This is a genomic window from Streptomyces sp. NPDC127098, from assembly GCF_042722465.1.
Classification (GTDB): domain Bacteria; phylum Actinomycetota; class Actinomycetes; order Streptomycetales; family Streptomycetaceae; genus Streptomyces; species Streptomyces millisiae.
Map to the genome: position 1 here is coordinate 1 of NZ_JBHXFJ010000058.1, position 47714 is coordinate 47714.

General features: G+C 74.3%; 14 protein-coding genes and 1 pseudogene. 1 reads left to right on the top strand and 14 read right to left on the bottom strand.

Features of this window, described 5'->3' with window-relative positions:
* The 8 genes from ACFWI8_RS28225 to ACFWI8_RS28260 form a co-directional block, all read right to left on the bottom strand.
* Positions 1 to 2739, bottom strand: a 2739-nt coding sequence (locus tag ACFWI8_RS28225) for a type I polyketide synthase (protein ID WP_387097153.1), incomplete at its 3' end; no start/stop codon positions are given.
* Positions 2733 to 19034, bottom strand: a complete 16302-nt coding sequence (locus tag ACFWI8_RS28230; protein ID WP_387097120.1) for a type I polyketide synthase — start codon at positions 19032 to 19034, stop codon at positions 2733 to 2735. The genes ACFWI8_RS28230 and ACFWI8_RS28225, both read right to left, overlap by 7 nt.
* An 82-nt stretch (positions 19035 to 19116) precedes the next feature.
* Positions 19117 to 20313, bottom strand: a complete 1197-nt coding sequence (locus ACFWI8_RS28235) for a cytochrome P450 (RefSeq protein ID WP_387097122.1) — start codon at positions 20311 to 20313, stop codon at positions 19117 to 19119.
* A complete protein-coding gene (locus tag ACFWI8_RS28240; protein ID WP_387097125.1) occupies positions 20310 to 21620 on the bottom strand; it encodes a methylaspartate mutase in 1311 nt (436 codons plus the stop codon). The genes ACFWI8_RS28235 and ACFWI8_RS28240 overlap by 4 nt, the downstream gene beginning before the upstream one ends.
* Positions 21607 to 22110 carry a cobalamin B12-binding domain-containing protein gene (locus tag ACFWI8_RS28245; RefSeq protein ID WP_387097128.1) on the bottom strand — a complete coding sequence of 168 codons (504 nt, stop codon included), beginning with the start codon at positions 22108 to 22110 and terminating at the stop codon, positions 21607 to 21609. Before ACFWI8_RS28245 ends, ACFWI8_RS28240 begins: the two co-directional genes overlap by 14 nt.
* Positions 22107 to 23345: a type III PLP-dependent enzyme gene (locus ACFWI8_RS28250; RefSeq protein WP_387097130.1), complete on the bottom strand. Its 1239-nt coding sequence runs from the start codon at positions 23343 to 23345 to the stop codon at positions 22107 to 22109. Before ACFWI8_RS28250 ends, ACFWI8_RS28245 begins: the two co-directional genes overlap by 4 nt.
* The gene (locus ACFWI8_RS28255; RefSeq protein ID WP_387097133.1) at positions 23342 to 24859 is read right to left on the bottom strand and encodes an AMP-binding protein; all 1518 of its coding nucleotides are present in this window, start codon (positions 24857 to 24859) and stop codon (positions 23342 to 23344) included. The genes ACFWI8_RS28250 and ACFWI8_RS28255 overlap by 4 nt, the downstream gene beginning before the upstream one ends.
* Before the next feature lie 162 nt (positions 24860 to 25021).
* Positions 25022 to 26581, bottom strand: coding sequence for an AMP-binding protein (locus tag ACFWI8_RS28260; protein ID WP_387097136.1), 1560 nt, complete (start codon positions 26579 to 26581; stop codon positions 25022 to 25024).
* A gap of 138 nt (positions 26582 to 26719) precedes the next feature.
* On the opposite strand from ACFWI8_RS28260, the gene ACFWI8_RS28265 reads away from it, so the two are divergent.
* On the top strand, positions 26720 to 26968 hold the full coding sequence (locus tag ACFWI8_RS28265) for an acyl carrier protein (RefSeq protein WP_387097139.1): 249 nt from the start codon (positions 26720 to 26722) through the stop codon (positions 26966 to 26968).
* Positions 26969 to 26981: 13 nt separating this feature from the next.
* Here ACFWI8_RS28265 and ACFWI8_RS28270 read toward each other — a convergent pair whose 3' ends face one another.
* The 6 genes and pseudogenes from ACFWI8_RS28270 to ACFWI8_RS28295 all read right to left on the bottom strand — a co-directional run.
* Positions 26982 to 27932, bottom strand: a complete 951-nt coding sequence (locus tag ACFWI8_RS28270; protein WP_387097142.1) for an ACP S-malonyltransferase — start codon at positions 27930 to 27932, stop codon at positions 26982 to 26984.
* Between the two features lie 3 nt (positions 27933 to 27935).
* Positions 27936 to 28856, bottom strand: a complete 921-nt coding sequence (locus tag ACFWI8_RS28275) for a proline iminopeptidase-family hydrolase (protein WP_387097145.1) — start codon at positions 28854 to 28856, stop codon at positions 27936 to 27938.
* A 113-nt stretch (positions 28857 to 28969) separates the two neighbouring features.
* Positions 28970 to 39535 (bottom strand): SDR family NAD(P)-dependent oxidoreductase, encoded by a 10566-nt coding sequence (locus tag ACFWI8_RS28280; protein ID WP_387097148.1) that lies wholly within the window; start codon positions 39533 to 39535, stop codon positions 28970 to 28972.
* A gap of 52 nt (positions 39536 to 39587) precedes the next feature.
* Positions 39588 to 44483, bottom strand: a complete 4896-nt coding sequence (locus tag ACFWI8_RS28285; RefSeq protein WP_387097150.1) for a type I polyketide synthase — start codon at positions 44481 to 44483, stop codon at positions 39588 to 39590.
* Positions 44480 to 46921, bottom strand: a complete 2442-nt coding sequence (locus ACFWI8_RS28290; protein WP_387097156.1) for an SDR family NAD(P)-dependent oxidoreductase — start codon at positions 46919 to 46921, stop codon at positions 44480 to 44482. Before ACFWI8_RS28290 ends, ACFWI8_RS28285 begins: the two co-directional genes overlap by 4 nt.
* Positions 46922 to 46936: 15 nt before the next feature.
* Positions 46937 to 47710: pseudogene (locus ACFWI8_RS28295) on the bottom strand (hypothetical protein); the annotation flags it as partial.
* Between the last annotated feature and the right edge of the window lie 4 nt (positions 47711 to 47714).

Here is a 47714-nt window from a genome sequence, read left to right on the forward strand (position 1 = left end):
CAACTCCACCACCACACCCACCAACGGATGCGCAGCCGACACCACACCCCAACCACCCACACCGGGCCCCGACCGCGAATCCAACCAGAACCGCCGACGCTGAAACGCATACGTCGGCACATCAACCCAACAAGCACCAGAACCAGCGAGCAGGGCCTCCCAGTCCGGTTCTGTGCCGTGGACGTGGAGTTGCGCCACTGCCTCAGCCAAGGCGCGGGGCTCCTCCCGATCCCGGCGCAGGGTCGGCGTCAACACGACGCCATCGGTGCCGCTCAGGCACTCCTGGGCCATCGCGGTGCAGGTGGCGCCCGGACCGATCTCCACCCACCGGCCCACACACTGAGCCTCCGCCGCCCGGATGGCGTCGGCGAACCGCACCGGCCGCCGCACCTGCGACACCCAATACCCGGGATCACACCACCCCGCAGTTCCACCCGTGACCGTCGACACGAACCCGACACGCGGCTCCCGGTACGACAGCCCCTCGGCCACCGCCCGGAACTCCCCCAACATCGGCTCCATCAACGCCGAGTGGAAGGCATGGGAGACGCGAAGCCGAGTGACCCTGCGGCCCTCGTCCCGAAGCTTCTGCTCCAGGACCGCCACTGCCTCCGCGTCACCGGAGACGACCACCGACGAAGGACCGTTCACCGCCGCCAGGTCCAACCCGTCGCCGAGCAGCGGCAGGATCTCCTCCTCGGAAGCAGACACCGCGAGCATCGCCCCACCCGCCGGCAGCGCCTGCATCAACCGACCACGAGCCGCCACCAGAGCGCACGCATCCGGAAGCGACCACACCCCCGCCACATGCGCCGCCGCCAACTCCCCGATCGAATGCCCCACCACCACATCAGGCCGCACACCCCACGACTCAAGGAGCCGGAAGAGCGCCACCTGCACCGCGAACAACCCCGGCTGCGCGAACTCCGTACGATCCAGCGCCTCCTGGTCAGAACCGAACACGACATCACGCAAGGGCCCGTCGAAGCCCGCGCACACCTCGTCGAACGCCTCAGCGAACACCGGGAACGCCTCATACAGCCCGCGCCCCATCCCCACCCGCTGCGACCCCTGACCCGAGAACACGAAGGCGAGCCGACCGCTGCCCTCAGTTCCCGTGAAAGTTCCGGAGGTCGTCTCGCCAGCCGTCAGTGCCTTCAGGCCTCGTAGCAGTTCCGCGTGGTCGTCGGCGATCAGTGCGGCCCGGTACCGCAGATGCGATCGGCCCGTCGCCAGCGACCACCCAACGTCGGCAGGGCGGAACTCCGCGTGCTCTCCAACCAGTGACAGCAGCCGAGCCGCCTGCGCGCCCAACGCCTCCGGTGTGTCTCCCGACAACACCCACGGGGCCACCGGCGCTTCCTCCGTGGCCGACGGCTCGGCGGCTGGTGTCCCCTCGATGATCACGTGGGCGTTGGTTCCGCTGATGCCGAAGGAGGAGACGCCGGCCCGCCGGGGGCGGTCGGTCTCCGGCCAGGCCCGTGGCTCGGTCAGCAGCTCCACGGCACCCGCCGACCAGTCCACCTCTGGCGACGGCTCGTCGACATGCAGCGTGCGCGGCAACACCCCGTGCCGCATCGCCATCACCATCTTGATGACACCCGCCACACCGGCCGCCGCCTGCGTGTGCCCGATGTTCGACTTCACCGACCCCAGCCACAACGGGCGGTCCGCCTCGCGGTCCTGTCCGTACGTGGCCAACAGCGCCTGCGCCTCGATCGGATCACCAAGGCGCGTCCCCGTCCCATGCCCCTCCACCACATCCACCTCGGACGCCGCCAACCCCGCATCCGCCAACGCCGCCCGAATCACCCGCTGCTGCGCCGGACCATTCGGCACGGTCAGGCCGCTGGAGGCGCCGTCCTGGTTCACCGCCGAACCACGCACCACCCCCAGCACCCGACGCCCGTTCCGCCGGGCATCCGACAACCGCTCCAACACCAACACACCCACGCCCTCCGAGCAGCCGACGCCGTCGGCCGAGGCCGAGAACGCCTTGCACCGCCCGTCGGGGGCCAATCCGCGTTGCTCGCTGAAGTACACGAACATGTCCGGTTCGGCCATGACGGTCACGCCGCTCGCGAGCGCGAGGGTGCATTCGCCGCGGCGCAGCGCCTGGGCGGCCAGGTGGAGGGCGACCAGGGAGGACGAGCAGGCGGTGTCCACGGTGATCGCCGGGCCTTCGAGGCCCAGCGTGTAGGCCACCCGGCCGGAGACGATGCTGCCGTCGCTCGTTCCCGCCCCGTAGTCGTGGTACATGACGCCGGCGAAGACCCCGGTAGCGCTGCCCCGCAACGACAGCGGCGGCACCCCCGCCCGCTCCAACGCCTCCCAGGACGCCTCCAACAACAACCGCTGCTGCGGATCCATCCCCAACGCCTCACGCGGCGAGATACCGAACAAGCCGGCGTCGAACTCCGCCGCGTCATAGAGGAACCCGCCCTCGCGACCGTAACTGGAACCCGGCCGCTCCCCCGTCGGGTCGTACAACCCGTCCAGATCCCAGCCCCGATCGACCGGAAACCCCGAAACGGCGTCCCGCCCCTCGACAACCAGCTCCCACAACTCCTCCGGGAAGCCCACCCCACCCGGATACCGGCACGCCATCCCCACGATGGCGATGGGCTCCGTCGCGGCTGCCGCGAAGCGTTCGTTCTCGCGGCGCAGTCTCTCGTTGTCGAGCATGGACTGCCGAAGGGCTTCGACGAGCTGCTCGGTGGAGGGGCCCGTGCTCATGATGTCTCCTCTTCACCAGCGTGTCCCAGGGCGCCGCCGGATGCCGGGAACGCGTCCCCGAGGACGGCACGGACCAGATCCCCGGCGTTCATCTCCTTGATCGTCCTGGCCCGTTCGTCGGTGTTCTCTGGTTCCTCGGTGTTCTCGGTGCTCGACTCGTGCGTCTCGTTCTCCGACAGTTCGGCCAGGAGGTACTTGGCCAGTGGGGTCGGGCTCGGGTAGTCGAACATCAGCGTGGCCGGGAGTCTGAGGCCGGTGGCCTCACCCAGCCGGTTGCGGAGTTCGATCGCGGCCAGGGAGTCCAGGCCCAGGTCGGTGAACCCCTTGTGGGGATCGACCGCCCTGCCGTCGGTGTGTCCCAGCACGGCCGCGGCCTCGGTGCACACCAGTTCCAGCAGGACCCGCTGCCGGTCGCCACTTCGTTGGCCGGCCAGCCGCTCCGCGAGGGTGCTCACGCTCCCGGTGTTCGCGGCGTTCGCGGCGGCGGGTGGCTCGGTCTCGTGAGCGGGGTCGGGGAGCAGCAGGGCGGGTACGTCGCGCCGGCCGCGCAGGGCGGCCCGGTCGACTCGGACCGGCACGAGCACGGCGTCCGGCGCCGCGAGGGCGGCGTCGAACAGGGCGAGGCCGTCGCGCGCGGTCAGGGGCGGCGTGCCGTTACGGCTGAGCCGTTCCATGTCGATGTCGTCCTCGCTGCCCTCCCATGGGCCCCAGGCCAGGGAGAGGCCGGGCAGGCCGAGGGCGGCCCGGTGTTCGGCGAGCGAGTCGAGGAACACGTTGGCCGCCGCGTAGTTGGCCTGCCCTTCGGCGAGGATCAGTCCGCCCGCCGAGGAGTAGAGCACGAAGGCCGCGAGGTCCAGGTGCCGGGTCAACTCGTGGAGGTTCCAGGCCCCGTCCACCTTGGGGCGCAGCACGTCGTCGACCTGGCGGGGTGTCAGGGTGGCGAGCGTTCCGCCGTCCAGGCGGCCCGCCGCGTGGATCACCGCGGTGAGCGGGTGCTCGGCCGGGACCCGGGCGAGTACCGCGGCGAGGGCGTCGCGGTCGGCGACGTCGCAGGCCGCGAGGGTGACGGAGGCGCCGAGCCGGGTGAGATCGGCGCTCAGTTCCGCTGCGCCCGGCGCGTCCGCGCCGCGTCGGCCGACGAGGAGCAGCTGCCGTATCCCGTGCTCGGTGACCAGGTGCCGGGCCAGGGCGCCGCCGAGGAGGCCGGTTCCGCCGGTGATCAGTGCCGTGCCCTCGGGGTTCAGCGTCGATACGGTGCCCGTCGTGGAGACCCGGTCGAGCCGGGGCTCCAGGTACTTTCCTGCCCGCACGGCGAGTTCCGGACGGTTGAGTGCCACGGCGGTCGGCAGGGCACGCAGTGAGGCGTCCGTGGCATCGGTGTCGATCAGGTTCACCCGCCCCGGGTTCTCCGCCTGTGCCGCGCGGACCAGTCCCCAGAGGGGGGCGGTGGCCAGGTCCGGTCCCTCCGGCGCGTGCACCGCGTGCCGGGTCACGACGGCGAGGCCGACCCTGGACAGGCGCGGCTCGGTCAACAGGTCGCGTACCAGGGCCAGGGTCCGGTGCACCGCGTCCCGCGCGGCGACGGGCGGGCGGTGCCCGGACGCGGCGCCGGCCGACGGAGGGCAGGGCAGCAGGACGGTGTCGAGCGCCGCAGCCGACTCGGCGAGCGATGCCACGTCGTGGTGGGTGGGGAGGTTCAGGCCGAGGTCGTCGGTGCCGAGCACGGCCAAGCGCCGGTGGAGGGGCGCCGCGGATGCCCGCGGTGGGGGCACCGGCCGCCAGGCGACGCGGAACAGGGACTCCGGGGTGCCGGTGCTGTCGGCGAGCCGGGTCGCACCGATCGGCCGGGTCACCAGGGATGCCACCGTCGCCACGAGGAGACCTGAGGCGTCCATGAGGTCCAGTGCCGCGGCGCCGTCACCGGACGCGGGACGGACCCGGACCCGGAGGGCCGTGGCTCCGGTGGCGCGCAGCGACACGTGGTTCCACACGAAGGGGATCGTGGTCTCGGTGAGTGCCTTCGGGCCGCCGTCGGCGAGGAAGTCGACGGCACCGAGGGCCGAGTCGAACAGCGAGGGGTGGAGGCCGTAGGGGCCGGCGTCGATGCCGGCGGGCAGGGCAACCTCCGCGTACACCTCGTCGCCCCTTCTCCAGACGGCCCGCAGGTTGCGGAACACCGGGCCGTAGCCGTACCCGGCCTCCGCCAGGTCCTCGTACACGTCGTCGATGTCGATCCGTCGCGCGCCGTCGGGAGGCCAGGTCGCGGCGCCAGGGGTCCTCCCCCGGTCGGTCGTGTCCGGGGGGTTCGCGGTGAGCGTCCCGGCGGCGTGCAGTGTCCAGGCGGTGTCGGGGGGTGCGCCTTCGGGCCGGGAGTAGACCGACACCGGTCGCCGGTCGTCCTTCTCGGGCCCGACGACGATCCTGGTCAGCGCTCCGCCCTCCTCGGGCAGCACGAGCGGCGCCCGCTGCGTCAGTTCCTCGATGACGTCGCAGGCGGCGTGCTTCCCTGCGTGCAGGGCCAGTTCCACGAAGGCCGTGCCGGGCAGCAGTACCTGGCCCATGATGCGGTGATCGGCGAGCCAGGGCTGCTGGCCGGTGGAGAGGCGGCCGGTGAGGACGACGCCGCCCGAGTCGGGCAGCTCGACGACCGCGCCGACGAGCGGGTGGTCGTCCCCGCCGACGCCGGCCGAGGCGATGTCCCCGGAGACGGGTGTGGCATTCAGCCAGTACTCCTGGCGTTGGAACGGGTAGGTGGGGAGGTCGACGCGGGAGGCTCCGGAGCCGGCGAACAGGGCCTCCCAGTCCACGGTGCCACCGCTCGCGTAGGACGCGCCGACCGCGGTGAGGAGCGCCGTTGCCTCCGGACGGTCACGGCGCAGGGTCGGCGTCAACGTGACCTCGTCGGTGTCGGTGAGGCACGCCTCGGCCATGGCCGTGCAGGTGGCGTCCGGGCCGATCTCGACGAACCGGCCCACGCCCTGAGCCGCTACGGTCCGGATCGCGTCGGCGAACCGCACCGGCCGCCGCACCTGCGACACCCAGTACTCCGGATCACACCACTCCCCCGCGCCCGCTGCCTGGCCGGTCACCGTCGACATCGCCCGCAGGCCCGGCTCCTGGTACGACAGTCCCTCGGCCACCGCCCGGAGCTCCTCCAACATCGGCTCCATCAACGCCGAATGGAAAGCGTGCGACACCCGAAGCCGCCGCGACCTACGGCCCGCCAGCCTGGCCTCCAGGCCCGCCACCGCCTCCGCGTCACCGGAGACGACCACCGACGAGGGACCGTTGACGGCCGCCAGGTCCAACCCATCGCCAAGCAGCGGCAGGACCTCCTCCTCGGAAGCAGCCACCGCGAGCATCGCCCCACCCGCCGGCAACGCCTGCATCAACCGACCACGAGCCGCCACCAACGCACACGCATCCGGAAGCGACCACACCCCCGCCACATGCGCCGCCGCCAACTCCCCGATCGAATGCCCCACCACCACATCAGGCCGCACACCCCACGACTCCAGCAACCGGAACAGCGCCACCTGCACCGCGAACAACCCCGGCTGCGCAAACTCCGTACGATCCAGCGCCGCCGCGTCCTCAAAGACCACCTCACGCAACGACCCACCGAACCCCGCACACACCTCGTCAAACGCCTCAGCGAACACCGGGAAGGCGGAGTGGAGTTCACGCCCCATCCCCACCCGCTGCGACCCCTGACCCGAAAACACGAACACCGTCCCACCCGTGCGGGTGTGTCCCCGTACGACGTCGGCCGGGAACGTTCCGGAGGCGATCTCGGTGAGCGCGCGGAGCGCGCCCTCGGAGTTTGCGGCCAGGACGACCGCGCGGTGGTCGAGGCCGGCGCGGGTCGTCGCCAGCGAGTAGCCGAGGTCTCGCAGTGACGGTGCCTCGGCCGCGCGTGTGGTGAGGTGCTCGACGAGGCGCGCGGCCTGGGACCGGAGTGCGTCCTCGGTGTTTGCCGTGATCGGCAACGGCACGGGGTCGGGTGCCGGCGCCGGGAGGGCCGGGAGGCCGACGGCGGGCGCCGGCACCGGGGCCTCCTCGATGATGACGTGCGCGTTGGTGCCGCTGATGCCGAAGGAGGAGATCCCCGCCCGACGCGGGCGGCCCGGGTCGTCCCACGCCCGCGGCTCGGTCAGCAGCTCCACCGCGCCGACCGTCCAGTCGACGTGGGGGGAGGGTGCGTCCACGTGGAGGGTTCTGGGCAGCGTGCGGTGCCGCAGGGACTGCACGATCTTGATGACCGCCGCGACGCCACCGGCCGCCTGGGCGTGGCCGATGTTGGACTTGATCGACCCGAGCCACAGCGGTCGGTCCTCGGGCCGGTTCTGTCCGTAGGTGGCCAACAGCGCCTGTGCTTCGATCGGATCGCCGAGGCGGGTCCCGGAACCGTGTGCCTCGACCGCGTCCACGTCGCCGGGGGTGATTCCCGCGTCGGCCAGCGCCGCCTGGATCACCCGCTGTTGGGCGGGGCCGTTGGGCGCGGTCAGCCCGTTGGAGGCGCCGTCCTGGTTCACCGCGCTGCCCCGCACCACCGCCAGCACCCGGTGCCCGTTCCGGCGGGCGTCCGACAGCCGCTCCAGAAGCACCAGGCCCGCTCCCTCCGCCCAGCCGGTGCCGTTGGCCGCGGCGGAGAAGGACTTGGAGCGTCCGTCGGGGGCGATGACCCCCTGCCGGCTGGAGTCCACGAACAGATCGGGGCTGGACAGGACGGTGACGCCGCCGGCCAGGGCGAGCGAGCACTCGCCGTTGCGCAGCGCCTTGGTGGCGAGGTGGAGGGCGACCAGCGACGAGGAGCAGGCGGTGTCGATCGTCATGGAGGGGCCTTCCAGGCCCATGAGGTAGGAGACGCGGCCGGAGACGACGGCTCCCGAGCTGCCGTTGGCGAGGTACCCGGCGACGGCGGCGGGCGCGTCGTGCACCCGACTGCCGTAGTCGTCGTACATCGCTCCGGCGAAGACTGCGGTGGGGCTGCCGCGCAGCGAGCTCGGGTCGATCCCGGCCTGCTCGACGGTCTCCCAGGCGGTCTCCAGCAGCAGTCGCTGCTGCGGGTCCATGGCCAGGGCCTCGCGGGGGCCGATGCCGAAGAACTCGGCGTCGAACTCGGCCGCTCGGTGGAGGAAGCCGCCCTCGCGGGTGTAGCTCTTGCCGCGCCGGCCCGGCTCGGGGTGGTAGACACCTTCGATGTCCCAGCCCCGGTTGGTGGGGAATTCGCTGATCGCGTCGGTGCCTTCGGCGAGCAGCCGCCACAGGTCGTCGGGGGTCATGACGTCGCCGGGGTAGCGGCAGCCCATGCCGATGACGGCGATGGGGTCGTCGTCGTGGGAGGTCGTCGCGGTCCTCGCCGCCGGGGTGGGTGCGGCTGCCGGGGCGGGTCCCGCGATTCTGCTCCTGAGGTAGTCGGCCACGTGATGGACCGTGGGGTGGTCGAAGACCAGGGTGGCGGGCAGGGTCAGGCCGGTCGCCGAGCCGAGGAGGTTGCGCAGTTCCACCGCGGCGAGCGAGTCGAAGCCCAGTTCCTTGAAGGCCCGACCGGCGTTCACGTCCGCCACGCTCGCGTGGCCCAGGACGGTCGCGACGTGCTGGGTGACCAACTCGGTCAGGGCCTGGTCGCGCTCGGCGTCGGGGAGTTGGGAGAGGCGTCGGGCCAGGTGCGATTCCTGTCCCGCGGGCGTGCCGGTGGTGGCCGCGCGGCGACGGGCGGCGGTGACCGGCACGCGGGCCGGGGCGAGGGAGCGCAGCAGCGCGGGCAACTCGTCGGTGCGGGCCTTCAGGGCGTCCTGGTCGATCCGCAGCGGCGCGATGACGGGTTCCGTGGCACGAAGGGCCTCGTCGAACAGGGCCAGTGACTCCTGTGCGTCCATGGCCGGCAGTCCGAGGCGCGCCATGCGGTGGAGGTCGTCCGCGCCGAGTTCGCCGCCGAGTCCGGTGTTCTCGGCCCACAGGCCCCAGGCCAGGGAGCTCGCGGCGAGGCCCGCCGCGTGGCGGTGCTCGGCGAGGGCGTCGAGGAAGGCGTTGGCGGCGGCGTAGTTCGCCTGGCCGGCGGCCAGCACGCTGCCGCCCGCTGAGGAGAAGAGCACGAAGGCGGTCAGGCCGAGGTCCCGGGTCAGTTCGTGAAGGTGCCACGCGCCGTCGACCTTCGGGCTCAGGACGTTCTGGAGCTGTTCGTCGGTCAGGCCGGCGACGAGGCCGCCGTCGGCCGTGCCGGCCGCGTGGACGACGGCGGTCAGCGGATGGTCGGCCGGGATGGCGTCCAGTACCGCGGCCAGTGCCGGCCGGTCCGCGGTGTCGCAGGTGGCGATCGTCACCGAGGCGCCGAGAGCGGTGAGTTCGTCCCGCAGTTCCTCGGCGTGGGGGGCGTTGGGCCCGCGGCGGCTGGTGAGCACCAGGTGCCGGACGCCGTGTTGGGTCACCAGGTGGCGTGCCACCAGGCGGCCGAGGCCGCCGGTGCCGCCGGTGACGAGCACGGTCCCGCCGGGCGCCGGTGGGGTGGGCGGGGGGCCGGCCTCGGTCGCGAGGCGGGCGAACCTGGGCACCTGGGAGGCAGAGCCACGGATGGCGATCTCCGGTTCGCCCGAGGCGATGGCGGCCAGGAGCAGCCCGGGAGGGGCATCGTCCGCGTCCACGAGGACGAAGCGCCCGGGATGCTCCGCCTGGGCAGCGCGCAGCAGTCCCCATACCGGGCTCGCGGCCGGGTCGGGGGGGCCCTGCGGGGACACGGCCCCCCGGGTGAGTGCCACCAGGCGGGCGCCGTCGAAGCGTGCGTCGGCCAGCCAGTCCCGCAGGGTGCGGAGGGCTCCGGCGGTACGGGCCCTGGCCTGCGCGGGCACATCGGTGGGGTCGCCCCCGACGGGAGGGCGGCAGTCGAGGATCACGACCTCAGGGACGGGCGCGCCCGCCTCGATCGCGGCGGTCAGCGCGCCGAGGTCGTCGTGCACGGCGTGGGCCGGGACGACGTGGTGCAGGACGTCGGTCGCCGGCGACGCCGCTCCCTCCGTCTCCTCGACCGCGCCGCTGCCGACGACGGCCCAGCCTTCGGCGGGCCGGGACTCGTCGGCGGTGAGCGGGAGCGGGCGCCACTCCACCCGGTAGAGGGCGCCGACTGACGTGTGGTCGGCTGGCGGGGCGAGCGGCTGTCCCGAGACCGGCCGCGAGACCAGGGATTCCACGGCGGCGACGGCCCTGCCCTCGCGGTCGGCGATCTCGATCGCGGAGACCTCGTCACCGCTGATGCGGGTGATCCTGACGCGCAGCCCGGTGGCTCCGGCAGCGTGCAGCGTGACGCCGTTCCACACGAACGGCAGCAGCGTCGCGCCGTCCGGGTCGGTGAGCAGGTCGGCGTGCATCGCCGCGTCGAGCAGGGCGGGGTGCAGGCCGTACGAGGCGGCGGTGCGGGCGGTGGCGTCGTCGGCCTCGATCTCGGCGAACACCTCGTCGCCGCGCCGCCACGCGGCTCGCAGCGCCTGGAACGCCGGTCCGTACTCGTAGCCCCTGGTGCGCAGGGTCTGGTAGGCGCCGTCCAGGTCGATCGGCTCGGCGTCGGCGGGCGGCCAGTGGCTGAGGTCGAACGACTCCGGGCGGCTCTCCTCGGCGAGTACGCCGGTGGCGTGGCGCGTCCACTCCTGGTCGGCCGGGGCGTCCTCGGCACGCGCGTACACCGCGAGCGGGCGTCTCCCCCGCTGAGGTGCGCCGACGACCACCTGGACGGCGACGCCGCCCGCGTCCGGCAGTGCCAGCGGTGCCTCCAGCGTCAGTTCCTCCACGGTGCCGCAGCCGACCTGGTCGCCCGCCCGGACGGCGAGTTCGACGAAGCCGGTGCCCGGCAGCAGGGTCGTTCCGTGCACCACGTGGTCGGCGAGCCACGGCTGGCTCTGGACGGACAGCCGGCCGGTCAGCACCACGGTGTCGGCGCCGGGGAGGGCGACGACCGCCCCCAGTACCGGGTGGTCCCCGGGGAGTTGGCCGAGTCCCGCGACGTCGGTCGCGGGCGTGGCGTCCAGCCAGAACCGGCGGTGCTGGAAGGCGTAGGTGGGCAGGTCGAGCAGGTTGCCGCCCCTGCCGAGCAGGGCCGGCCAGGTGATGGGCGCGCCCCGCACGTGCAGCCGGGCCAGGACGGTGAGCGCTTCGGACGGTTCGGCCCGATCGCGCCTGAGCAGGGAGAGGAAGTGGAGGCTCGGACGGTTCTGGAGCGCCTCGGCGCCCATGGCGGTCAGTACTGCGTCGGGGCCGAGTTCCAGGAAGGTGGTGGCTCCCTCGTCCGACGCCGTCCGGACGGCGTCGGCGAACCGGACCGGCCGCCGCACCTGGGACACCCAGTACTCGGGATCACGCCAGTCCCCGGGCCCACCTGTCACGGTCGAAACGATGCCGACGCGCGGCTCCCGGTAGGTCAGCCCCTCGGCCACCGCCCGGAACTCGTCGAGCATCGGCTCCATCAGCGCCGAGTGGAACGCGTGCGAGACACGAAGCCGCCGCGTCCTATGGCCCGCGAGCCTGGCCTCCAGGCGCGCCACCGCGTCCTCCCTGCCGGAGACGACGACCGACGAGGGACCGTTGACGGCCGCGAGGTCCAATCCGTCGCCGAGCAGCGGCAGGATCTCGTCCTCGAGGGCCGCCACCGCGAGCATCGCCCCGCCCGCCGGCAACGCCTGCATCAACCGACCACGAGCCGCCACCAACGCACACGCATCCGGAAGCGACCACACCCCAGCCACATACGCCGCCGCCAACTCCCCGATGGAGTGACCCACCAGCACATCAGGCTTCACGCCCCAGGACCCCAACAGCCGGAAGAGCGCCACCTGCACCGCGAACAACCCCGGCTGCGCGAACTCCGTCCGATCCAGCGCCTCCTGGTCGGAAGCGAACACCACCTCGCGCAAGGGCCCGTCGAACCCCGCACAGACCTCGTCGAACGCCTCAGCGAACACCGGGAACGCCTCATACAGCCCGCGCCCCATCCCCACCCGCTGCGACCCCTGACCCGAGAACAGGAGGGCGAGACCGCCGCCGTCCTCGGTTCCCGTGAACGTCCCGGGGGTCGTTTCGCCGGCCGCCAGGGTCTCCAGGCCGCGCATGAGGTCCGCGTGGTCGCCGGCGAGCACCACCGCCCGGTGTTCGAGCGGTGTGCGGGTGGTGGCGAGGGAGAGTGCGAGGTCGCCGAGGTCCGTGCCGGGCCGCTCGCCCAGGAAGGAACGCAGCCGGGCGGCTTGGCCGCCGAGCGCGGCGGGGCCGCGCGCGGAGAGCACGAACGGCAGGACGGGCAGGCTCGGTTCCCCGGCCTCCCCGCTGGGCAGCGCGGGGGCGGACGGCGCCTGCTCGACGATGACGTGGGCGTTGGTCCCACTGATCCCGAAGGAGGAGACGCCGGCCCGCCGGGGGCGGTCGGTCTCCGGCCACTCCCGGGGTTCGGCCAACAGCCGCACCTCGCCGGCCGACCAGTCCACCTGATGCGAGGGCTCGTCCGCGTGCAGGGTCCTGGGCAGGACCCCGTGCCGCATCGCCATCACCATCTTGATGACGCCCGCCACACCGGCCGCGGCCTGCGTGTGCCCGATGTTCGACTTCAGGGAGCCGAGCCACAGCGGGCGGTCCTCCGGCCGGTCCTGGCCGTAGGTGGCCAACAACGCCTGCGCCTCGATCGGGTCGCCGAGCCGCGTCCCCGTGCCGTGCCCCTCGACCGCGTCCACCTCGGCGGGCGCGGCTCCGGCGTCGGCCAGGGCCTGCCGGATGACGCGCTGCTGGGCGAGGCCGTTGGGCGCGGTCAGACCGTTGGAGGCGCCGTCGTGGTTGACAGCGGAGCCGGAGACGACGGCGAGGACGCGGTGCCCGTTGCGGTGGGCGTCGGAGAGCCGTTCGACGAGCAGCATGCCCACGCCTTCGCCCCAGCCGGTGCCGTCGGCCGCGGCGGAGAAGGACTTGCAGCGGCCGTCGGCGGCGAGCCCACGTTGCCGGCTGAAGTCGATGAAGGTGTCGGGGGTGGACATGACCGTCACACCGCCGGCCAGGGCCAGGTCGCACTCGCCGCGGCGCAGCGCCTGGACCGCCCAGTGCAGGGCGACCAGCGAGGACGAGCAGGCCGTGTCGACAGTGACGGCGGGTCCCTGGAGGCCCAGCGTGTAGGCGATGCGGCCGGAGACGACGCTGGAGAGGCTTCCGTTGCCGAGGTAGCCGGCCAGGTCCTCGGGTACGGTGCCGAGTCTGGTGCCCCAGTCGTGGTACATGACGCCGGCGAACACCCCGGTGTCGCTGCCGCGCAGCGAGCGTGCGTCGATGCCCGCCCGTTCCAGCGCCTCCCAGGAGACCTCGAGAAGCAGTCGCTGCTGTGGGTCCATGGCCTGGGCCTCGCGCGGGCCGATCTCGAAGAACTCCGGGTCGAACTCGGCCGCCTCGTACAGGAAACCGCCCTCGCGGCTGTAGCTCCTGCCCGGTGTGCCGGGTTCGGGGTCGTAGAGGGCGTCGACGTCCCAGCCGCGGTCCGTGGGGAATCCCCCGATGGCGTCGGTGCCCTGGGCGAGCAGCCGCCACAGGTCCTCGGGGGAGGTGACGCCGCCGGGGTAGCGGCAGGCCATGCCGACGATGGCGATGGGCTCGTCCGCCACGGCGGGGGCGGCCGGGCTCGGGGCCGGGGTCGGTTCGTTGTCCGGCTGGTCGGCGAGCAGCCGCAGGACGTGGTCGGCCAGGGCCTGCGGTGTCGGGTGGTCGAAGACGAGTGTGGCGGGCAGCCCGAGACCCGTGATGGCGTTGAGCGCGTTGCGCAGGTCGACGGCGGCCAGCGAGTCGAAGCCGAGGTCGGTGAAGGGGCGGCGGGGGCTGACGGCGTCCCGGTCGGTGTGGCCGAGGACCTTGGCGACCTGGGTGCGCACCAGTTCGAGGACGGCGCGCTCCCGGTTGGGCCCGGCCAGCTCCGCCGGGGGCCACCAGGGTCGGGTCCGGTGGGGGGCGTTCCGTGCGGCGGCCGGGTGGCGGGCGGGTGCCGGGACGAGGTCGCGGAGCAGGCCGGGCAGGGTGTCGGAGCGGGCCCGGAGGGCGGCGGGGTCGACGGTGACCGGCGCCAGGGTCGGTTCCGTGGTGCGGAGGGCGGCGTCGAGTGCGGCGAGGCTCTGTTCGGCGGTCAGCGGAACGAGCCCCAGGCGGTCGACGCGGCGCCGTCCGGCCTCGGCCAGGCGGCCGCCCATGCCGGTGTCGCCGGCCCACAGTCCCCAGGCCAAGGAGTGCGCGGGCAGGCCGAGGGCGGCGCGGTGGGTGGCGAGCGCGTCGAGGAACACGTTGGCGGCGGCGTAGTTGCCCTGTCCCGCGCCGTCGACGAGGCCGGCGGAGGAGGAGAACAGGACGAAGGCGGCCAGGTCCTGGTCCCGGGTCAGCTCGTGGAGGTGCCAGGCGCCGTCGACCTTGGGGCGCAGGACGGTCGCCAACTGGTCGGCGGTGAGCGTGCCGATCAGGGCGTCGTCGAGCACGCCTGCGGTGTGCACCACGGCGGTCAGCGGGTGCTCGTCGGGTATTCCGGCCAGGGCGGCGGCCAGGGCGGTGCGGTCGGCGACGTCGCAGGCCCTGACGTCGACCGTGGCGCCCAGCTGTCGCAGTTCCGCGGTGAACGGCTCGGCGCCCGGGGTGTCAGGGCCGCGCCGGCCGAGCAGGAGCAGGTGGCGGACGCCGTGGGCGGCCACCAGGTGGCGGGCCACGAGCCGGCCGAGGCCGCCGAGGCCGCCGGTGACCAGCACGGTGCCGTCCGGGTTCCAGACGGCCGTTCCCTCGGCGGCGTCCTCTGCCGGGTCCTCCGCCGGGTCGTGGGAGTGCCGGGTGAGCCGTGGTGCGAGCAGCGCGCCGTCCCGGCGGCGGAGTTCGGGCTCTCCGGTGCCGAGTGCGGCGCGCAGGGTGGGCGCGGTGAGGGGTGCGTCGTCGAGGTCGAGCAGGACGATCCGGCCGGGGTGCTCCGCCTGGGCGGAGCGCACCAGGCCGCGTATGGGTGCCACGGCCAGGCCGGCGGGGTCGGCCGTGTCGGCGCCGCGGGTGACGACCGCCAGCCGGGAGGCGGCGAACCGTTCGTCGGCGAGCCACCGCTGGAGCGTGGCGAGGACGCGCAGGGTGGTCTCGAACGCGGCCCGCGGCATGTCGGAGGGTTCCGTGCCCGGGGTGGCGGCGATGGGCAGGAGGACGGTCGCGGGCACCCGGGACGCCGCGAGGGAGTCCAGGTCCTGGTACGGGTCGGCGTCGAGCCCGAAGGGGGCGGTCGCGGTCCCGAGCAGCGCGGGACGCTCGCCCCCGTCGTCGGCGGGGGCGGCGGCCACCGGGACCCAGCGGACGGTGTGCAGCGGCTGGTTCGTCGGGGCGGTGAGCGCGCCGGGCGGCACGGGCCGGCTGCGGAAGGACTCGGCGGAGGCCATCGGCGCGCCGGACGGGTCGGTCAGGAGCAGCGAGACCCCGCCGGACGGGAGCGAGGTGATGCGGGCCCGCACCTCGCCGGTGCCGGGGGCGTGGCGGCGGATCCCGGTCCAGGCGAAGGGGAGGTGGATCCGCTCCGGATCGCGGGCCTCGCCCGCGGCGAAGTCCGTGGCGTGCAGGACCGCGTCGAGCAGCGCGGGGTGGAGGCCGAAGGCGGTGGCGTCGGGGCCCGCCACCTCGGGGAGGACGACGTGCGCGTAGACGTCGGTGCCGTGCCGCCAGACGGCCCGGAGCCCGTGGAAGGCCGGGCCATAGCCGTAGCCCTGGTCGGCCAGCGTCTCGTAGAGCCCGTCGACGGCGACGGGCTCGGCGCCCTCCGGCAGCCAGCCGGGTCCTGGCAGTCCGCCGGTCCCGGTGTGTGACGCGGGCAGCGGCGGCGGTTCGTGTCCTGGCGCGTCGGCGGTCAGGACGCCGGTGGCGTGCCGGGTCCAGACGGCGGCCTCGGCGGTCCCTTCGGGGCGTGCGTAGAAGTCCAGGGAGCGGCGGCCGGCCTCGTCCGGTGCGCCGACGATGGCCTGGAGGATGACGCCGCCCGTCCTGGGCAGCGTCAGCGGGGTGTGCAGGGTGAGGTCCTGGACGGCCGTGCCGCCGGCGTGTTCGGCGGCGTGCAGGGCCATGTCCACGAAGGCGGTGGCGGGCAGCAGCACCGTTCCGGCGACGGTGTGGTCGGCCAGCCAGGGGTGGGCGTCGAGCGTGACGCGGCCGGTGAGCACGATGCCGTCGTCGTCCGCGCGGCGGACGGCGCCGGCGAGCAGCGGGTGTCCCGACGCGGTCTGGCCGAGCGCCGCGGCGTCGCCCCTGCCGCGGGGCGCGTCGAGCCAGAAGCGTCGCCGTTGGAACGGGTAGGTGGGCAGGTCGACGAGGCGGCCGCCGTGTTCGGCGTAGTAGGCGGGCCAGTCGACGGCGGCGCCCCCGGTGAAGGCGGTCGCCAGGGCGGAGAGCAGGGTACGCGCCTCGTCGGAGTCCCGGCGCAGGGCGGGGGCGCACACCAGGTCCTGGCCGGGCAGGGCCTCGGCGGCCAGGGCGGAGAGCACCGGGTCGGGCCCCAGTTCCAGGCAGGTGGCGACGCCGGCCCGGACCAGGGCGCGCAGCCCGTCGTGGAAGCGGACGGCCTCGCGCGCCTGGCGGACCCAGTAGTCGGGCTCGTGCGTCTCCCGTGGCCCGGCGGTGTGGCCGGTCAGTCCTGAGACGAGGGGGATGCGGGGCTCGTGGAACTCGACGACCTGGAGGACGCGGCGGAACTCGTCCAGCATCGGGTCCATGAGGGCCGAGTGGAAGGCGTGCGAGACCCGGAGCCGGGTGGCCCTGCGGTCCCGGTCCCGGAGGCTCCGCTCCAGGGCGACCACCGCCTCCGCGTCGCCGGAGACGACCACCGCCGAGGGGCCGTTGACCGCCGCGACGTCCAGACCCTCGCCGAGCAGCGGCCGGATCTCCTCCTCGCCGGCCGCCACCGCGAGCATCGCCCCGCCGTCCGGCAGCGCCTGCATCAGCCGGCCACGGGCCGCCACCAACGCGCAGGCGTCCTCCAGCGACCACACGCCAGCCACGTGCGCCGCCGCCAACTCCCCCACCGAGTAACCGAGCAGCAGATCGGGCCGCACCCCCCACGACTCGAACAGCCGGAACAGCGCCACCTGCACGGCGAACAACGCCGGCTGCGCGAACTCCGTACGGTCCAGCGCCTCCTGGTCGGAACCGAACACCACCTCGTGCAGCGGACGGTCGAGGTGGACGTCGAGATGCGCGCCCACCTCGTCGAACGCCTCGGCGAACACCGGGTGCCGGGAGTGGAGTTCGCGGCCCATGGCGATGCGCTGCGAACCCTGGCCGGTGAAGAGGAAGGCCAGCCGGCCGCCGGTCGCGGCGCGGGCGACCACGCCGGGGCCGGTGTTGCCCTCGGCGAGGAGCGCCAGACCGCGACCGGCCTCCTCGGCGTCCGCGGCGATGACGACGGCGCGCCGCGCCAGGGCGGCCCGGGTGGTGGCGAGGGACCGCCCGAGGTCGGCGGCGGTCACGCCGTCCCGTGCCAGGGCGCCGAGGCGGCGGGCCTGGGCGCGCAGGGCCGCCGCGTTCCTCGCGGTGACCGGGATGGCCACGGCCGGCGGGGGGTCGGCGGGGGCGTGGTCCGGCTCCTCGGTCGCCGCCGTGGCCGGGGCCTGTTCGATGATGAGGTGGGCGTTGGTGCCGCTGACGCCGAAGGAGGAGACGCCGGCCCGCCGGGGGCGGTCGGTCTCGGGCCAGTCCCGGGGTTCGGTCAGCAGCTCCACGGCGCCGGCCGACCAGTCCACCTGGGGCGTCGGCTCGTCGACGTGCAGGGTCCTGGGCAGGACGCCGTGCCGCATCGCCATCACCATCTTGATGACGCCCGCCACACCCGCCGCGGCCTGGGTGTGCCCGATGTTGGACTTCAGGGAGCCGAGCCACAGCGGGCGCTCTTCCTCCCGATCCTGCCCGTAGGTGGCCAACAGCGCCTGCGCCTCGATCGGGTCGCCGAGCCGCGTCCCGGTGCCGTGTGCCTCCACCGCGTCCACCTCGGAAGGGGCAAGACCGGCGTCGGCCAACGCGGCCCGGATCACCCGCTGTTGCGCGGGGCCGTTGGGCGCGGTCAGGCCGTTGGACGCGCCGTCCTGGTTGATCGCTGAGCCACGTATCACGGCGAGCACGCGGTGCCCGTTGCGCCGGGCGTCGGAGAGCCGTTCCAGGACGAGGATGCCCACCCCCTCCGCGAAGCCGGTGCCGTCGGCGGCCGCGGCGAAGGCCTTGCAGCGCCCGTCGGGGGCCAGCCCGCGCTGCCGGCTGAACGCGGTGAAAGTGCCGGGGCCGCCCATGACGGCGACGCCGCCGGCCAACGCCAGCGGGCACTCGCCGCCACGCAGCGACCGCACGGCCAGGTGCAGGGCCACCAGCGAGCCGGAGCAGGCGGTGTCGACGGTGAGGGTGGGGCCTTCGAGGCCGAGGGTGTAGGCGACCCGGCCGGAGACGACGCTGGGCGCGTTGCCGGTGAGCAGGTATCCGTCCAGGCCCTCGGGCGCCTCGTGCAGCCGCGGCCCGTACTCCTGCGCCTCGGCGCCGACGAACACGCCGGTGGGCGTGGCGCGCAGTGTGGCCGGGTCGATGCCGGCCCGCTCCAGTGCCTCCCAGGAGGTTTCGAGCACCAGCCGCTGCTGCGGGTCCATGGCGGACGCCTCGCGTGGGCCGATGCCGAAGAAGTCGGCGTCGAACTCGGCGGCCTCGGGCAGGAAGCCGCCGACGCGCACATAGCTGGTGCCGGGGGTCTCGGGGTCCGGGGAGTACAGGGCGTCGAGGTCCCAGCCGCGGTCGGTGGGGAAAGGGGAGAGGGCGTGGCCGCCGTCGTCGACGAGTCGCCACAGGTCCTCGGGCGAGGCGACGCCGCCGGGGAAGCGGCAGCCGACGCCGATGACGGCCACCGGTTCGTCGTCGGCCGATGCGGTGCCGGTGTGGGCGGACCGTCCCTCGTCTGCTCCGAGGAGCTCGGCCCGCAGCCTGCGGGCGACCGCGTCGGGTGTGGGGTGGTCGAAGGCGAGGGTCACGGGCAGCGGCAGCCCGGTGTCGGCGGCCAGCCGGGCGTGCAGGGCGACGGCCCCCAGCGAGTCGAGTCCCAGGTCGCGGAAGGCGGTGCCGGGGTCCACGGTCTCCGGCGCGTCGGGCAGGACGTCGCGGAGCACGGCGATGGCGCGGTCCCGCACGAAGTCGAGCAGGAACCGGTGCTGCTCGTCGGGCCCGAGGTCCGCCAACAGGTGTGCCAGCGCCGGTCGCTGGTCCGTCGCTTCGGGTGCCGTCGGGGCGTCCTGGCCCGAGGGGGTGTGCATCTCGCTCATTTCCGCTCTCCACTGGTCTGGCAGGCAGATGGTCGGGCGGGCACGCCCGGTCGTCGTGGTCGCCGTCGGGTGCTCGGGGTGTTCACCAGGAGATGTGCAGGCGGGAGGGGCCGCGCACGATCACCCCGTACTTCCACTCCACGTCCTCCGGTCCTTCGGCGAACCGGAGCTCGGGGAAGCGCTCCAGGAGTGCCTTCAGCGCCTCCTGGAGTTCGAGGCGGGCGAGTTGGGCGCCGATGCAGTGGTGCGGGCCGTGTCCGAACGTGACATGGGGGTTGTGTTCGCGGCCGAGGTCGAGGCGCTCGGGGTCCTCGAAGACCTCGGGGTCGCGGTTGGCCGCGTGCAGCGCGGCCAGTACCGGGTCGCCGGCCCGTACCACGGTGTCGCCGAAGGACACGGCCTCCAGGGCGTAACGGGCGAACATGGCCGCGGTGTTGATGGGCACGTAGCGCAGCAGTTCCTCGACGGCGCGGGGCAGCAGCTCGGGTTCCCGGCGCAGCCGGGTGAGCTGTTCCGGGTGGGTGAGCAGGGTGAAGACGAAGCTGGGCAGGGCGGAGGAGACGGTCTCCACGCCGCCGGTGAGGAGTCCGGCGCCGGCGATGGAGATCAGCTCGTCCTCGGTGAGCCGGTCGCCGTTGTCCCGGGCGTAGACGAGCGCGCCGAGCAGGTCGTCGGTGGGCTCCTCCCGGCGCTGGGCGACGAGTCCTGCCATGTACTCCTCGAGCTTGCCGCCGACCTCGTACAGCACGTCGCCCCTGGCGGTGGAGTCGTCGGTGAGGCCCGCGGTCCACTCCCGGAAGACGTGGTGGTCCTCGACGGGCACCCCGAGCAGGTCGCAGATGACGGTGACGGGCAGCGGGGTGGCGAAGTCCTCGACGAGGTCGGCCGTCCGTCCGGCGGCCTCCATGCGGTCGATCAGCCGGTGGCTCAACTCCCTGATGGAGGACCGCATCCGCTCGACGCGGCGCGCGGTGAACGCCTTGCCGGCGAGCCGGCGCAGCCTGGTGTGGTCCGGCGGGTCCATGCCCATGATGCCGTCGCCGGTCAACTCCCTGCGGAGCCGCGGCTGGTCGAGGCCCTGGGCGACGGCGCGGCTGAACCGCGGGTCGGTCAGCACGAGTTTGACGTCGGCGTGCCGGGTGGCGAGCCAGGCGGGTTCTCCGTAGGGCAGCGCGACGCGGCTCAGCGGCTCCTCGGCCCGGAGCCGCGCGTACAGGGGGGAGATGCCGATGTCGTGCATCTCGAAGGGGTAGCTGCGGACTTCGCTGCTGGTCGTCATAGCGGCTCCTCCTCGGGGACCGTGCGCCGGCGGGCGTCCACCGGACGGCTCGCGCGGTGCTCGAGCGCCTCCGCGTCGTACGTGTGCTGGACGTGGGAGAGCGCCCGCATCAGTTCGGCGGAGCCGACCGGGCGGGCGCGGCGCGTCTCGGTGACGCCGGCGAGCGGCAGGGAGCCGATGTCGGCCCAGCCGAGGCGTCCTTCGGCGTCGATGTAGCCGCGGCTGCGGCCGGCGTTGTCCGGGTGGACGCAGTAGGGGATGTCGAGGATGCCGCGGCGGAACGCCTCGACCAGGGCTCGCCCGATGTCGGGGTGGCAGTCGAGCACGGCGTCGATCAGCGCGCGGGCCTCGCGGTGGGTCTGGCTGTCGGTGCCGGCGGGCGGGACGGCCGGGCGCGGAACGGCCTCGGCGGTCGCGGCGGCGTGTTCGAGCGCGGCCACGTTCTCGACGATGGTGGGGATGCGGTGGGCCTCGGCGGCGGTCTTGACGATGAGCCGCTCCGAGCCGGTGTCCACGGCGAGCCGGGCGGCCCGGGCGAGGAGCGCGAACGCCCCCTGGGCGGTCCTCGGGTAGAGGCCCATGTAGGTGTAGACGACGACGTGCCAGTCCACCGCCGGGGACAGCAGCTCGGCGCTGAGCGCGCGCAGGGCGGCGACGGCCTCCCGGTCCTGTTCCTGGCTGGTCCCCTGGGCGTAGCTGAGGGAGATGCTGCGCAGCCCGTGTTGCTCGAAGAACAACGCCTCCAGGACGCTGAGCGCGACGAGCTGACTCGGCGGGCACAGCTGGCCCATCATGCAGCCGCCGAAGGTCTCCAGATGGGCTTCCACGCCGAAGTCGCAGCCCTTCAGCAGCAGTTCGCAGGCGTGGGCCCAGTTCCGCACGGACTCGGCCAGCGGGGTGCGGCCGTAGGGCAGGCAGTAGGAGACCGGGCCGCCCTCCGTGGCGTGCAGGAGCGCGGCGGTGAGGGCCCGCACGATGGCCTGGGGGCGGCCGGAGCCGTGCCGGACCTGGACGGGGAACTCCTCGGGCGGCAGGCCAGCCAGGACCCGGCGGGTGGTCGAGGGCTCGTGGGTGACCAGGGGGTAGCCGTTGAGTCCGGTGCCCTCGCGCAGCGCGCGGCCGGCGGACTCCAGGTCCCCGGTCCTCGTGTAGCTGTCGACGGTGATGGTGCCGACCGTGGTGGCGTCGGCGCCCCTGGTGGCGAGCAGCCCCGCGCGCATCCGGGCCGGGTCGGCGTACCCCATCCTGGGCTGCACGACCAGCGTGCCTCGCCGGTGGCACTCGCGGACGAACTCACCCAGGTTCACGGGCCGTACCCCCGGACAGCGCGGCGGCGAAGGAGCGGAACACGGCGACGCTCTCCGCGTCGTCGTCGAAGACCGCGTCGAAGCCCGCCGCGAGCAGGTCGTCGACGTGGGAGCGGCCCTCCGCTCCGAGGACGCCGAGCTTGCCGCCGATCACGACGGGCGTGTCGGTGAGCGCCGGGTGGGCGCGCAGCCTGCCGATGACCCGCATCCCGTCCTGGTAGCCGTGGCCGTTGAGGCTGCTGATGACGACCAGGCGGGGCCGCCGGTCGAGCGTCTCGGACAGCAGCAGCTCGTCGGGCACGCAGGCGCCCAGGTTCACGACGTCGTAGCCGAGTTCCTCGATGAGCAGTTGCAGGAAGACCAGGTTCCAGGTGTGCGCGTCGGACGCCAGGCTGCTGACGATCACGGTCCGGCCGTCGCGGCCGTCGCGGCCGTGCGGGGGCGCCGGTGGTGCGGGGCCGCGCTGGTCGAGGCGGTACGGGCCGGTCACCCCACTGCCGCCTTCACCGGCTCGTGGACCCGGCGCGGTTCGAGACGGGACACCGACACCACCTCGCCGGCGCGGACCACCACCTCGGTGGGGGCGGGCCGGCTGAGGAAGCCCATCAGGCTGGCCGTGACGCCGTAGGCGCCGACGTTGGGGACGGCGACGACGTCGCCCGGCTCCAGGGCGGGCAGCGGAACGTCGCGCGCCAGGGTGTCGCCGGGGGTGCACAGCGGGCCGACCAGGCTCGCCCGCAGGTCGCCCACCGGGCCCTCGACGCCCACCGCGGCCGGCAACAGCCGGCCGAGTCCCGAGAGTCCGCCGACCGCGTTGATCCCGGCGTCCAGGATGACGAAGGTGCTGCCCCGGCTCTCCTTGATGTTGACGACGCGCGTCAGCAGCGTTCCGCTGTCGCCCACCAGGTAGCGGCCCGACTCGCAGGCGACGCGGGGGGTGCCGTCGCGCCAGCACGGCAGCCGTTCGTCGAGCAGTCGCTCGAGACCGGCCCTGAGCCGCGGGTACCGGTCCCGCCGGCCCGGCACGGCGTACGGGGCGGCGAAGCCGCCGCCGATGTCCAGGTACTCCAGGGGCAGGCCGGCCTCGTGCGCCAGCCGGGTCGCCAGCTCGACGGCGTGTTCCAACTCCGCGAAGAGCCCCGCCTGGTCCTTGGCGTTGCTCATGGTGAACAGGTGCGCGCCGACGATCCGGGTGCCGGGCACGGCGAGCAGCTCCGGCATCAGGCCGGGCAGGGTCTCGCTGTCCATGCCGAACTGGGAGGGCCGGCCGGTCATCCTGATGCTGGTGGTGGCGGTCCCGGTGGCGGCGTTGACGCGGAGCAGGCAGTCGGCCGTGACGCCGTGCCGGGTGGCGTGCGCGCCGACGCGCCGCAGGTCGCCGGGGGACTCGGCGGAGAACAGGCGGACCCCGGCGGCCAGGGCCTGGTCGAGTTCGGTGTCGGTCTTTCCCGGGCCGGTGTAGAGGCACTGGTCGGCGGGGCACCCGGCGGCCAGCGCCGCGGCCAGCTCCCCGACGGAGCTGATCTCCGCCCGGCAGGGCCGGCCCGGGCCGTCACGCAGCGCGCGGAGCAGGTCGGGGTGGGGGTTGGCCTTGAGCGCGTAGTAGAGGTCGACCCCCGGCGGCAGCGCCTCGAACAGCTCCCGGCGGGCGGCGTCCACCCGGTCCAGGTCGTAGACGTAGAGCGGGGTGCCGTGACGCTCGGCCAGCTCGGCGTGCGTGCTCAAGCCTCGGTACCTTCCAGGAGCGGGAGGAGTTCCCTGACGGCGTTCTTGCCGTGGGCGGTGAGCGGGAAGGCGTCGACCACGTGGCAGACGGCGGGTACCTTCGCGGGCTCCAGGCGCTTCGCGAGTTCCCTCAGCACGGTGTGCGGCGCGAGGTCGGTCTCCACGCACAGCGCGAGGTCGCGGCCCTCGACCGGCGGTATGGCCCCGGCGGCGCGGACTCCGGGGATGTCCATGGCGGCCGCCTCGATCTCCAGGGTGCTCATCCGGATGCCCCTGCGCTTGAACATGTCGTCGCGGCGGCCCTCGAAGTAGAGGTAGCCGTCCTCGTCGAGCCGGCCGAAGTCCCCCGTGTGCAGGCGTGGTTCGCCGTCGGGTCCGGGCCGGAAGGCGCGTGCGGTCAGTTCGGGCGCGCGCCAGTAGCCGGGCATGACGTGGGGGCCGGTCACCACGATCTCGCCGGTGGCGCCGGTCGGCAGCTCCCGCCCCTCCTCGTCCAGGATCAGCACCCGGGTGCCGGGCAGTGGGCGGCCGACCGAGTCGGGGCGCTGGTGTTCCTCGCCCGGCGGCATGATGGAGACCCGCTTGCACTCGGTCTGCCCGAACTGGCGGACCACGTGGGCCCCGGGGAACGCGGCGCGCAGCCGGTCGATGGTGGTGCGGGGCAGCGCGGCCCCGGTGTTGGTGAACATCCGTACCGGGGCGGCGGGTTCGGCCGACCGCTCGGCCAGGGTGACGATCATCGTGGCCAGTGAGGGGACGATCGGCACGATGGTGGCGCCGACCTCCCGCATGCGGCGGAGCAGGACCAGGTCCCCCTCGCCGTCGGCGAGGACGATCTCGGAGCGTCCCAGGCAGGACAGCAGCACCTTGTACAGGCCGTAGTCCCAGGACATCGGGAAGCGGCAGAACACCACGTCGTCGTGGCGGTAGCCGAGTTCGGCGTTGATGGCGGCCGCCGCGAAGGTGACCCGGCCGTGCGGCCCGATCACGCCCTTGGGGGTGGCGGTGCTGCCGGACGTGTAGACGAGGACCGCGATGTCCTCGGGACCGGTCCCGACCGGCTCGGCACGGGCACCCAGGGCGCGGTGCTCCTCGACCTCGCCCCACGTCGGGCCGATGCCGTGCACGGGCACGGTGGTGAGGGCCCGCACCGTGTCGACGGCCTCGTCGGAGACGATCACCAGCCGGGGTTCGGCGTTCTCCACGACCGAGCGCAGGTGGAACGCCTTCATCCCGGGGTTGAGCGGAACGAAGACGGCGCCGCGGCGGGAGACGCCGTAGAAGAGGGCGACGAGTTCGCGGGTGGTCGGCAGGCGGGCCACCACGCGGTCTCCGGGGCCGACGCCCCGGTCCCGCAACCAGGCTTCGACACCGTGGCTGTACTCGGCCAGCGTCGTGTAGTCCCACACCCCGCCCGCGTCCCGCACCGCCGCGGACGAAGGGAATTCGGCCGCCGCCTCGTCGAGCAGTGTGTGAATGAGCTGATCGTGCCGAGGTACGTTCTCCACGTCCATTGCCGCGCTCCAGCCTGCCTGGCGAATATGCGCCCACATGTCGACTCGCCGGGAATCACCGAAAATCACCGGCGGAGAAGTTCCCCGGTGTTTCCCGGCCTGTTTTCCCGGCGATCCGGAAGCTACCGGACCACAAAGCCGGGGCCCCACCCCTAGCGGCCTCTATTGTGTGGACGATTCCGGAACGGCCCGGCCACGGCGGGCCAGGACCTCTCCGGCCCTGGTGGCGAGCCCGGACCTGTCGACCTTCCGGTTGGGATTGAGCGGGAGCGCGTCCACGTGTTGGTAGTGACGCGGGATCACCGCCTCCGGCAGGGTGCGGCGCAGGCCGCGGGCCAGCTCGCTGGGCGGCACGGGGGTGCCCGTGTAGAACGCGAAGAGCCCGGTGCCGGAGTCGGTCGTGACGCCCACCGTCGCGGCCTCCTCCACGCCCGGGCAGGCCCGCAGCGCGTGGTCGACCTCGGCGAGTTCGACCCGCAGGCCGTGCACCTGGACCTGGGCGTCCAGCCTTCCCAGGTAGAGGAGTTCGCCGTCGGCCAGCCGCCGCACCCGGTCGCCGGTGCGGTACCAGACCCGGGAGTCGAGGCGCAGGAAGCGGTCACGCCCGTCGTCCGGGTCGAGGTAGCCGGGGGTGAGCTGGGGGCCGGTCACGCACAGCTCCCCCTCCTCGGTGGTGGGGCGCCCCTCCTCGTCGAGCAGCACGATGTCGTGGCCCGGGTGCGGGGTCCCGACGGGCACCACGCCGTTGACGGCCCGGTGGGGCGAGACGTCGGCGGCCCAGCGGTGCGCGGTCACGGTGACGGTCAGTTCCGTCGGCCCGTACAGGTTCTCCAGCGCCGAGGCGGGGGCGGCGCGTTCCCAGTCGGCGGCGTCGCCACACTGCAGCGCCTCGCCGGCGAAGAAGCTCCAGCGCAGTCCCGGCATGGTGGCGGCGCCGAGCCGACCGGTCCTGCGGACCAGGCCGATGGCGCTGGGGGTGGAGAACCACACGGTGACGCGGCGTTCGGCGAGGAAGGCCGGCAGGTCGCGGTACGCCGCGGGGGGCACGGCCACCAGCCGGGCGCCGACGCCCCAGGCGCAGAACATGTCGAACAGCGCGCAGTCGAAGTTCAGGTCGAAGGTCTGCGAGAAGACGTCGCCGGGGCCGAAGTCGTAGCGCTCGTCCAGCAGTCGGAAGTAGTGGTCGGTGCCACCGTGGGTGACGGTCACGCCCTTGGGGCGCCCGGTCGATCCGGACGTGAACAGCAGGAACGCCGGGTCCTCCGACCCCACCGGGCGCGGCCGGGGCAGGGCGTGGCCGGGTTCCGGCGCGAGCGTCCCCGGTCCGCCGTCGGGAGCGAGGACGTCGACGGGGGCGCCGCCGGCCGTCAGCCCGGGCAGCGCCGCCGCCCCGGCGCGGTCGGCCACCACGGCGGTGGCGCCCGAGGCGGCGAGCATCCGCCGGGTGCGGTCCGGTGGGAAGTCGGGCCGCAGCGGCACCACGGCGGCGCCGGCGTACAGCGCGGCCAGGACGCCGGTGTAGGCGGTCGTTCCCTTGCCAGCCAGCACCCCTACGGTGCGGGCCCCGGCCCGGGCCAGCGCCCCGGCCCACAGCAGGGCCCGCCGGTGGGTCTGCGCGTAGCTCGGCGCCTCCGCCCCGACCTCGAACGCCGGCACATCCGGGGAGCGTTCGAGACCTCGCAGGAAACGCGCGTACAGGGCGGGCCCGGTGTCCGTGTTCATATCCTCGCTCTTCGCTGCGGTGCGGGGGTTTCTAGGGGTCGGTTCGGGTCGATCCGCTCTTGACCTCGCCGGTACGGTGCTGAGCCGAGCGATCCGGCTTCGCATTCCGCGCGGCGACTCGTGATTCAGGGAGCTGATATGTGGGACAACTCGTACGAGGAGATTCTGCGGAGACACCTCCCCTTCCTGTCGGACGACGAAGAGCTGGAATCGGAGACGAATCTCCGCGATTACGGTCTCGACTCGCTCGCCATGGTGGAACTGCTCTCGGCGATCGAGGGTTTCTACGGGACCCGGCTCGCGGAGGACGCGCTGACGCTGGAGACCTTCGAGACCGCGGGATCGCTGTGGCGGGCCCTCGACGCGTCCCTGCAGACCACGAACTAGGCGAACCAGGCCGTCACGGCACGCCCGCACCGCGCCGTCTGGGCCGCAGCGCGAGCTGCGGCCCCGCGGCGACGACCTCGAAGTTCTCCCTGGTGCACGCCACCCTGGAGAACAGGCTGTCCTGGCCGGCCACGCACACCGTGCCGATGCCCAGGTCGCGCAGCGCGGCCACGACGGTCGGCCAGCGCAGCGGCCGGACGAAGCCGTCCAGCAGCATGGCGCGTACCTCCTCGGCGGACCGCACGACTCTGCCGTCGTGGTCGGCCACCAGCGGCAGCGTCGGGTCGGCGAAGTCCAGTTCGGCCAGCACCTCCTCCTCGGCCGCGCGGCGCAGCCCGTCGAACGCCGGCGAGTGCATCGGGGGCCGCATGGTGTACAGGGTGAGGCCGCCCATCGCCCGGACCTTCCGGTCCAGCCACTCCACGTTGCGTTCGCGCAGCGTCACCATGTAGAAGTCGTGGTCGACGTGGCAGGAGACGTCGCACCACTCGCCGCGGCCACGCAGCTCCCCCAGCGCCTCGCTCACCCGCTCGCCCGGGGTGCGCACGAAGGAGTGCGTAACCACGTCCTGGTGCTCGGTGGCGAAGTACTCCGCCACGCGGCGTGCCAGCGCGGCGGTCATCCACACGGCGTCCTCGAAGGGCAGGGCCCCCGCGTGGGCGATGGCCGTCTTGACGCCGAAACTGGCCCCGACGCACACCTCGGGCGCGACCCCCAGTTCGCGCTCCGCCCATTCGGCCAGCGCGAGGCAGTTCACCAGGAACGCCACCTGGGCGTACTCGGAGTAGTCCCCCGGCGTCTCGCGGAAGCGGTCGACGAGGGAGTAGCCGAGCCGGGCGTCGGCGGCCGCGACCAGCCGGCGCGCCCGGGGGTTGAGCAGCATGAACTTCCCGACGTCCGCGAACCGTGCCGGCCCCATGCCGGGGAAGACCATCGCGGTGCCGGGTCGCGTCGCGTTCTCCATGGGTCACTGCCCTTTCCGCTCGGCGCCGCCGAGGCTCCGCAGGTAGTCGACGAGGACGGCCTGGAAGTTCTCCGGCTCCTCCAGGTGTGGCAGGTGGCTCGACTCCTCGAACACTTCCCAGCGGGCCCGGGGGACGAGTTCCCGGTAGGGCCTGACCGTGGCGGGCGTGGCCTCGTCGTGTCGCCCCGAGACGACCAGCGTCGGCACCTCGATGTCGGGCAGGAACTCCTCGACCGACCAGTCCTTCAGCGTTCCGGTGACGTGGAACTCGCTCGGTCCGTTCATCACCGAGTAGACGGTGGGGTTGGTCGCCGTCTCCAGGAACGACGCCTGGTAGTCACGCGGCCAGGGCACGATCCGGCACACGTGCCGGTCGTAGAAGACCCGCATGGCACGGAAGTACTCGTCGGTGTCGGTGGTGCCCGCCGCCTCGTGGCGGCGCAGCGTCGCGTCGACCTCCGGCGGCAGGTCGGCCCGCAGCCTCTCCATCTCGGCGCGCCACAGCACGTACGAGGCCGGCGCGTTGGCGATGACGAGACCGCGCAGGCCGGGCGGGCGGAACGCGGCGTGCCGGGCCGCCAGCATGCCGCCCCAGGACTGGCCGAACAGCACGTAGTCGTCGGCGACGCCCAGGCCGCGGAGCAGGTTGTCGAGTTCGGCGAGGAACAGTTCGACGGTCCAGAAGTCGGCGCCGCGGTCCGGCAGCCGGGTCGACCCGCCGTTGCCGAGTTGGTCGTAGTGGATCACCGGCCAGCCCTCGTCGGCGAGGGCGCACAGGCCGAGCAGGTAGTCGTGGGTGCTGCCGGGGCCACCGTGCACGGCGACGACGGCCGGCCGCCCGCCACCCGTCGCGCCGGTCACCCGGTACCACGTCCGGAACTCCCCGAAGGGCAGCCAGCCCTTGGCTGTCGCCGCGACCGCCATCCTCGCCTCCCGTTCGGTCCTACCGCGCCACCCTGTCTAGCCAGCGGAGAATCCCGGCACCAACCCCTACGGGCCCCGTAGGGGCCGGTGCCGGCCCCGCTTCCGCTCGCCTGCTACTCGCCGCCCATCGCGCGCGCGATGAGATCCTCGGCGCTGAGCGCGTCGATCTCGTCGATCGCGCCGCTCGCACGCGTCTCGGCCGCCGGGTCCCCGGACCCCTCGGGACCGGTGAGCGCCCGCAGGGCGTCGAGCAGCCCGCTGTCGCGCAGCCTGGCCGGCGGTACGGCCGTCAGCAGCCGGCGGATCTCCTCGTCGGTCGGGGGGCGCCCGACGCCCTCGCCCGCCTCGGTGTCCGCCGGCTCAGGCGCCAGCTCCGCGTGCAGGTGGGCGGCGAGGGCCCGCGGGCTCGGGTGGTCGAAGACCACGCTCGCCGGCAGCCGCAAGCCGGTGACGAGGGTCAGCTTGTTGCGGAAGCCGACCGCGGTCAGCGAGTCGAAGCCGAGCTCGCTGAACGCCCGGTCCGGCTCGACGGCTTCGCGCCCCTCGTGCCCGAGCAGCGCCGCCGCGTGGGTCCGCACGAGGTCGAGCAGCATCGGCAGCCGCTTGTGCGCCGGGGCGTGCGCGAGCCGGTCGCGCAGCGCGCCGACGGAGTCCTCAGGCGCGTCCTGCGCGGCCCTGCGCGGTGCCGGGCGCACCAGTTCACGCAACGGCGCCGGCAGGTCGCCGGCCTCGCCGGCGGCCCGCGCGTCCGGGGCGAGGCGCAGGGGCAGCAGGACGGCCTCGTCGGTGGCGAGCGCGCGGTCGAACAGGGCCAGCCCCTCCTCGGGGGTGAGCACGCCGATTCCGCCGGTCGCGACGCGCCGGACGTCCGCCTCGCCGAGCCCGGCCCCCATGCCGTCGCCGCCGGTGTCCCACAGGCCCCAGGCGAGTGAGGTCGCGGCGCGCCCCGCCCCCCGGCGCCGGGTGGCCAGGGCGTCGAGGAAGGCGTTGGCGGCGGCGTAGCCGCCCTGGCCCGGCGAGCCGAGCACCCCGGCGGCCGAGGAGAACAGGACGAACGCCGACAGGTCCATGTCCCTGGTGAGCCGGTCGAGGACGAGGGCCGCGTCCACCTTGGGCCGCAGGACCCGGTCCAGACGCTCGGGGGTCAGCGAGGACACCGTCGCGTCGTCGAGCACGCCGGCGGCGTGCACCACGGCCGCCAGCGGGTGTTGGGCGGGTATCGCCGCCAGCATGGCGGCGGCCGCGTCCGGGTCGGCGACGTCGCACGCGACCAGTGAGACCGTGGCGCCCCGCCCGGTGAGCTCCGCGCAGAGTTCGGCCGCGCCGGGCGCGTCCGGGCCTCGGCGTCCGGCCAACAGCAGCCGCCGCACGCCGTGCCTGACCACCAGGTGCCGGGCGACCAGCCTGCCGAGCGCACCTGTCGCGCCCGTGACCAGCACCGTGCCCTCGGGGTCCCAGGACGGTCCGGCCGCGGTGCCCGACACGGTCGCCCCGACCAGCCGTGGCACCCTGAAGCCGCCACCGCGCAGGACCAGTTGGGGCTCGGCCGCGGTCACCGCCGGGGGCAATCCGCACAGCAGGGCGCCCGCGGCGGCCACGTCCTCGGTGCCGAGGTCGACGAGCACGATCCGCTCGGGATGCTCGGCCTGGGCGGACCGCACGAGGCCCCCCACGGCGGCGCCGGCCAGGTCGGCCACCTCGGCTCCGTCGACGGACACGGCCCGGCGGGTGACGACGACCAGCCTCCCGGTGGCGCCCCGCTCGTCGGCGAGCCAGGACCGCAGCAGGCCGAGAACGCGGCGCACCTCCTCCCCCACCGGCCGGTCGTCGCCGCCGCAGGGCAGGAGCACGATGTCGCTGCCGGCCGCCGCCGCCACGTCCGGCACGACCGACGCGCCGCATGCCTCGGCGAGGCCCCAGCGGTCCTCGCCCAGCACGGTGCGGCGGCCGGGGGCCGTGGCCTCGCCGACGGGCAGCGGGCGCCATTCGGTCCGGAAGAGCGAGTCGACGGTGGGGGCGTGCTCCGGCCCGGGCTCCTGGTCCACCATCGGTCGCAGCACCAGCGAGCCGACGGTGGCCACCGGCCGCCCGGCCCCGTCGGCCAGGTCGAGCGCGACCTGGCCGACGCCGGGGCGGCGCACCCGGACCCGCAGCACGCTCGCGCCCACGGCGTGCAGTTCGACCCGCTCCCAGCTGAAGGGCAGCGCGGCCCCACCGGAGGTCGCCTCCGGCGCGCCGATGCCGATCGTGTGCAGGGCCGCGTCGAACAGCGCGGGGTGCAGCCCGTAGTGCTCCGCCTCCGCCCGCTCGGGCCGGTCCTCCGCCGCGACGATCTCGGCGTAGACCTCGTCCCCGCGCTTCCAGGCGGCCCGCAGGCCACGGAAGGCGGGGCCGTAGTCGAGACCACGACCCGCGAGATCCTCGTACACGCCGTCCAGGGGCACCTGTTCGGCCCCCGCCGGTGGCCAGGCGGACAGGTCGAAGGACGGGCGCGCCCCGGCCGGGCCCAGCACACCGGTCGCGTGCCGGGTCCAGGGCCGGCCGTCCGACGCCCCCTCGGGACGCGAATGCAGGCTGAACCGCCGGGTGCCGGCACCGTCAGGAGCGGACAGCGTGCACTGCACACGCACTCCGGAGCGCGGCGGTATCACCAGCGGTGCCTCGTGAGTGAGCTCCTCCAGACGCGGGCAGCCGGCCGACTCACCGGCGTGTACGGCCATCTCCACCATGCCGGTGCCGGGGAACAGGATCCGGCCGCCCGGCCGGTGGTCGGCCAGCCACGGGAGGCTGCCCGTCGAGAGCCTGCCGGTGAACAACAGCCCCTCGGAGTCGGCGAGTTCGACCGCCGGCCCAAGCAGCCGGTGGTCGGGGGCCCCGACGGCGGCGGCGCCGTTGGTGCTGTCCACCCAGTACCGCCTGTGCTGGAAGGGGTAGGTGGGCAGGTCGGTCCGGCGGGCTCCGGTGCCGGCGAACAGCGCCTCCCAGTCCGGTTCCGTGCCGTGGACGTGGAGTTGGGCCACTGCCTCGGCCAAAGCGCGGGGCTCCTCCCGATCCCGGCGCAGGGTCGGCGTCAACACGCCACCGTCGGCGTCGGGCAGGCACGCCTCGGCCATGGCCGTGCAGGTGGCGTCCGGGCCGATCTCGACGAACCGGCCCACGCCCTGAGCCGCTACGGTCCGGATGGCGTCGGCGAACCGCACCGGCCGCCGCACCTGCGACACCCAGTACCCCGGATCACACCACTCCGCAGTTCCACCGGTCACCGTCGAGACGATGCCGACACGCGGCTCCTGGTACGTCAGCCCCTCGGCCACCGCCCGGAGCTCCTCCAACATCGGCTCCATCAACGCCGAATGGAAAGCGTGCGACACCCGAAGCCGCCGCGTCCTGCGGTCCGCCAACTCCCGTTCCAAGAGAGCCAGCGCCTCCGCGTCACCGGAGACGACCACCGACGAGGGACCGTTGACGGCCGCCAGGTCCAACCCGTCGCCGAGCAGCGGCAGGACCTCCTCCTCGGAAGCCGCCACCGCGAGCATCGCCCCACCCGCCGGCAACGCCTGCATCAACCGGCCGCGAGCCGCCACCAACGCACACGCATCCTCCAGCGACCACACCCCAGCCACATACGCCGCCGCCAACTCCCCGATCGAATGACCCACCACCACATCAGGCCGCACACCCCACGACTCCAACAACCGGAACAACGCCACCTGCACCGCGAACAACCCCGGCTGCGCGAACTCCGTACGATCCAGCGCCTCCCCGTCCTCAAAGACCACCTCACGCAACCGTCCGCCGAAAGCCGCGCACACCTCGTCGAACGCCTCAGCGAACACCGGGAACGCCTCATACAGCCCCCACCCCATCCCCACCCGCTGCGACCCCTGACCCGAGAACACGAACGCCGTCCCACCCACGGCATCCGCCACGCCCCGGACCAGACCCGGCGCCTCCTCACCATCCGCCAGCGCCATCAGTCCACGCAGGAACTCCGGCCGTCTGGTGCCGAGCAGGACCGCGCGGTGGTCGAAGACGGACCGGGTGGTCGCCAGTGAGTATCCGAGGTCCGCGAGGTCCAGGTCCGGGTTCTCGTCGAGGCGGGCCAGCATGCGCTCGGCCTGGGCGCGCAGCGCCGTCCTGGTGCGGGCCGAGAGCGGCCAGAGGAGGGGCCCGGAGGTCGCCCCGGCCCGTGGGGCCGCGACGGGGCTCGGCATGTCCTCGTACTCCTCGATGATCAGGTGGGCGTTGGTTCCACTGACGCCGAACGAGGAGACCGCTGCCCGACGGGGAGAGTCGCCGGCCTCCCAGGACACGGCCTCCGTGAGGACCTTGACGTTCCCCGCAGACCAGTCCACCTCGGGCGTGGGCTCGTCGACATGCAGCGTGCGCGGCAACACCCCGTGCCGCATCGCCATCACCATCTTGATCACACCCGCCACACCCGCCGCCGCCTGCGTGTGCCCGATGTTCGACTTCACCGATCCCAGCCACAGCGGACGCCCACCCTCACGCCCCTGCCCGTACGTGGCCAACAACGCCTGCGCCTCGATCGGATCACCAAGACGCGTCCCCGTCCCATGCCCCTCCACCGCGTCCACCTCGGACGCCGCCAACCCCGCATCCGCCAACGCCGCCCGAATCACCCGCTGCTGCGCCGGACCATTCGGCGCGGCCAGGCCGTTGGACGCGCCGTCCTGGTTCACCGCCGAACCACGCACCACCCCCAGCACCCGACGCCCGTTCCGCCGCGCGTCCGACAACCGCTCCAACACCAACACACCCACGCCCTCCGACCAGGCGGTGCCGTCGGCCGAGGCCGAGAACGCCTTGCACCGCCCGTCGGCGGCCAACCCACGCTGCCGGCTGAACTCGACGAAGGTCTCCGGGGTGGCCATCACGGTCACGCCGCCCGCGAGCGCGAGGGAGCACTCCCCCGCCCGCAGGGCCCGTGCGGCCAGGTGCGTGGCGACCAGGGAGGAGGAGCAGGCGGTGTCCACCGACACCGCCGGGCCTTCGAGTCCGAGGCTGTACGCGACGCGTCCGGAGACGACGGCTCCGGTGCTGTTGCTGCCCACGTAGTCGTGGTACTGGACTCCGGCATAGACACCAGTGGCGCTGCCGCGCAGCGTCAGGGGGTCGATGCCGCCGCGCTCCAGGGCCTCCCAGGACGTCTCGAGCAGCAGCCGCTGCTGTGGGTCGAGGAGTGCGGCCTCCTTCGGGGACACTCCGAAGAAGCCCGGGTCGAAGTCGCCGGCGCCGTGCACGAACCCGCCCTGGCGGACGTAGGTGCTGTCGGGGCGTCGCCCTTCCGGGTCGTACAGGCCGTCGAGGTCCCAGCCGCGATCGGCGGGGAACTCGCCGATCGCGTCGGTTCCCTCGGCCAGCAGCGCCCACAGTTCGTCGGGGGTGTGTGCGCCGCCGGGGAACCGGCACGCCATGCCGACGATGGCGATCGGGTCGTCGGTCCTGGCCACGGTGGCGGGGGCCGCCGTCTCGTCGACGGCTCCGGTCAGTTGGGCCAGGAGGTGTCGGGCGAGTGCCGCCGGCGTCGGGTGGTCGAAGACCAGGGTGGCGGGCAGCCGCAGCCCGGTGGCGGCGTTGAGTTCGTTGCGGAATTCGACGGCGGTCAGCGAGTCGAAGCCGAGTTGCTGGAACTCCTTGCCGGGTTCGACGTCGGTCGGGGAGCCGTGCCCCAGGACGGCGGCCACCCGGGCGCGGACGAGGTCGAGGACGGCGGCGGGGCGTTCGTCCTCCGTCGTGGCGCGCAGCGCCTCGGTGAGCGTGGCGGCGCCCCGCGCCACGCCATCGGTCACGGCGCGCCGTGGCCCGTCCCCGGCGAGTCCGCGCAGCGCCGCGGGTGTCTCGGCCCCGGGGGCGCGCAGCGCCGACGGGTCGAACCGGGCGGCGACGAGCAGGGGATCGGCCGTTTCCAGGGCCGCGTCGAGGAGGGCCAGGCCCTGGCGGGTGGACAGGGGCAGTACCCCGCCTCGGGAGAGCCGTGCGCGGTCGGTCTCGTCCAGGGCGTCCGCCATGCCGCCCTCCTGCTCCCACCATCCCCAGGCGATCGCGACGGCGGGCAGCCCGGCGGCCTGCCGGTGGGCGGCGAGGGCGTCGAGGAGGGCGTTGGCGGCGGCGTAGTTGCCCTGTCCCGGTGCGCCCAGCAGTCCGGAGAGTGAGGAGAAGAGGACGAAGGCGGCCAGGTCAAGGTCCCTGGTGAGTTCGTGGAGCCGGAGCGCGGCCTCCGCCTTCGGTGCCAGTACGGCGTTCAGGCGGTCCGGGGTGAGGGAGGTCAGCACGCCGTCGTCGAGCGCTCCGGCGGCGTGGACGACCGCGGTCAGCGGGTGCTCGCCGGGCACGGCCGCCAGGGCGTCGGCGAGCGATGCGGGGTCGGCGAGGTCGCAGGCCACGGCCGTGACCCGGGCCCCGGCCGCCGCGAGTTCGCCGGCCAGCCCGGCCACCCCTTCAGGGCCCTGGCGGCTGGTCAGCAGCAGGTGCCGGACGCCGTGCTCGGCGACGAGGTGGCGGGCGACGGCACCGCCGAGCGCACCGGAGGCGCCGGTGACGAGGACCGTGCCGTCCGGGTCGAGGCGGGGCGGCTCTTCGCTGTGCTCCTGGGCTGCCGGGACCCGGGCCAGCCGTGGGACGTGGAGCCGGCCGCCCCGTACGGCGAGTTGGGGCTCGGCCGCGCCGAGGACGTCGGGCAGGTGGGGCTCGGCGTCGGTTCCGGGTTCCACGTCGAGCAGGACGAACCGCCCGGGATGCTCGGCCTGCGCGGAGCGGATGAGGCCCCAGACCGCGGCACCGGCGAGGTTCGTCGGCCCGTCGCCGTCAACGGCGACGGCGCCCTCGGTCACGAAGACCAGGGTCGCGTCGGCGTGTCCGTCGTCCCCGAGCCAGCTCTGGACGGCGGCGAGCGCCTGGTGGGTGGCCGCGCGCACCGCTTCCACGCCGGCGCCGCCGGCGCACTCGTGGAGGACCGCGTCCGGTACCGCCGCGGCCGGGGGGTGCGTGGCGATCGGCTGCCAGCGGAGCCGATGCAGCGGGGGGCGGCCGGCGGCGGCGAGCCGCGACGGGGCGACGGGCCGGAAGACGGCGGAGCCGATGGTGGCCACCGGGGCGCCCGCGGCGTCCGCGACGCTGATCGCGTACGAGTCGTCGCCGGTGGGGGTGAAGCGGACTCGCAGGGCGGCGGCGCCGGCGGCGTGCAGTTCGGTGCCCGTCCAGGAGAAGGCGACACGCCCCACGGCGCCCGCGTCGTCGCCGCCGGCGCGCAGCGCGTGGGTGGCGGCGTCCAGGGCCGCCGGGTGCAGTCCGAAGGCCGCCGCCTCGCCGGACATCTCGTCGGGGAGCCACACCTCGGCGTGGACCTCCTGGCCGAGGCGCCAGGCGGCGCGCAGGCCACGGAAGGCGGTGCCGTACCGCAGTCCCGAGTCCTCGAACTCCGCGTAGAGGCCGGTGAGGTCGATCGGTTCGGCGCCGGCGGGCGGCCAGGCGGCGGACCCGGTGGCGGGCCGGGCGCTCGGCGGTTCGAGCACGCCCCTGGCGTGGGTGGTCCACTCGGCGTCCTGGCCTGCCTCCTCGGGCCGCGAGTGCACGGTGAGTGGGCGGGCGCCCGAGTCGTCGGCGCCTCCGACGGCGACCTGTAGTCGCAGGCCGCCGTGCTCCGGCAGCACCAGCGGGGCGTCCAGGGTGAGTTCCGCCACCCGGGGGCAGCCGACCTGGGTGCCGGCGTGGATCGCCAGTTCAAGGAACGCGGTGCCCGGCAGGGTCACCGCGTCGCCGGCCCGGTGGTGGGTCAGCCACGGGTGCCGGCCGGTGGACAGGATGCCGCTGAGGACGAGGCCGCCGGTGTCGGCGAGGGAGACGGCCGCGCCGAGCAGCGGGTGGCCGGTGGTCTCCAGGCCCGCGCCGGTCGCCTGGTCGCGCCACGTCCGGCCGTCGAGCCAGTAGTGGCGGCGTTGGAAGGCGTACGTCGGCAGCGGCACCCGGCGGGCTTCGTGCCCGGCGTACAGGGCCTCCCAGTCGAGGGCGCCGCCCGTGGTGAACAGGCCCGCCAGGGCGGTGAGCAGCGTCCGGTGCTCGTCGCGGCCGTGGCGCAGCGTCGGGCAGCGGAACGCGGTGTCCGCCGTGTCGGTCAGGCAGTCGCGTGCGAGGGCGGTGAGCACGCCGTCAGGACCGATCTCCACGTACCGGGTGACGCCCTCGGACTCCAGGCGGCGGATGCCGTCGAGGAAGCGGACGGCCTCGCGGACGTGGCGGACCCAGTGCTCGGGCGTGCACAGCTCGTGTGCGGCGACCGGACCGTTGGCCGTGTGGGTGACGACCGGGATGGTCGGCTCGGCGTATGTCACCGACTTGGCGACGCGTCCGAAGTCGTCCAGCATCTCCTCCATCAGGGGGGAGTGGAAGGCGTGCGAGACCCGCAGCCGGCGCGTCCGGTGGCCCTGGTCCGTGAGCTTCCGCTCCAGGGCGGCCACGGCCTCCCCGGCTCCGGAGACGACCACGGCCGAGGGCCCGTTGACGGCCGCGATGTCGAGACCTTCGCCGAGCAGCGGCCGGATCTCGTCCTCGGCGGCTCGGACCGCGAGCATGGCCCCGCCCGCCGGCAGCGCCTGCATCAGCCGGCCGCGGGCCGCCACCAGCGCGCAGGCGTCCTCCAGCGACCACACGCCAGCCACGTGCGCCGCCGCCAACTCCCCCACCGAGTGGCCGAGCAGCAGATCGGGCCGCACCCCCCAGGAGTCGAGGAGCCGGAACAGGGCGACCTGCACGGCGAACAACGCCGGCTGGGCGAACTCCGTGCGGTCGAGCACCTCCTGGTCGGCGCCGAACACGACCTCGCGCAGCGGCCGGTCGAGCAGCCCGTCGAACTCGGCGCACACCGCGTCGAACGCCTCGGCGAACGCCGGGTAGCTGGAGTGGAGTTCGCGTCCCATGCCCACCCGCTGGGCGCCCTGCCCGGTGAAGAGGAAGGCGGTCGACCCGCCGTCCGCGATGCCGCGCGGTACCGCCGGGTGCGGCTCGTCGGCGGCGAGCGCGGCCAGTCCGGCGATGCCGTCGGCGGTGTCCTCGGCGAGCACCACGGCGCGGTGGTCGAGGGCGGCGCGGGTGGTCGCCAGCGACCGGCCGATGTCGGACGGGTCGGCCGCCGGGCCTTCCTCCAGGTGGGCCCGGAGGCGGTCGGCCTGGGCGCGCAGCGCGTCCACGGTGTGGCCGGAGACCGGCCACAGCACCGGGGCGCCGGCCGGCCGCTCCGGCCGGGAGGCGTCGGCGGGTGCGGCGGGTTCGGGTTCTGGCTCCTCCACGATCAGGTGGGCGTTGGTGCCGCTGACGCCGAACGACGACACGCCGGCGCGGCGCGGCCGTTCGTCGCGCGGCCACTCCCGGGCCGCGGTGAGCAGTCCGACCCGTCCCTCGGCCCAGCCGACCTGCCGGCTGGGTTCCGAGACGTGCAGGGTGCGGGGCAGCAGGCCGTGCCGCATCGCCATGACCATCTTGATGACGCCCGCCACCCCGGAGGCGGCCTGCGCGTGGCCGATGTTGGACTTGAGGGAGCCGAGCCACAGCGGGCGGTCGGCGGGCCGCTCCTGCCCGTAGGTGGCCAACAGCGCCTGCGCCTCGATCGGGTCGCCCAGCGTCGTGCCGGTGCCGTGCGCCTCGACGGCGTCCACGTCGACCGCCGCCAGTCCGGCGTCGGCCAGCGCCCGGCGGATGACGCGTTGCTGCGCGGGCCCGTTGGGGGCCGTCAGGCCGTTGGACGCGCCGTCGGAGTTGACGGCCGAGCCGCGGATGACGGCCAGGACGGGGTGCCCTTGACGGCGGGCGTCGGACAGCCGTTCGAGCAGCAGCAGGCCGGCGCCCTCGGCCCAGCCGGTGCCGTCCGCGTCGTCCGAGAAGGCCTTGCAGCGGCCGTCGGGCGCGAGGCCGCGTTGTCTGCTGAACGCGACGAAGGGCCCTGGGGCGGACATCACCGTCACGCCGCCGGCCAGGGCGAGTGAGCACTCGCGGCGCTGGAGCGCCCGCCCGGCGAGGTGCAGGGCGACGAGGGAGGACGAGCAGGCGGTGTCGACGGTGACGGCCGGGCCTTCGAGGCCGAAGGCGTAGGCCACCCGGCCGGAGAGCACGGAGGCCGCGTTGCCGGTGCTCAGGTAGTCCTCGACGGCTCGGGTTCCGGCCGGCCGGGACAGGTCCTCGTAGTAGTCCTGGCCGCCGCTGCCGACGAACACCCCGACCTGCCCGCCGTGGAGCGAGTCGGGGGAGATCCCGCCGCGTTCCATGGCCTCCCAGGCGAGTTCGAGCACCAGCCGCTGCTGGGGGTCCATGGCGAGCGCCTCGCGGGGCGAGATGCCGAACAGGGCGGCGTCGAACGCGCCGACGTCGTCGACGAATCCGCCCTCGTGCACGTAGCTGGTGCCGGAGCTGCCGGGGTCGGCGTCGTGGAGGGCCGCCAGGTCCCAGCCGCGGTCGGTGGGGAACGGGCCGATCGCGTCGCGCTCCTCGGCGAGGAGCCGCCACAGGTCGTCGGGCGAGGCGACGCCTCCCGGGTAGCGGCAGCTCATGGCGACGACCGCGACGGGTTCCCGTTCGGCCGTCTCCAGCGCGCGCAGCCGTTCGCGGGTGTGGTGCAGGTCGGCGGTCACGCGCTTGAGGTAGTCGAGAAGCTTCTCTTCGTTGTTCATCGGAGCCTCTTGTCGATCCGTCGGTTCAGGTCAGCGACATGCGTGGTCGGGGTCATGTCGACCCGAACTCCTTGTCGATGAGGGCGAAGAGGTCGTCGGCGGTGGCTCCGTCGAGCCGGTCCTCCAGGTGCGCCGCCGGTTCCGTCGCGCCGAGGGACCGGTTCAGCCGGTTCAGCAGCGCCTGGAGTCGGGCCGTGAGCCGGGTCGCGTCGACCTCCTCGCGCGGCGTTCGCTCCGCCAGCGCCTCGAGACGGTCCAGGGCCGCGAGCAGGGGGACGGCGTGGCCTTCCTCACCGTCCGGCTGCTCGCCGTCCCCGCCGCCGAGGGCCGCGGCCAGGTATCCGGCCAGCGCCTTGGCGGTGGCGTGGTCGAAGACGACGGTGGCCGGCAGCCGCAGCCCGGTGTGGGCGTTCAGCCGGTTGCGCAGGTCGACCGCGCCGACCGAGTCGAAGCCGAGGTCCTTGAAGGCCCGGCCCGGTTCGACGGCCGCGGGCCCGTCGTGCCCCAGGACGACCGCGGCCTGGCTCCGCACCAGGTCGAGCGCCAGCCGCTCCCGCTCCCCCGGGGGCGCCTGGGCGAACCGGGTCGCGAAGGCCCGCGCCGCCGCGTCCTGGGGGCCGGGCGTCCCCGGCGCGTCGTCGTCGAGGGCGGCCACCGCTTCGGGCAGGGCGCGCAGCAGCGGGCGGGGGCGCGCGAGGGCGTAGACGGGCGCGAACCTGTGCCAGTCGATGTCGGCGACGACGAGGTGGCTCTCGGAGTCGGTCAGCGCCTGATCGAGCACCTGGAGCGCCCGCTCGGGCGTCATCTCGGTCAGCCCCGTGCGCCGCAGCGCGGCTCCGGACTCGGCGTCCACCATGCCGCCCCCGGCCCAGGAGCCCCACGCTATGGAGGTGGCGGCGGCGCCACGCGACCTGCGGCGCTGGGCAAGGCCGTCGAGGTAGGCGTTGGCCGCCGCGTAGGCGGGCCGGCCGGCGGTGCCCCACACGGCGGCGCCCGAGGAGAACAGCACGAAGGCGTCGAGGTCCAGGTCGCCGAGCAGCCGGTCGAGGTGGCGCGCCCCGGCGGTCTTGGCGCGGGTGAGGTCCGCGATCCGCTCCGGGGTGGTCTCGGCCAGCGGCGGTTCCTCCTCCAGCACGCCCGCCGCGTGGAACACGGCGGTCAGCGGCTCGTCGTCGGGCAGCGCGTCGAGCAGTGCGCGCAGCGCGTCGCCGTCGGCGACGTCGCAGGCGGCGACGGTCACCCGGGCGCCCAGGGCGGTGAGTTCCGCCTCCAGCCGCGCCGCGCCCGCCGCCGCGGGCCCGCGCCGACCGGCCAGGACCAGGTGGTCGGCCCCGTTCCTGGCCAGGGCCCGGGCGACGTGGGAGCCGACGGCGCCGGTGCCGCCGGTGACCAGCACCGTGCCGCGCGGGCGCCACGGCTCGGCGGTGGTGGCGGGTTCTGGCCGGAGGGCGCGCACCAGCCGGCGCGCGTACCCGCCGTCGGGCCGGATCGCGACCTGGTCCTCGCCGGCGGTGCCGCACAGCGTCGCGCGGAGCCGGTCCGCCGCCCGGCCGTCGACGGGCCCGGTCAGGTCGACCATGCCGCCCCAGGAACCGGGGTGGTCGAGACCCAGCACCGTGCCGAGCCCCCACAGGGCGCTGGCCGCCGGATCCACGTCCTCGTGGCTCCGCACGGCCACGGCGCCGCGGGTCAACAGCCACTGGGGGGCCACGATCTCGGCGTCGGCCAGTGCCTGCGTCAGGGCGACGGCCTCGGCCAGCCGATCCCGGTCGGCACCGTGCTCCGGGTCGTCGAACGCCAGCAGCGACAGGACGCCGGCGATCGGCTGCCCCGCCACGGCGGCACGCAGCCGGTCGGCGAGCTGGGCCCGCCGGGTGTCGGGCGTCTCGACGAGGAGCAGGTCCGCCCGCTGGGCGGCGAGGGCGTCCGCCAGCGCCGAGGCCGGTTCCGCGTCGGGCGGCGCGACGAGCAGCCAGCGGCCCCGCGGCGGGCCGGCCGCCGCGACGCCGGGCAGCGGCTGCCACTCCACCCGGTACCGCCAGGAGTTCACCGTGGCCGCCTCGGTCTGGGCGCGGTGCCAGTCGGAGAGCGCGGGCACGACGCGGCTCAGGTCCTCGGCGGCGACCCCGAGGCGGGTGCCGAGCCCGCCCAGGTCGCCTTCCTCGACGGCCCGCCAGAAGTCGTGGTCGACCCGGTGTTCCGGGGAGGGGGCGACGGCGGGCCGCGCGGGAAGGCCGTCCTCCTCGTGCCAGTACCGGCGGGTCAGGAACGGGTAGGTCGGCAGGTCGGCCTGTCCGCCGCCGGGGAAGAACGTCGCCCAGTCCACCGGCACCCCGGACACGTGGAGTTCGGCGGCCGAGGCGGCGAACCGGCCGAGACCGCCCTCGCCGCGCCGCAGGGTGCCGGTCACCACGGCGGCGTGGTCGAGATCCTCCAGGGTCTCCTGGACACTCGCCGCCAGCACGGGGTGCGCGCTCACCTCGACGAAGGCCGTGCAGCCGCGACCGGCGAGTTCGCGCACCACCGGGGCGAAGCGGACGGTGCGGCGCAGGTTCGCGTACCAGTACCGCGCGTCGAGCTCTCCCGCCCCGACCCACGCTCCGGTGACGGTCGACAGCATCGGCACGTCCGGCTCGCCCGGATCGAGCGGCGCGAGGTCGGCCAGGAGCCGACGCTCCAGGAGTTCGACGTCCGCGGAGTGCGAGGCGTAGTCCACCGGCACCCGCTTGGCCGGTACGCGCTCGGCCAGGAGCTCGGCCCGCAGCTCGTCGAGCGCGGCGCCCGGGCCGGACAGCACGACGGACCGGACGCCGTTGTCGGCGGCGACCGCTATCCCGTCGCCCCGGCGTTCCAGGCGCGACACCATCTGCTCCGCGGAGAGCGCGACGTGAAGCATGCCGCCGTCACGGTCGGCGAGCAGCTGGCCGATGGCCCCGCTGCGCAGCGCGACCACGCGCGCCCCGTCGTCGAGCGAGAGCGCGCCGGCGACGCAGGCCGCCGCGATCTCGCCCTGCGAGTGGCCGATGACGGCGTCGGGTTCGACCCCGTGCGCCCGCCACACCGCCGCCAGCGCCACCATGACGGCCCACAGCACGGGCTGCACCACGTCCACCCGCTCGTGCGCCGGAGCCTCCGGCTCCCCGCGCAGCACCTCGGTGAGCGACCAGTCGACATACGGGGCGAGCGCCTTCTCGCACGCCTCGACGCGTTCCGCGAAGACCGGCGACTCGTCGAGGAGTTCGGCGGCCATCCCGGCCCACTGGCTCCCCTGCCCGGGGAAGACGAACACGGTCCTGCCGCCCGGCTTCGCCCTTCCCGTGACCACGCCGGGCCGCGGCCGGTCGGCCGCCAGGTCGCGCAGGGCGTCGAGCAGCCGCTCCCGGTCCCGTCCGATCACGACCGCCCGCTCCTCGAACGCGGTGCGGCGGGTGGCGAGGGAGTGCCCCACGTCGGCGAGGGCGACGCCGGGACGGTCCGCCAGGGCGTCGGCGAGCCGCCGCGCCTGTTCGGCCAGCGGCTCCGGGCCGCGGGCCGAGAGCACCAGCGGCGCCACCGAGGGGGCGGCCGGGGGCCCGCCCCCGGCCGGTTCGTCCTCGGCCTGTTCGATGATGACGTGCGCGTTGGTGCCGCTGATGCCGAAGGAGGACACGGCGGCCCGCCGTGGCCGGCCCGCGTCCGGCCAGTCCCGTTCCTCGGTCAGCAGCGCGACCGTCCCGGACGACCAGTCGACGTGCGGTGTCGGCTCGGAGACGTGCAGGGTCCTGGGAAGCCGCGCCTCACGTACGGCCATGACCGCCTTGATCACGCCGCCGACCCCGGACGCCGCCTGTGCGTGCCCGATGTTCGACTTGAGCGAGCCGAGCCACAGCGGGCGGCCGGCGGTGCGGCCCTGCCCGTAGGTGGCGAGCAGCGCCTGCGCCTCGATCGGATCGCCGAGGGCGGTGCCGGTGCCGTGCGCCTCCAGCAGGTCCACCTCCGAGGAGGCGAGGCCGGCCGCGGCCAGCGCCCGCTCGATGACCTGGACCTGGGCCGGCCCGTTGGGCGCGGCGAAGCCGTTGGACGCGCCGTCCTGGTTGACGGCGCTGCCCCGCACCACGGCCAGCGCCCGGTGCCCGTTCCTGCGGGCGTCCGACAGCCGCTCCAGGACCAGGACGCCGACGCCCTCGGCCCAGGCGGTGCCGTCGGCGTCACCGGAGAAGGCCTTGCAGCGGGCGTCGGGCGCAAGGCCCCGCTGGCGGCTGAAGTCCACGAACATCTCGGGGGTGCCCATCACGGTGACCCCGCCGGCCAGCGCCAGGGCGCACTCGCCGCCGCGCAGCGCCCCGGCGGCCAGATGGAGGGCGACCAGGGAGGACGAGCAGGCGGTGTCCACGGTGACCGCGGGGCCGCGCAGGCCGAGGCTGTAGGCGACCTGGCCGGACACCAGACTGCCGCCGGGGCTGCCGCCCAGGTAGTCGTGGTACATCAGCCCCGCGTAGACGCCCGTCTGGCTGCCGTGCAGGGACCGCGGATCGATTCCCGCCCGCTCGACCGCCTCCCAGGCCACCTGGAGCAGCAGCCGCTGCTGCGGATCGGCGCGCCGGGCCTCGCGGGGGCTGATGCCGAAGAACTCGGCGTCGAACTCGGCCGCCTCGTAGAGGAACCCGCCCTGCCGCACGTAGGTCCTGTCCTGCTGCCCCGGCTCGGGGTCGTAGATCGCGTCGACGTCCCAGCCCCGGTCGGCGGGGAAGTCCCCCACGGCGTGCCGGCCCCCGGCGACCAGCCGCCACAGGTCGTCAGGCGAGGCCACGCCGCCGGGGTAGCGGCAGCCCATGCCGATGACGGCGATCGGCTCGCCGTCCCGGAGCTCGTACTCGCGCAGCCGCCGCCGCGTCTGACGCAGGTCGGTCGTCGCACGCTTGAGGTAGTCACGCAGCTTGTCGTCGTTCGCCATGGCCCGCCTGTTCACGAGATGCCGAGTTCGTCGTCGAGCACGTGGAAGAGTTCGTCGTCCGTCGCCATGGCGAGGTCGTCGGCCCCGGCCTCCTCCGCGGTGTCCCGGTCGCCGCGCCATCCGCGCAGCAGTGCTTCGAGGCGGGCGGTGATCCTCGCCCGGTCGGCGCCCGTCCGCTCCGCCGCCGCGAGCGCCGCTTCGAGCCGTTCGACGCCCTCGACGACCGGCTGGAGGGCGTCCGCGGCCGGCTCCGGGGTCAGCAGGTCACGCAGGTGCCCGGCCAGTGCCTCGGGCGTGGGGTGGTCGAAGACCACGGTCGCCGGCAGTGCCGTCCCGGCCGCCGCGCCGAGCCGGTTCCGCAGTTCGACGGCGGCCAGCGAGTCGAAGCCCATCTCCTGGAACGCCCGTCGGGGTTCCACGGCGGCCGGCGACGCGTGCCCGAGCACCGCGGCGGCCTGGGCACGGACGGCGTCGAGCAGGTAGGCGTCACGTTCCGTCTCGGGCAGCCCGGCCAGGGCACGGGCAAGGCCGCCGGCGGTGTCCCCGCGGGCGGGAACCGGGGCTTCGCGCCGGGTGGTTCCGCCCGCCAGGCCGCGCAGGACGACGGGTATCTCGTCCTGCGGTCTGCGACGCAGCGCCGGGAGCGTCACCTTGAGCGGCACGGCCAGCGCTCCACGGTCGGGTGGCGCGCACAGTGCGGCGTCCAGGAGCGCCAGTCCCTCGTCCGTGGTGAGAGGCGGCAGGCCGAGCCGGTCGAGCCGCCGCAGCGCCTGCTCGTCGAGCTGCCCGAGCATGCCGGCGTCCTCCGCCCAGGCCCCCCAGGCCAGGGAGAGCGCGGGCAGCCCCATGGCCCGCCGGTGCCCGGCGAGCGCGTCGAGGAACACGTTCGCGGCGGCGTAGCTGGCCTGTCCGGCACCCAGCACGTAGCCGGCCGCCGAGGAGAAGAGCACGAACGCCGACAGGTCGAGCCCCAGGGTCAGTTCGTGCAGGTTCCAGGCCCCGTCCCCCTTCGGCCGCAGGACGGCGTCCAGGTGATCCGGCGTCACCGCGTCGACCAGCGCGTTGTCCGCGACACCGGCGGCATGGACCACGCCGGTCAGCGGGTGTTCCGGGGGGATCGCGGCGAGGAGTGCGGCGAGGGCGTCCCGATCCGCGACGTCGCAGGCCGCGACCGCCACCTCGGCGCCCAACTCGGTGAGCTCCGCCCGGAGTTCGCCGGCACCTGGGGCGTCCAGGCCACGACGGCTGACCAGCAGCAGGTGACGGACCCCGTGCCGGACCACGAGGTGTCGGGCCACCACCGCACCGAGCCCACCCGTCCCACCCGTGACCAGCACCGTACCCACCGCTCCGAAACCCACCCCGAGGACCGGGGCACCCGTGGTGTCCTGAGCCTCCCGAACGAGGCGCGGCACCAGCCGCTCACCGTCACGCAGGCAGCTCTCCGGCTCAGCCGGGTCCAGGGCGCCACGCAGCACGTGCGACGACAACGGCCGGTCATCGATGTCCAGCAGAGCGAACCGGCCGGGGTGCTCAGCCAGCGCCGACCTGACCAGCCCCCACACCGGCGCCGTTTCGAGGGCGGCGGGCGGATCGTCCCCGACGCCGACCGCGCCGGTGGTGACCAACACGAGCCGGGAGGAGGCGAAGGCGGGTTCGCTGAGCCAGGTGCGCACCGCCGCCAGCACGGCGTTGCCCACTTCCCGCACGCCGTCGAGAACGTTCTTGCTGTCGGTGCCCGGGCAGTTCAGCAGCACGGTGGGGGGCACAGCCGCGCCGCCGCCCGCGACATCGCGGAGGTCGGTGAACACCGGAACCGAGGAACCCAACGCCGAGGCCATTCGGCTGGCGTCGGGCCCCACCACGGCGAGGTCGGCGGAGGCCACCGTGTCGTCCACGGGCGCGAGCGTGGCGGGCTGCCATGCCAGCCGGTACATGGTGTCGGGTGTGGTGGGGTCGACGGGGCGGACGGCCAGCGACTCGACGGAGGCGATGGGTTGTCCCTGCCCGTCCGCGACGAGCAGCGAGACCGCGCCCTCCCCAGCTGGGGCGATCCGGACGCGCAACGAGCCCGTCCCAGGGCCGTGCACCACCACACCGGACCAGGAGAACGGCAACACCGGACCGCCAGCCACCTGATCGCTGTCGATGAGTTGGGCGTGCAACGCCGCGTCCAACAACGCCGGATGAAGCCAGAACCCCGAGACATCCACCCCGGCCCCCTCCGGCACCGCGACCTCCGCGAACACCTCCTCCCCACGACGCCACACCGAACTCAGACCACGAAACGCCGGCCCATACCCGTAGCCCGAGCTCTCCAACTCCTCATACACACCCTCCAACCCCACCTCCACCGCCCCCACCGGCGGCCACACCACCAACCCCTCCGCCCCGGCACCGGCGACCTCCAGAAACCCGGAGGCGTTCCGCACCCACCCACCGACGCCGTCCATGGCACGGGAGTGAATCGCGAACCCCCGCCGCCCCTCCCCGTCCGCACCATCCACGCTCACCCGCAGATCGACCCCACCCCGCTCCGGCACCACCAACGGAGCCTGAAGCGTCAACTCCCCCACCACCCCACACCCCACCTCAGCCCCAGCCCGCACCGCCAACTCCACAAACGCCGTCCCCGGCAACAACACCCGCCCCAACACCCGGTGATCCCCCAACCACCGATTACGGTCAACCGACAACCGCCCCGACAGAACAACCCCACCCGACTCCGGCAACTCCACCACCACACCCACCAACGGATGCGCAGCCGACACCACACCCCAACCACCCACACCGGGCCCCGACCGCGAATCCAACCAGAACCGCCTGCGTTGGAAGGGGTAGGTGGGCAGGTCGATACGGCGGGCTGCCGTGCCGGCGAACAGGGCCTCCCAGTCCAGGTCAGTACCGGTGGTGTGCAGTCGGGCAAGGGCTCCCAGCACGCTGCGGGACTCGTCGGCGTCCTTGACGAGAAGCGGCACACACAGCGCCTCCCGCCCCTGGGAAAGGCAGCCCAGCGTCATCGCGGTGCAGGTGGCGCCCGGACCGATCTCCACCCACCGGCCCACACACTGAGCCTCCGCCGCCCGGATGGCGTCGGCGAACCGCACCGGCCGCCGCACCTGCGACACCCAATACCCGGGATCACACCACTCCGCAGTTCCACCCGTGACCGTCGACACGAACCCGACACGCGGCTCCCGGTACGACAGCCCCTCGGCCACCGCCCGGAACTCCCCCAACATCGGC

Bases quoted from the DNA above. Each gene is read 5' to 3' on its own strand.
- ACFWI8_RS28230 (WP_387097120.1), bottom strand. From the start codon at position 19,034: ATGAGCGAGATGCACACCCCCTCGGGCCAGGACGCCCCGACGGCACCC.
- ACFWI8_RS28235 (WP_387097122.1), bottom strand. From the start codon at position 20,313: ATGACGACCAGCAGCGAAGTCCGCAGCTACCCCTTCGAGATGCACGAC.
- ACFWI8_RS28255 (WP_387097133.1), bottom strand. From the start codon at position 24,859: ATGGACGTGGAGAACGTACCTCGGCACGATCAGCTCATTCACACACTG.
- ACFWI8_RS28260 (WP_387097136.1), bottom strand. From the start codon at position 26,581: ATGAACACGGACACCGGGCCCGCCCTGTACGCGCGTTTCCTGCGAGGT.
- ACFWI8_RS28265 (WP_387097139.1), top strand. From the start codon at position 26,720: ATGTGGGACAACTCGTACGAGGAGATTCTGCGGAGACACCTCCCCTTC.
- ACFWI8_RS28270 (WP_387097142.1), bottom strand. From the start codon at position 27,932: ATGGAGAACGCGACGCGACCCGGCACCGCGATGGTCTTCCCCGGCATG.
- ACFWI8_RS28275 (WP_387097145.1), bottom strand. From the start codon at position 28,856: ATGGCGGTCGCGGCGACAGCCAAGGGCTGGCTGCCCTTCGGGGAGTTC.
- ACFWI8_RS28280 (WP_387097148.1), bottom strand. From the start codon at position 39,535: ATGAACAACGAAGAGAAGCTTCTCGACTACCTCAAGCGCGTGACCGCC.
- ACFWI8_RS28290 (WP_387097156.1), bottom strand. From the start codon at position 46,921: ATGGACGGCGTCGGTGGGTGGGTGCGGAACGCCTCCGGGTTTCTGGAG.